This is a genomic window from Paenibacillus sp. FSL M7-1455 (assembly GCF_038004655.1).
GTDB classification, from domain to species: Bacteria; Bacillota; Bacilli; order Paenibacillales; family Paenibacillaceae; genus Paenibacillus_AQ; species Paenibacillus_AQ cookii.
Map to the genome: position 1 here is coordinate 15,001 of NZ_JBBORO010000001.1, position 57,671 is coordinate 72,671.

The 57,671-nt window shown below is 53.8% G+C and carries 54 protein-coding genes, 2 rRNA genes and 1 riboswitch (2 of these 57 only partly in view); of the genes, 54 read left to right on the forward strand and 2 right to left on the reverse strand.

Annotation, left to right across the window (positions count from 1 at the left end):
• The 3 genes from NYE48_RS00055 to NYE48_RS00065 all read left to right on the forward strand — a co-directional run.
• Positions 1 to 2,213: ribosomal RNA gene (locus NYE48_RS00055) — 23S ribosomal RNA — on the forward strand; it begins 834 nt to the left of the window's first position.
• 177 nt (positions 2,214 to 2,390) lie between these two features.
• Positions 2,391 to 2,507 (forward strand): 5S ribosomal RNA (gene rrf, locus NYE48_RS00060).
• 359 nt (positions 2,508 to 2,866) lie between these two features.
• Positions 2,867 to 3,286, forward strand: a complete 420-nt coding sequence (locus tag NYE48_RS00065; RefSeq protein ID WP_212953316.1) for a hypothetical protein — start codon at positions 2,867 to 2,869, stop codon at positions 3,284 to 3,286.
• 64 nt (positions 3,287 to 3,350) lie between these two features.
• Here NYE48_RS00065 and NYE48_RS00070 read toward each other — a convergent pair whose 3' ends face one another.
• The gene (locus NYE48_RS00070) at positions 3,351 to 3,875 is read right to left on the reverse strand and encodes a hypothetical protein (RefSeq protein WP_340996108.1); all 525 of its coding nucleotides are present in this window, start codon (positions 3,873 to 3,875) and stop codon (positions 3,351 to 3,353) included.
• A 208-nt stretch (positions 3,876 to 4,083) separates the two neighbouring features.
• Between NYE48_RS00070 and NYE48_RS00075 the strand changes: the two genes are divergently transcribed.
• From NYE48_RS00075 to rsmI, 10 genes are all read left to right on the forward strand, one after another.
• On the forward strand, positions 4,084 to 4,275 hold the full coding sequence (locus NYE48_RS00075) for a sigma factor G inhibitor Gin (protein WP_445164719.1): 192 nt from the start codon (positions 4,084 to 4,086) through the stop codon (positions 4,273 to 4,275).
• A gap of 321 nt (positions 4,276 to 4,596) precedes the next feature.
• Positions 4,597 to 6,198, forward strand: coding sequence for an aminotransferase class I/II-fold pyridoxal phosphate-dependent enzyme (locus NYE48_RS00080; protein ID WP_340996110.1), 1,602 nt, complete (start codon positions 4,597 to 4,599; stop codon positions 6,196 to 6,198).
• A 219-nt stretch (positions 6,199 to 6,417) separates the two neighbouring features.
• Positions 6,418 to 7,062 (forward strand): dTMP kinase, encoded by a 645-nt coding sequence (gene tmk / locus NYE48_RS00085; protein ID WP_036712685.1) that lies wholly within the window; start codon positions 6,418 to 6,420, stop codon positions 7,060 to 7,062.
• 66 nt (positions 7,063 to 7,128) lie between these two features.
• Positions 7,129 to 7,458, forward strand: coding sequence for a cyclic-di-AMP receptor (locus NYE48_RS00090; protein WP_036712689.1), 330 nt, complete (start codon positions 7,129 to 7,131; stop codon positions 7,456 to 7,458).
• Between the two features lie 338 nt (positions 7,459 to 7,796).
• On the forward strand, positions 7,797 to 8,240 hold the full coding sequence (locus NYE48_RS00095; RefSeq protein ID WP_036712693.1) for a YaaR family protein: 444 nt from the start codon (positions 7,797 to 7,799) through the stop codon (positions 8,238 to 8,240).
• Between the two features lie 212 nt (positions 8,241 to 8,452).
• Positions 8,453 to 9,427, forward strand: a complete 975-nt coding sequence (holB, locus tag NYE48_RS00100) for a DNA polymerase III subunit delta' (protein WP_339322853.1) — start codon at positions 8,453 to 8,455, stop codon at positions 9,425 to 9,427.
• Positions 9,428 to 9,474: 47 nt separating this feature from the next.
• On the forward strand, positions 9,475 to 10,275 hold the full coding sequence (locus NYE48_RS00105; RefSeq protein ID WP_036712696.1) for a PSP1 domain-containing protein: 801 nt from the start codon (positions 9,475 to 9,477) through the stop codon (positions 10,273 to 10,275).
• 28 nt (positions 10,276 to 10,303) lie between these two features.
• A complete protein-coding gene (yabA, locus tag NYE48_RS00110; protein WP_036712698.1) occupies positions 10,304 to 10,666 on the forward strand; it encodes a DNA replication initiation control protein YabA in 363 nt (120 codons plus the stop codon).
• 117 nt (positions 10,667 to 10,783) lie between these two features.
• Complete coding sequence (locus NYE48_RS00115) at positions 10,784 to 11,545, forward strand: tRNA1(Val) (adenine(37)-N6)-methyltransferase (protein WP_036712700.1); 762 nt, start codon at positions 10,784 to 10,786, stop codon at positions 11,543 to 11,545.
• The gene (gene rsmI / locus NYE48_RS00120; RefSeq protein WP_212952144.1) at positions 11,542 to 12,426 is read left to right on the forward strand and encodes a 16S rRNA (cytidine(1402)-2'-O)-methyltransferase; all 885 of its coding nucleotides are present in this window, start codon (positions 11,542 to 11,544) and stop codon (positions 12,424 to 12,426) included. Before NYE48_RS00115 ends, rsmI begins: the two co-directional genes overlap by 4 nt.
• 209 nt (positions 12,427 to 12,635) lie before the next feature.
• On the opposite strand, the gene NYE48_RS00125 is transcribed toward rsmI, so the two are convergent.
• Positions 12,636 to 12,890: an AbrB/MazE/SpoVT family DNA-binding domain-containing protein gene (locus tag NYE48_RS00125; protein ID WP_036712714.1), complete on the reverse strand. Its 255-nt coding sequence runs from the start codon at positions 12,888 to 12,890 to the stop codon at positions 12,636 to 12,638.
• 311 nt (positions 12,891 to 13,201) lie between these two features.
• On the opposite strand from NYE48_RS00125, the gene NYE48_RS00130 reads away from it, so the two are divergent.
• From NYE48_RS00130 to pabA, 41 genes are all read left to right on the forward strand, one after another.
• A complete protein-coding gene (locus NYE48_RS00130; protein WP_212952145.1) occupies positions 13,202 to 14,482 on the forward strand; it encodes an HD domain-containing protein in 1,281 nt (426 codons plus the stop codon).
• 67 nt (positions 14,483 to 14,549) lie between these two features.
• The gene (locus NYE48_RS00135; protein ID WP_036712719.1) at positions 14,550 to 15,320 is read left to right on the forward strand and encodes a TatD family hydrolase; all 771 of its coding nucleotides are present in this window, start codon (positions 14,550 to 14,552) and stop codon (positions 15,318 to 15,320) included.
• Positions 15,321 to 15,534: 214 nt separating this feature from the next.
• A riboswitch (cyclic di-AMP (ydaO/yuaA leader) is annotated at positions 15,535 to 15,759 on the forward strand.
• A 270-nt stretch (positions 15,760 to 16,029) separates the two neighbouring features.
• Positions 16,030 to 17,208, forward strand: coding sequence for a ubiquitin-like domain-containing protein (locus NYE48_RS00140; protein WP_340996135.1), 1,179 nt, complete (start codon positions 16,030 to 16,032; stop codon positions 17,206 to 17,208).
• Between the two features lie 153 nt (positions 17,209 to 17,361).
• Positions 17,362 to 17,910, forward strand: a complete 549-nt coding sequence (rnmV, locus tag NYE48_RS00145) for a ribonuclease M5 (RefSeq protein WP_212952147.1) — start codon at positions 17,362 to 17,364, stop codon at positions 17,908 to 17,910.
• Between the two features lie 3 nt (positions 17,911 to 17,913).
• Complete coding sequence (gene rsmA / locus NYE48_RS00150; protein ID WP_340996137.1) at positions 17,914 to 18,801, forward strand: 16S rRNA (adenine(1518)-N(6)/adenine(1519)-N(6))-dimethyltransferase RsmA; 888 nt, start codon at positions 17,914 to 17,916, stop codon at positions 18,799 to 18,801.
• A gap of 123 nt (positions 18,802 to 18,924) precedes the next feature.
• Positions 18,925 to 19,821 (forward strand): sporulation peptidase YabG, encoded by an 897-nt coding sequence (gene yabG / locus NYE48_RS00155; protein WP_036712723.1) that lies wholly within the window; start codon positions 18,925 to 18,927, stop codon positions 19,819 to 19,821.
• Positions 19,822 to 20,049: 228 nt separating this feature from the next.
• The gene (gene veg, locus NYE48_RS00160; protein WP_036712726.1) at positions 20,050 to 20,310 is read left to right on the forward strand and encodes a biofilm formation stimulator Veg; all 261 of its coding nucleotides are present in this window, start codon (positions 20,050 to 20,052) and stop codon (positions 20,308 to 20,310) included.
• 199 nt (positions 20,311 to 20,509) lie between these two features.
• Positions 20,510 to 20,689: a small, acid-soluble spore protein, alpha/beta type gene (locus tag NYE48_RS00165; RefSeq protein WP_036712728.1), complete on the forward strand. Its 180-nt coding sequence runs from the start codon at positions 20,510 to 20,512 to the stop codon at positions 20,687 to 20,689.
• Between the two features lie 154 nt (positions 20,690 to 20,843).
• Entirely contained in the window at positions 20,844 to 21,698 is an 855-nt protein-coding gene (gene ispE, locus NYE48_RS00170) for a 4-(cytidine 5'-diphospho)-2-C-methyl-D-erythritol kinase (protein WP_212952148.1), read from the forward strand.
• Between the two features lie 207 nt (positions 21,699 to 21,905).
• On the forward strand, positions 21,906 to 22,736 hold the full coding sequence (gene purR, locus NYE48_RS00175) for a pur operon repressor (RefSeq protein ID WP_340996144.1): 831 nt from the start codon (positions 21,906 to 21,908) through the stop codon (positions 22,734 to 22,736).
• A 192-nt stretch (positions 22,737 to 22,928) separates the two neighbouring features.
• Positions 22,929 to 23,213 carry a septation regulator SpoVG gene (gene spoVG, locus NYE48_RS00180; protein WP_036712730.1) on the forward strand — a complete coding sequence of 95 codons (285 nt, stop codon included), beginning with the start codon at positions 22,929 to 22,931 and terminating at the stop codon, positions 23,211 to 23,213.
• A 120-nt stretch (positions 23,214 to 23,333) separates the two neighbouring features.
• Positions 23,334 to 24,716 carry a bifunctional UDP-N-acetylglucosamine diphosphorylase/glucosamine-1-phosphate N-acetyltransferase GlmU gene (gene glmU, locus NYE48_RS00185; RefSeq protein ID WP_212952173.1) on the forward strand — a complete coding sequence of 461 codons (1,383 nt, stop codon included), beginning with the start codon at positions 23,334 to 23,336 and terminating at the stop codon, positions 24,714 to 24,716.
• Positions 24,717 to 24,844: 128 nt separating this feature from the next.
• Entirely contained in the window at positions 24,845 to 25,798 is a 954-nt protein-coding gene (locus tag NYE48_RS00190; RefSeq protein WP_036712732.1) for a ribose-phosphate diphosphokinase, read from the forward strand.
• An 89-nt stretch (positions 25,799 to 25,887) separates the two neighbouring features.
• The gene (pth, locus tag NYE48_RS00195) at positions 25,888 to 26,448 is read left to right on the forward strand and encodes an aminoacyl-tRNA hydrolase (RefSeq protein WP_212952150.1); all 561 of its coding nucleotides are present in this window, start codon (positions 25,888 to 25,890) and stop codon (positions 26,446 to 26,448) included.
• A gap of 88 nt (positions 26,449 to 26,536) precedes the next feature.
• Positions 26,537 to 26,767 carry an anti-sigma-F factor Fin family protein gene (locus NYE48_RS00200; RefSeq protein ID WP_036712738.1) on the forward strand — a complete coding sequence of 77 codons (231 nt, stop codon included), beginning with the start codon at positions 26,537 to 26,539 and terminating at the stop codon, positions 26,765 to 26,767.
• A gap of 173 nt (positions 26,768 to 26,940) precedes the next feature.
• Complete coding sequence (mfd, locus tag NYE48_RS00205) at positions 26,941 to 30,465, forward strand: transcription-repair coupling factor (protein ID WP_212952151.1); 3,525 nt, start codon at positions 26,941 to 26,943, stop codon at positions 30,463 to 30,465.
• Positions 30,452 to 31,552: a peptidylprolyl isomerase gene (locus NYE48_RS00210; protein WP_340996148.1), complete on the forward strand. Its 1,101-nt coding sequence runs from the start codon at positions 30,452 to 30,454 to the stop codon at positions 31,550 to 31,552. Before mfd ends, NYE48_RS00210 begins: the two co-directional genes overlap by 14 nt.
• A gap of 234 nt (positions 31,553 to 31,786) precedes the next feature.
• On the forward strand, positions 31,787 to 32,329 hold the full coding sequence (spoVT, locus tag NYE48_RS00215; protein ID WP_036712796.1) for a stage V sporulation protein T: 543 nt from the start codon (positions 31,787 to 31,789) through the stop codon (positions 32,327 to 32,329).
• 143 nt (positions 32,330 to 32,472) lie between these two features.
• Positions 32,473 to 34,119, forward strand: coding sequence for a putative polysaccharide biosynthesis protein (locus NYE48_RS00220; RefSeq protein ID WP_341000580.1), 1,647 nt, complete (start codon positions 32,473 to 32,475; stop codon positions 34,117 to 34,119).
• A gap of 105 nt (positions 34,120 to 34,224) precedes the next feature.
• Complete coding sequence (mazG, locus tag NYE48_RS00225; RefSeq protein ID WP_036712744.1) at positions 34,225 to 35,715, forward strand: nucleoside triphosphate pyrophosphohydrolase; 1,491 nt, start codon at positions 34,225 to 34,227, stop codon at positions 35,713 to 35,715.
• Positions 35,716 to 35,994: 279 nt separating this feature from the next.
• Complete coding sequence (locus NYE48_RS00230) at positions 35,995 to 36,267, forward strand: HU family DNA-binding protein (RefSeq protein WP_036712746.1); 273 nt, start codon at positions 35,995 to 35,997, stop codon at positions 36,265 to 36,267.
• 1 nt (position 36,268) lies between these two features.
• Entirely contained in the window at positions 36,269 to 36,547 is a 279-nt protein-coding gene (locus tag NYE48_RS00235; RefSeq protein WP_036712748.1) for an RNA-binding S4 domain-containing protein, read from the forward strand.
• 167 nt (positions 36,548 to 36,714) lie between these two features.
• Positions 36,715 to 36,996 carry a sporulation protein YabP gene (yabP, locus tag NYE48_RS00240; RefSeq protein WP_036712753.1) on the forward strand — a complete coding sequence of 94 codons (282 nt, stop codon included), beginning with the start codon at positions 36,715 to 36,717 and terminating at the stop codon, positions 36,994 to 36,996.
• Positions 36,993 to 37,574: a spore cortex biosynthesis protein YabQ gene (yabQ, locus tag NYE48_RS00245; protein WP_212952154.1), complete on the forward strand. Its 582-nt coding sequence runs from the start codon at positions 36,993 to 36,995 to the stop codon at positions 37,572 to 37,574. The genes yabP and yabQ overlap by 4 nt, the downstream gene beginning before the upstream one ends.
• Positions 37,575 to 37,631: 57 nt before the next feature.
• Positions 37,632 to 37,994, forward strand: coding sequence for an FtsB family cell division protein (locus NYE48_RS00250; RefSeq protein WP_036712756.1), 363 nt, complete (start codon positions 37,632 to 37,634; stop codon positions 37,992 to 37,994).
• 126 nt (positions 37,995 to 38,120) lie between these two features.
• Positions 38,121 to 38,606, forward strand: coding sequence for a S1 domain-containing RNA-binding protein (locus NYE48_RS00255; RefSeq protein ID WP_340996152.1), 486 nt, complete (start codon positions 38,121 to 38,123; stop codon positions 38,604 to 38,606).
• 496 nt (positions 38,607 to 39,102) lie between these two features.
• Entirely contained in the window at positions 39,103 to 41,532 is a 2,430-nt protein-coding gene (gene spoIIE / locus NYE48_RS00260; protein ID WP_373316251.1) for a stage II sporulation protein E, read from the forward strand.
• A 112-nt stretch (positions 41,533 to 41,644) separates the two neighbouring features.
• On the forward strand, positions 41,645 to 42,385 hold the full coding sequence (locus NYE48_RS00265) for a vWA domain-containing protein (protein WP_212952156.1): 741 nt from the start codon (positions 41,645 to 41,647) through the stop codon (positions 42,383 to 42,385).
• The gene (locus NYE48_RS00270) at positions 42,369 to 43,316 is read left to right on the forward strand and encodes a serine/threonine protein kinase (RefSeq protein ID WP_340996158.1); all 948 of its coding nucleotides are present in this window, start codon (positions 42,369 to 42,371) and stop codon (positions 43,314 to 43,316) included. The genes NYE48_RS00265 and NYE48_RS00270 overlap by 17 nt, the downstream gene beginning before the upstream one ends.
• A 43-nt stretch (positions 43,317 to 43,359) precedes the next feature.
• The gene (gene tilS, locus NYE48_RS00275) at positions 43,360 to 44,811 is read left to right on the forward strand and encodes a tRNA lysidine(34) synthetase TilS (RefSeq protein WP_340996160.1); all 1,452 of its coding nucleotides are present in this window, start codon (positions 43,360 to 43,362) and stop codon (positions 44,809 to 44,811) included.
• A 47-nt stretch (positions 44,812 to 44,858) separates the two neighbouring features.
• Positions 44,859 to 45,398, forward strand: coding sequence for a hypoxanthine phosphoribosyltransferase (hpt, locus tag NYE48_RS00280; RefSeq protein ID WP_212952158.1), 540 nt, complete (start codon positions 44,859 to 44,861; stop codon positions 45,396 to 45,398).
• 116 nt (positions 45,399 to 45,514) lie between these two features.
• Positions 45,515 to 47,587 carry an ATP-dependent zinc metalloprotease FtsH gene (ftsH, locus tag NYE48_RS00285; RefSeq protein ID WP_212952159.1) on the forward strand — a complete coding sequence of 691 codons (2,073 nt, stop codon included), beginning with the start codon at positions 45,515 to 45,517 and terminating at the stop codon, positions 47,585 to 47,587.
• Between the two features lie 410 nt (positions 47,588 to 47,997).
• A complete protein-coding gene (gene nadA / locus NYE48_RS00290; protein WP_212952160.1) occupies positions 47,998 to 48,936 on the forward strand; it encodes a quinolinate synthase NadA in 939 nt (312 codons plus the stop codon).
• A gap of 39 nt (positions 48,937 to 48,975) precedes the next feature.
• Positions 48,976 to 50,592 (forward strand): L-aspartate oxidase, encoded by a 1,617-nt coding sequence (nadB, locus tag NYE48_RS00295; RefSeq protein ID WP_212952161.1) that lies wholly within the window; start codon positions 48,976 to 48,978, stop codon positions 50,590 to 50,592.
• Positions 50,582 to 51,442, forward strand: a complete 861-nt coding sequence (gene nadC / locus NYE48_RS00300; RefSeq protein ID WP_340996164.1) for a carboxylating nicotinate-nucleotide diphosphorylase — start codon at positions 50,582 to 50,584, stop codon at positions 51,440 to 51,442. The genes nadB and nadC overlap by 11 nt, the downstream gene beginning before the upstream one ends.
• 16 nt (positions 51,443 to 51,458) lie before the next feature.
• The gene (locus NYE48_RS00305) at positions 51,459 to 52,226 is read left to right on the forward strand and encodes a type III pantothenate kinase (protein WP_212952163.1); all 768 of its coding nucleotides are present in this window, start codon (positions 51,459 to 51,461) and stop codon (positions 52,224 to 52,226) included.
• Between the two features lie 153 nt (positions 52,227 to 52,379).
• Positions 52,380 to 53,261 (forward strand): Hsp33 family molecular chaperone HslO, encoded by an 882-nt coding sequence (gene hslO / locus NYE48_RS00310; RefSeq protein ID WP_036712801.1) that lies wholly within the window; start codon positions 52,380 to 52,382, stop codon positions 53,259 to 53,261.
• Between the two features lie 17 nt (positions 53,262 to 53,278).
• Entirely contained in the window at positions 53,279 to 54,241 is a 963-nt protein-coding gene (locus tag NYE48_RS00315; protein WP_340996166.1) for a peptidyl-prolyl cis-trans isomerase, read from the forward strand.
• Between the two features lie 276 nt (positions 54,242 to 54,517).
• Positions 54,518 to 55,456: a cysteine synthase A gene (cysK, locus tag NYE48_RS00320; protein WP_036712783.1), complete on the forward strand. Its 939-nt coding sequence runs from the start codon at positions 54,518 to 54,520 to the stop codon at positions 55,454 to 55,456.
• 162 nt (positions 55,457 to 55,618) lie between these two features.
• Positions 55,619 to 57,223 carry an anthranilate synthase component I family protein gene (locus tag NYE48_RS00325; protein ID WP_212952165.1) on the forward strand — a complete coding sequence of 535 codons (1,605 nt, stop codon included), beginning with the start codon at positions 55,619 to 55,621 and terminating at the stop codon, positions 57,221 to 57,223.
• Positions 57,220 to 57,671: the 5' portion of an aminodeoxychorismate/anthranilate synthase component II gene (pabA, locus tag NYE48_RS00330; protein ID WP_212952166.1), read on the forward strand. It continues 130 nt past the right edge of the window; 452 of the gene's 582 nt are visible here — the first part of the coding sequence; the start codon lies at positions 57,220 to 57,222; its stop codon lies beyond the right edge, outside the window. Before NYE48_RS00325 ends, pabA begins: the two co-directional genes overlap by 4 nt.

Here is a 57,671-nt window from a genome sequence, read left to right on the forward strand (position 1 = left end):
CCAATCGAACTCGGAGATAGCTGGTTCTCCCCGAAATAGCTTTAGGGCTAGCCTCGGTTGTACAGTCGTGGAGGTAGAGCACTGATTGGGTGCGGGGCCCGCAAGGGTTACCAAGTTCAGTCAAACTCCGAATGCCATAGACTGATTGACCGGGAGTCAGACAGTGAGTGCTAAGATCCATTGTCAAAAGGGAAACAGCCCAGACCATCAGCTAAGGTCCCCAAGTGTGTGTTAAGTGGGAAAGGATGTGGAGTTGCACAGACAACCAGGATGTTGGCTTAGAAGCAGCCACCATTTAAAGAGTGCGTAATAGCTCACTGGTCGAGTGACTCTGCGCCGAAAATGTAACGGGGCTAAACACACCACCGAAGCTATGGCTTGAATCGACTTCACTGCTTCTTTGAGGTAGTGAGCCTGAGATGAACATTTATGTCAGACTTGAGATGAAATCAAGGATGACCAAATGCTCTCAGGGGTTAAACACACTTCGAAGGCGGAGTGAAGTCGATTCAGGGGTAGGGGAGCGTTGTATGCAGCGTTGAAGGTGTACCGGAAGGAGCGCTGGAGCGTATACAAGTGAGAATGCCGGTATGAGTAACGAAAAGATCAGTGAGAATCTGATCCGCCGAAAGCCCAAGGTTTCCTGAGGAAGGCTCGTCCGCTCAGGGTAAGTCGGGACCTAAGGCGAGGCCGAAAGGCGTAGTCGAAGGACAACAGGTTGAAATTCCTGTACCACCGTAAACCGCTATGAGCGATGGGGTGACGCAGGAGGGTAGTGACGCAGACTGATGGATGTCTGTCCAAGCAGTGAGGCTGATGTGTAGGCAAATCCGCACATCGTAAGGCTGGGCTGTGACGGGGAGGGAAAATTATAGTACCGAAGGTCATGATCTCACACTGCCAAGAAAAGCCTCTAGCCAGGTGAAGGTGCCCGTACCGCAAACCGACACAGGTAGGCGAGAAGAGAATTCTAAGGCGCGCGGAAGAACTCTCGTTAAGGAACTCGGCAAAATGACCCCGTAACTTCGGGAGAAGGGGTGCCCCGGTAGTGTGAATAGCACGAGGGGGCCGCAGTGAAAAGGCCCAAGCGACTGTTTAGCAAAAACACAGGTCTGTGCGAAGCCGCAAGGCGAAGTATACGGGCTGACGCCTGCCCGGTGCTGGAAGGTTAAGGGGAGCGGTTAGGGAGTAATCCCGAAGCTGTGAACCGAAGCCCCAGTAAACGGCGGCCGTAACTATAACGGTCCTAAGGTAGCGAAATTCCTTGTCAGGTAAATTCTGACCCGCACGAATGGCGTAACGACTTGGGCGCTGTCTCAACGAGAGATCCGGTGAAATTTTAATACCTGTGAAGATGCAGGTTACCCGCGACAAGACGGAAAGACCCCATGGAGCTTTACTGCAGCTTGATATTGGATTTGGGTACGATCTGTACAGGATAGGTGGGAGCCTAAGAAGCATGAGCGCCAGCTTGTGTGGAGGCGACGTTGGGATACCACCCTGATCGTATCTAGGTTCTAACCTGGTACCGTGATCCGGTACGGGGACAGTGTCAGGCGGGCAGTTTGACTGGGGCGGTCGCCTCCTAAAGAGTAACGGAGGCGCCCCAAGGTTCCCTCAGAATGGTTGGAAATCATTCGAAGAGTGCAAAGGCAGAAGGGAGCTTGACTGCGAGACCTACAAGTCGAGCAGGGACGAAAGTCGGGCTTAGTGATCCGGTGGTACCGCATGGAAGGGCCATCGCTCAACGGATAAAAGCTACCCTGGGGATAACAGGCTTATCTCCCCCAAGAGTCCACATCGACGGGGAGGTTTGGCACCTCGATGTCGGCTCATCGCATCCTGGGGCTGAAGTAGGTCCCAAGGGTTGGGCTGTTCGCCCATTAAAGCGGTACGCGAGCTGGGTTCAGAACGTCGTGAGACAGTTCGGTCCCTATCTGTCGTGGGCGTAGGAAATTTGAGAGGAGCTGTCCTTAGTACGAGAGGACCGGGATGGACGTACCGCTGGTGCACCAGTTGTTCCGCCAGGAGCATGGCTGGGTAGCTACGTACGGACGGGATAAGCGCTGAAAGCATCTAAGCGTGAAGCCCCCCTCAAGATGAGATTTCCCAGTATGTAAGACCCCTTGAAGACGACGAGGTAGATAGGTTGGAGGTGGAAGTGCAGCAATGCATGGAGCTGACCAATACTAATCGGTCGAGGGCTTATCCTAAAAGCTTTCTGAAAGAAAGCTCGCTACGGAAGCATATGCTTTATTAAAACGCAAACGTTTCGTATCTAGTTTTCAGGTGATCAAACATCTGAATGATTTTGAAGCTGCAAGTCCTTTTAGAGGATGGATATTTTGCTGGTGAGTGATCTCCGAAGCAAAAGCAGCGCAAAAATCCTGTTTGGTGGCGATAGCGGAGGGGTTCCACGCGTACCCATCCCGAACACGACCGTTAAGCCCTCCAGCGCCGATGGTACTTGGACCGAAGGGTCCTGGGAGAGTAGGACGCTGCCAAGCGAAGGACCACTGTTGATGAACAATCGACGGTGGTTTTTTTATTTTATAGTGAAAGGTCCTATTTGCGATCTAAACTTCTGCCACGGGGCATGGGATTAGAAGAGCGCTATGCATGAAAGTCTTTGGGGCAAGCTTGTTTGGATCAAAATACGCTATAAGGCTTTTGTATAGACGTCCTTCAAATGCGTATGCCGCAAAAAGGGCAGCGGTTTAGGCCTCAGACCTTTAATTGTTGTTAAACTTTAGTAACATTTTTGTTACCGACACGCCAAAAGTTGTAAGTATAATATGGAGTGTACATGTCAGGAGGTGTATTGAAGGTTTTTAAGAGGAACGATCTTGGAAGAAGGAGGACATACATGCGCAGATCTTTTCGGCTGCATGCTCTTCTTTTGTTGGGTATCGTCATGCTGCTGCTTGCCGGGTGCGGAAAGTCTGAACCGACGTGGTCATCTTTCGAAGGTGCCGCCAATGAGAAAACCTTTCCCGTACCTAAGGAAGCGAATCGAACTGACCGAAATATAGGGAATACTAAAATAGATTATGTCCGTTATTCAATGAACGGTTTGAAGGAAAAGGACAGCTTTCCTGAAGCGTATTTGGAGAAAATAAAAGAGTGGGGTTGGCGCGAAAACACGGACGAATCGGAGGGAACCTCCAAGGTGTTTGAAAAGCAAAACCGGGTGGTTCATTTGACCATCCACGACGATTATTTTACGGTGACCGTTCTTGCGAAAGGCAAGGCGGCCGTAAAAAGCACCGACTCCACCAAACCATAAAAGACCAGCATCTTTAGGGATGCCGGTCTTTTTTCATTCAGCGGGAATCATCTGCATAAATGAATCATTGTTTGTAGTAAGAGATATCCTGGGCGTTAAATTTGATCATGCCGTCTTTGCTGAGGCGGGACAGGCGGGCATAGGCATAGAAACGCGGCAGCAACAGCCAGAAGTGCCAGAACAACAAAGAGACGACAAATGAAAGAGGCGACAGGAACAGAAATATGAGAAAGAGAACGAGCCCTATGCCTGTAATATACGTATAGACCTTGCGAAACAAACGGAAGCTGATATGCTGGTCCGTAACGTATCCGATCCAAGGCAGCCGCATGGAGAAACTCCACCGTTTATGGTAAGCAGGTCCGGCAAGGAGCAGTACCGAGCGCGAGATGACATAATGGATCCAGAAAACGAGCGGAGCTGCCAAGGCAAAATAAAACGGGCTTTTCCAGGAAATCATGACGGTCTCGGCAATGAGCGCGATATAAGGAAGAAGGAGATAACAGCGGACGAACATCCGCTTTACCGGAATCCTTTTGATTAACTTATAATGATAAAAGGTAGCGTTACTATGGTTCTCCTCAATCATAGGAAAATAGCGTTCCTCCCTCATGTCTTTATTTCATATATCGGCTGATGGAAAGCAATTCGTTAAGTTTTCTTGTACAAACACGCGTTTAGTCGCAGTTGCATAAGAATGGTTTAGGTCATTGGGGATATGAAACAACTATGAAAGGGTTTAAAATAATAGAAAATGAGCCATACTTCATAGTAATCAAAGGAACAAGGTGGGATGGATGATGGAAGACAATCATACCGAACACGTCTGTATTATTTGCGGCCAAGCAAAAGAGGAAGGGATCACCATTGTGTCCCAGTTCATTTGCGAGGATTGCGAAAGCGAAATGGTGCACACCGATGCTGGCGATGCAAAATATCATTTTTTCATTCATCAGATGAGACAGATCAGCATGCAGACACAAGCGTAAGGCAACCTTGGCAACATATTCGAAAATAGCCTCGATACCGTTGGATATATCGTGCACCGCAAAATTGCGGACGAAGGAAGGGTAGGCGTGAAGCCTGCCCTTTTTTTAATATCCTGAAAATAACCGGGGAATGACACCGGAAAAGGAAGGGCGTAGGGCAGCTCCTAGCAGCAACAGCCGCTCAGGATGGCAGGTGTTTTTACTGTGATGGCCTTCAAACAGCTTCTGCACACGCTAGCGGCGTCTTATGTTTCAATTCGCTGGATGGTTCAATATGCGGTAAAATAGGGTATAGATTGAAACCGGAAGGACCGAATTGAAATGGGCACAGAAAAGCTGGAAAAGGGAAAAGCGCCTTTATTCGAGGCGTTGCAACAATATAAAAACGGAAGGCAAGCCTCCTTCCACGTACCCGGCCACAAAAAAGGCCGAGCCTATGCCTCCTTTGGAGGGGCGGGCTTCCTGGATCAGGTCATGGAGGCGGATGTCACGGAAATTACAGGGACGGATGACCTTCATCATCCGGAAGGCGTTATCCGGGATGCGCAGCTGCTTGCGGCCGATTGTTTCGGGGCGGAGGAAAGTTATTTCCTTGTCGGCGGCAGCACGTCCGGCAACTTGGCCATGATTCTGACCGTTTGCTCGCATCCGGGGGATCTGTTGCTGGTTCAACGCAATGTACATAAGTCGGTATTAAACGGCCTGATGCTGGCCGGAGCCAAAGCGGTGTTTCTCGAGCCGCAGGTGGACGAGTCCAGCGGGCTGGCTACGGCGCCGTCAGCCGAGACGGTCGCCGCCGCGTTAGCCGCCTATCCGGAGGCCAAAGGCGTGCTTGTCACCATGCCCAACTATTACGGCATGGGAACAGATTTGGCGCCGCTCGCCGGGGCCTGCCACCGGCACGACGTGCCTCTGCTCGTGGACGAGGCGCACGGCGCCCATTACGGGCAGCATCCCCGGCTGCCCCGAAGCGCACTGGCCAGCGGCGCGGACGCCGTCGTCCAATCGACGCACAAGATGCTGGCCGCGCTCACCATGGGAGCCATGCTGCACGTCCAAGGTCCGCGGGTGAACCGCGGACTGCTCCGCCAGCGGCTCGCCATGGTGCAAAGCTCGAGCCCATCGTACCCGGTGATGGGCTCTCTCGACCTGGCGCGGCGCCAGCTGCACGTGCAGGGCGCCGCGGCTTTCACGGCGGGGCTTGCCGCCGTGGAAAGCCTGAAGCGCGGCCTCCAAGAGCTGCCGCGCTTCGGGCTGCTGCAGCCGCGGGCGCAGCAGCAACAAGATGCCGCCGGCGCAGCATCGGCGGCCTATGCCACGCAGGACCCGTTCAAGGTGGTCATATATGACCGCACCGGGGTCCTGAGCGGCTACGAGCTGCAGCACCGGCTTGAAGCCTGGGGCTGCATTCCCGAGATGAGCGATGACCGGTACGTGGTCCTGCTCTATAGTTTGGGGTCGACGGAGGAGGACACCCGTCACCTTTTGAAGGCCCTTTCGCATATATCTGTAGAGAAGGCGGACGCCCAGCCGCTGCATTTTTCGTCAGGCGCCCCGGTACAGCATGCTTCGCTGCCGGTCGACAGCCGGGAAGAGAACGTTCATGTCGAATTTTCCACGTGGAACATTTTTGACCAAGCGGCTTTTTCCGAGCCGATCGCTTTCAGCCTGATCCCGGTGGAACCTGATGAGACGGAAGCCATTCCGCTCGATGCGTGCGCAGGCAGAGTGGCGGCGGAGATGGTGATCCCGTACCCGCCGGGGATTCCGATTCTGTATCCGGGCGAACGGATCACCGAATCGGTGGCGCTGAAATTGAAAAGGCTTGCCCATTCCGGCGCTAAATGCCAGGGCGTGCGGGATCCGAAGTTGGGAACGATCCTTGTCCGCAAGCGTGGAAGCCATGCGGAAAGCGGAAAATGAATGCCGTATCCTTGCAAAGGAACCAAAGGCCAAACGTGGGCAGTTGCCGGCATATGGGGACTGTCCGTTCCAGGCGATGTTTCCGGATGCGGCGCATGTACCGACCTGACGGCTAAAAGGATGCACCAACACCAAGAGCAGGAATCAACGCGGCGTTGGCGCATCGAACCGTGGCAATTGACGCAACCTAAAAATAGCAAAAGAGCAGGAGAATGTTGAATGAGCAAAAGCAAGGGAATATTCGTTACGCTGGAAGGAGGAGAGGGTTCCGGAAAAACGACGGTGATCGCCAAGCTGAAGGATTATCTGGAAAAACGCTCCGTACCTTATATCGTGACGCGCGAGCCGGGCGGCATCGAAATTGCCGAGAAAATACGCGAAATCATTTTGAACCCGAGCCATACGGCAATGGACTCCCGCACGGAGGCTTTGCTGTATGCGGCATCGCGCAGCCAGCATTTGGCGGAAAAGGTCGAGCCGGCCTTGGCGGAAGGCAAGCTGGTGCTTTGCGACCGCTTCGTGGACAGCAGCCTTGTCTATCAGGGATATGCCCGCGGAATCGGGATGGATGAAGTATGGGCCATCAATCAATTTGCCATCCATGACCGGATGCCGCAGCTTACGTTCTACTTGGACATCGAACCGGAAGCCGGATTGGCGCGGATTGCCGCCAGCCGGGACCGGGAAGTGAATCGCCTCGATTTGGAGGACTTATCGTTCCATCATAAAGTACGGGAAGGATACTTGCAGCTTGCCGAACGTTTTCAGGACAGAATCGTCGTGATCGATGCTTCGCAAACCGTGGAAAATGTCGAACAAGAGATAATCCGTAGCTTGGAAGAGCGGATTTTAAAGGATTTTTGAGGAGCTTTGTCAAATAAGTAAGTATGGCTCATTGCAGGCCAAAATTCAAAGAGGAGGGAATGCAGGATGAAACTGATCGTTGCGATTGTACAGGATAAAGACAGCAACCGTTTGTCGGCGGGGTTGGTGAAGGCGAATTTTCGGGCGACAAAACTGGCAAGCACCGGCGGATTTCTTCGGGCGGGAAACACCACATTTATGATCGGGGTGGACGACAGTCAGGTCGAGGCCGTCATGAACGTCATCCGCAGCAGTTGTAAAGTCAGGGAACAGCTTGTAACCCCGGTTACGCCGATGAGCGGCACGACAGATTCTTATTTGCCTCTCCCCGTTGAAGTTCAAGTGGGCGGAGCCACCGTATTCGTGCTCCCGGTAGACCGGTTTGAACATTTCTAAAATGAGGAAGTTCCCGAAAATCGAAAGAGCCGCCTCGTAAACGACGATAGTTGGACGAGATGCAAGTTGCTTTCTATATTGTACCCGGGACAAAGGCATTGCCATCTGCAAAGCCTGTCAAACCTCAAAGGCGATGCTGCAAATCGGGCCACGATATGGGGCTGCTGATGATTCGCGCTTAGTACAGCGCCGATAGATTCATCCTGTCAGTCCCTTCAGCGGCCATCCATGTTGCAGCATGCCGAACCATCTCATGGATGCGAACGCAAATCGCTTCAGTATAAGGCATATTGTTTAGCCTGGTTATTATTTTTGGCAGCCAAAGGCAGGAGATATACGTGAAAATCAACCCGGGGTTTAGGCCCATTAAAAGCGAACTTCCGGTAACGGACGGCTTAACCAAACCCGTTCAGCAAAAATCCTTCCTGGACGTCATGCAGCAGCAGAAGGAAACGGCCTCGCAGGAGGAACTCGGCCGCCGGTTCAAGGAGATCCAGATGCAAGGAGAACGCCTTGCCCGTTCCATGACCATCCGCGAGCTTAAAGCATACCGTCTGCTGGTGAAACGATTTTTGGAGGACACGGTAAGACGCGGCGTTACCATGAAGGAAGCGCGGGGCTGGGACCGTCGCGGACGGGGAAAACGTTATAAATTAATCGATGAGATTGATGCGGCATTACTCGAAATGGCCGATGAAATGTTGGAAAGCGAGCAAGGAAAAATCGAGCTGCTGCAGCGGATCGGCGAAATCCGCGGGATGCTGATCAATCTCGTTTTTTGAAGAAATAGGAATGAACAACTTCGCCCTGTCATGATAAACTAGAGATAGTACCGATCATCATGAAGACAGATTTAAAGGGGAGATTCTGCAAAATCCCGGACGGGTTTCGGAGCTGCTGCCGGTTATGAAGAAGCCTGAAACGATAGGCGCTGCCGACGGCTTGCCGAAATGGGTCTGCGGTTTTGCAAAATCATTTTAGGAAGAGAGGAACTATGTCTTTTCAGGATATTATGGGACAGGATGCGGCGAAGAAGCTGCTGCAAAATGCGCTTCGCAGCGATTCCGTCAGCCATGCTTACATTTTCAGCGGGCCGGCCGGCTGCGGGCAGATGAAGACGGCAACCGCGTTTGCGCAGGCGCTGTTCTGTACCGAACGCGTGGATGATGCCTGCGGGCAATGCTTGGAATGCCGCAAGGTCCAGCACGGCAACCATCCCGATCTGCATCTTCTCGCTCCCGAAGGTTCGTCCATCAAAATAGACCAGATCCGCGAATTGCAGCGGGTCTTTTCCTATCGTTCGGAATCGGAGAATCCGAAGGTGTATATCATAGACCATGCGGATGCGATGACGGTGCAGGCCGCCAACAGCCTGCTTAAATTTTTGGAGGAGCCCCCGGTTCCGGCCGTGGCCGTCCTGATTACCGAAAATGGACAAGCCCTGCTGCCGACGATTCAATCGCGGGCCCAGACGATTCCCTTTTTTCCGCTGAATCCCGGAATGATGCTGCAGCAGCTGGTCGACGAAGGATACCCGGCGGCGCTTGCGCGCTGTGCGGTGCATTTATCCTCCGGACTGGACGGATGCCGCGAAATGATCGAGCAGAATTGGTTTGCAGAAATTAGAAACGTAGTGTTACAATTAGGGAAGGAAGCCCTCGGACGAGGCAGCTCCGCTCTGGTGACCGCAGGGCAGAAGGTGTTTAAGGCCGGGCTCTCCGATCATCTGGATTTACTGTTAAGCTTGTTTCATTTGTGGTTCAAAGATATGCTTCACGTCCAGTACGGAAGGCACGAAAGTATCGTTTTTATAGATCAGCTGGAGTTCTTGTCCACGCATGCATCATCCCGCAGCACAGCACAATGGGTCTCCTATATGGATTTGGCCGCAGAGTGCCGGAAAAAATTGCGCTACAATGTGAATGGCCAACTTTGTATTGAACAATTTTTGATCGGTTTGGAAGGATAGCTTCATGGCCAGCCAATTTTTTCTCTGGCATACAAGGGGGTTAGTTTTTGTACAGTGTAGTGGGCGTCCGTTTTAAGAAAGCGGGCAAAATTTATTACTTCGATCCGCTTGATTTTCCGATTGAAAAGGATCATAGCGTTATCGTTGAGACGGCGCGCGGCATCGAGTATGGTAAAGTTGTGGTCGGCAAAAAAGAGGTGCAGGAAGCCGACGTGGTCCTGCCGCTCAAAAAGGTGATACGCATCGCCGGCGAAGCCGACGCACGCGTTGTGGAAGAGAACAAGCAGGCCGCGAAAGAAGCTTTTACGACCTGTTTAAATAAAATCCGCGATCATGGGCTCAAAATGAAGCTGGTGGACGTGGAATTTACGTTTGACCGTAACAAAATCATTTTTTATTTTACGGCTGAGGGAAGAGTGGATTTCCGGGAGCTTGTCAAAGATTTGGCCGGGATTTTCCGGACGCGGATCGAGCTCAGGCAAATCGGGGTCCGGGACGAAGCGAAGATGCTGGGCGGAATCGGCCCATGCGGTCGCATCCTTTGCTGCTCCTCGTGGCTCGGCGACTTTGAGCCGGTATCCATCAAAATGGCCAAGGACCAAAGCTTATCGCTGAATCCGACCAAAATTTCCGGTTTATGCGGAAGACTTATGTGCTGTTTGAAATATGAGCATGATAATTATGAAAGTGTGAAGGAAGAACTGCCATCGGTAGGCAAAATCGTCATCACGTCTTTGGGCGAAGGCAAGGTGGTTGGCATCAACGCCGAAAACCGTTCCGTTCATGTCCAGCTGTTTGACATCGGCAAGGTGAAGGAACTGCAAATGGATGACGTTGTCATTAAGTAGACCATAGGGTTACTTTCGGGGTGGAGACTTGGAAAAGAAAAGTATTTTTGCACACATTCAAGAAATGGAAACACAAATGGGACAGATCCACAGTGATCTGGGTGAAATGAAGCTGATTATGAAAGAACTGCTGGAGGAGAACCACCGACTGACGTTGGAAAACGAACACCTCCGCAAGATATTGAAGGAAGCTGTGCCCGCTGAAGAGGGAGCTCCTTTGCCGCAGCCTCATGTCCCGATCAAACCCGAGCATCCCAGCGATGTCGTGGGCGAAGGGTATGACAATTTGGCACGGCTTTATCATGAAGGCTTTCACATTTGCAACGTGTATTATGGACATTTGCGCACGGAAGGCGACTGCCTTTTCTGTCTGTCTTTTTTGAATAAATGAAGCCGTAGGAGCGATTCCTACGGTTTTTTTTCAAGAAATAAAGCATTTATAATGAAACGGGTCCGTAAGTGTAAACTTTGACGGATAGAGAACAATAGATAAAGGAAAATGGAACCGATGAATATGGACAAAAGTCTTTTGGAGCCGTCGGAACGCATCGACGATCTGTTGACGCATGATCTGCACATCATTCAAAGCGACGAGGTATTCAGCTTTTCGATGGATGCCGTTTTGCTGGCCCGGTTTGCCGGCATACCGCCAAGAGGAAAAATTTTGGACCTCTGCACGGGGAACGGGGTCATACCGCTGCTGCTGAGCACGCGCACCAAAGCGCACATCGAAGGGATCGAGATTCAGCCTAGGCTTGCCGGTATGGCCAAACGCAGCGTGGCGATGAACGGGATGGAAGACCGGATCGTCATTCGGGAGGGAGATTTAAGGGAGCTTTATAAGGAGACGGGACATCAGGCTTATGATGCCATTACCGTCAATCCGCCTTACATGCCGCTGAACGGAAGCGACATCAAACTCAACCCGCATCAGGCGATTGCCCGCCATGAAATCAGCTGCACGCTGGAGGAGGTCATCCAAGCCTGCTTCAGATTGGTCAAGCCGGGAGGAAAGGTAAGCATGGTTCATAAACCGTCGCGTCTCGGCGATATCATCGCTTTGATGCGAAAACATAGGCTGGAGCCGAAACGGATGCGTTTCGTTCATCCCCGTGCCCATCTGGAGGCCAACATGGTGTTGATCGAATGCATACGGGAGGGGAAACCGGAGGTAAGGCTGCTTCCGCCGCTGATCGTTTATGACGAGCAAAACCGATATTGTCCGGAAATCATGGAAATTTACTACGGTTCCAAAGAGGGAGAAGCATGAGTCTGACACGACAAAGCAGTTTTCAAAACCGGTCCGGAGACGGCAAAGGGGCTCTGTATCTTGTCGCTACGCCGATCGGGAATTTGGAGGATATGACGTTTCGGGCCATACGGACGTTAAAGGAATGCGACATCATCGCGGCAGAGGATACGCGCCAGACGCGAAAACTGCTGACGCATTTCGAGATTAGCCCGCAAATGCTGTTCAGCTACCATGAGCATAACAAGGGGGCAAGCGGACCGGAATTAATACGCTATATAATAGAAGGAAAAAATTTGGCGCTTGTCAGCGACGCCGGTCTGCCGGCGATTTCCGACCCCGGGGCTGATCTCGTCAAGCTGGCGGTCGAGGAAGGGATCAGCGTCATACCGATTCCGGGAGCCAATGCGGCGCTGTCGTCTTTGATCGCATCCGGCCTTCCGACCGACCGTTTTACCTTTATCGGGTTCCTTCCCCGGGAACGCAAAGATGTGGAGGAGACGCTTCAATCTTTTCAGTCGGCCCAGGGGACGCTGCTGTTTTACGAATCGCCGCACCGGGTCATCAAAACGTTGACCGCGATCCAAAGCGTGCTTGGAAACCGAAAAGTCGTATTGGCGCGGGAACTGACGAAACGTTACGAGGAATTTGTGCGCGGGGACGTCCAGGAATGTCTCGACTATCTTCAGGAGCATCCGCCGCAGGGCGAATATTGCGTGGTCGTGGAAGGCACGAGCCCGGAAGAGGAGCAGGAGCGGCTGGCCGCATGGTGGCAGAACCTGACGATCGAGGAGCATGTGGCGCACTACGAGGCACAAGGAATTCCGCGCAAAGAGGCCATGAAAAAAACCGCGGTCGACCGCGGCGTCTCCAAGCGCGATATTTATAACGCATTGATTTGAGCCTGCTGCAGATGCCCAATGCCTTGGCTGCCGAAACCAAGCCCGCTTGCGGGAAGCGTGCCTTAAGGCCCATAACCTGCGGCGGGCAACGCAGCCGGCGGGACAAAAAAATGTCTCCAAAGGCCGGGTTCTTAGCCTAGGAGACACCAAGGAGATATGAAAAAGGTTAGAATTAACAAATAGAATAATACTATTATATACTAAAAAACTTAATTTGTCACAGGTGTTGGGATTTCCGAGATGCAATCGTGGCAAACAATTTTTCCTTTGAAGTAAGTCACGTTCTCGGCATTGCCGCAAAAGATGCAAGCAGGCTCATATTTCTTGAGCATAATGCGTTCTCCGTCCACGTAAATTTCCAATGCGTCTTTTTCCCCGATGCCCAGTGTGCGGCGCAATTCAATCGGAATAACGACCCGGCCCAGTTCATCTACTTTTCTTACAATACCAGTTGATTTCATCATAACTGATCATTGCTCCTCTCGCCATAGTTTTATAGTGCCATAATTCGACAACGTTCTCTCTTTTATGATATCAATAATACCAACGATTCCCAAAAAAGTCAACCTGCAAATTCGTCGCCAAAATGAGAACAGATTGCATGGCACCTGGGATATCACTCATACCAGGATTCTTTTCCCATTATATATCCTTGGTAGGATAATGTCGATTTGGAAATCAATTTTTCTACCCGAAACGACACTATTCGACACGGATTGTCGAAAAAAGTTCAAAAATAGTTTAATTTTAAGCTTTTAAAAAGGAGATGAGTCGCATGCATACCTTAAATGAAGAAAAAGTGTTCAAGGACCCCGTACATAATTACATTCATGTCCAACACTCCACCATCTGGCGGCTGATTAACACGGCGGAGTTCCAGAGGCTGCGGCGGATCCGCCAACTAGGCACCTCGTATTTGACGTTCCACGGGGCGGAGCACAGCCGGTTCTCCCACTCGCTTGGCGTGTATGAAATTACGCGCCGCATCATATCCCAATTCGAGCGAAGCGGCTACGCGGATTGGCCGAACAGCGAGAAACTGTTAACCCTCTGCGCCGCCTTGCTGCATGACCTGGGGCACGGCCCTTTTTCCCACTCGATCGAAGAGGCGTTCCGGATGGACCATGAGGATTGGACCCGCCGCATTATTCTCGGGGATACCGAAGTAAACGCGATTTTGACCGAGGTGGCCGAAGACTTTCCCGCCAAGGTCGCATCGGTAATCGCCAAGGATTACGAGCATCCGATCGTGGTCAATCTGGTGTCGAGTCCGCTGGACGCCGACCGGATGGACTATTTGCTGCGGGATGCTTATTACACGGGCGTCAATTACGGAACGATCGACATCGACCGGATCCTGCGCATGCTTCGTCCGTACCAGGGAAGAATCGTCGTGAAGGAATCGGGGATGCATGCGGTGGAAGATTACCTGATGTCCCGGTACCAGATGTATTGGCAGGTTTATTTCCATCCGGTGACGCGCAGTTCGGAAATCATTTTGCGGCAGATCTTCCGGCGCGCGAAGGAGCTATACCGGGATAACTACGTTTTTGGCTTCATGATTGAGCCGCTTCCGGGGCTTTTCGAAGACCGGCTGACCGTGCAGGATTATTTGAAACTCGATGAAGCGCTGATCCAAACCGTGTTTTCGCAATGGACGAACGAAAAAGACGCCGTGCTGAGCGAGCTTTGCAGCCGTTTTATGCATCGCAGGCTGTATAAATATGTGGAAGTGGAATCGGTGGATCTGGAAATGATCGAAGAGATCCGCCGCGATTTTGAGCGGGTCGGCCTGAATCCCGAATACGATCTCGAGATTGATTTTCCGACGGATCTTCCGTACGATGTATTTCGGCCGGGAGACGGATCCAGCCAAAAGCAGATTCTGCTGCTTGACCGGGACGAACGCCTGCGGGAAATATCGGAGGTGTCGGATATTGTCCGCTCCATCAGCGGCATACATCGCGGGAAATATCACTTATATTATCCGGGGGCGAAAATGAAAGACGTTATTTCTTCCCTATCCGACCCGGTTTCCCGCATTTTCAAGCGATAACGACAGCATGATTCACGGATTTGCCCCATATTAATCTATGCTTTATGACACGAAGGGAGTTCCAGACATGAATTTATTCGACACGCATACGCATTTGGACGCGCCGCAGTTCGACGAGGACCGCGAAGAGACCATTCGCCGCGCCGTGGAAAACGGCGTCAGCCGGATGATCAACGTCGGTTTTAACCGCGAAACGATTCCGTCCACGATGAAGCTTGCGGAAACGCATGATTTTATATACGCCGCCGTCGGCTGGCATCCTCAGGATGCGATCACGATGAAGGAAGGGGATCTCGAATGGATTGCATCTTTATGCAGCCATGAAAAAGTCGTGGCCATCGGCGAAATCGGGCTCGATTATTATTGGGATACCTCCCCGAAAGACGTGCAGCACCGGGTTTTGCGCCAGCAAATCGGGTTGGCCCGGGAGCTCGGCATGCCGATCGTGATCCATAACCGGGATGCGCACGAGGATATCGTGAAAATCCTGCGGGAGGAAAAGGCCAGCGAGGTCGGAGGCGTCATGCACTCCTACTCCGGCAGCTGGGAAACGGCCAAGTTATGCCTGAACATGGGGTTCCATCTATCCTTCGGAGGACCGATCACGTTCAAAAACGCCAGACAGCCCAAGGAAGTGCTTGCGCAGGTTCCGATGGACCGGCTGCTGATCGAAACCGACTCTCCGTACCTGACGCCGCACCCATTCCGGGGGAAGCGAAATGAGTCTGCCAACGTTCGTTTGGTAGCCGAGGCAGCTGCCCAGATTAAGGGGGTCGAGGTGGAGGAAATTGCCCGAATCACCACCCAAAATGCACTGGAACGATTTGGAATTAAGTGAAAACGGGAGAAAAACAGCTGAAAAAACGAGCATGAACGAAGCATTAAAGAATTTTAACCAAAAAAACCATGAATATTACAAATTTTTAACCATATATTCAAATAAACGTTGTTGATTCCCGCTTTACAACATGCATCAAAACAGGATATCATCTTTTCAGTGAACTTGGGCTGCTGTAAGCCGCTTCCTTTTTCGGCATCGCGGCAGCCTCCGTGAACCAATCTCGCTGAGTCTTTCGGTCTCGAAAGAGCGGGGGAACCAATACATAGAGCGCGGCGGTCCCTTTTATACCGACCCGGGCTCGGGATGTATTTGATTTCTTTTCAGGGTCTCAGGGGTGAATTCGGCGCGGTCCGCCATGAGCGGGCTGGCGTTGATCGGGCGGCTCTCTTTCGCCCAAACCCGACAGCTAACCCCGTAAGCGACATAAAGAGAGGGTTTCGTGCATTTACTTTTCCGTCATTCTGACATCCAGGGAAGCCACGAAGGAGACCTCATAAGCTCTTAGCTGGCTTCTTTTGTTTTTGAATAATGGAGAAGGCGTCGTCATACTGTTGTAAAACGGGAGGCGACAAATCATGAAAAAAAGATAGGTTCATGGTGCAAGAACGCATGCTCCTTATGTGTTCTTGTAAAAAATCGAGTATAGCCCGCGTCAAATCATTCATGCGTAACTCTAATGGCGAGGCTATGAAGGAGGATCGAGAAGGTGGGCATTTTCCATCAAGAAGAGACCCATGATTCAAAAATCTCCAGCATGTCTTACGCATTGCGATGGAAGCATGAGAATTTGCGCCAAATCTCTACTGCAGCTATCGTTACGATCGCGGTCACCATCATGATTTTGCTGCTGGTCAACTCATCCACGCGCAAACAGGTGTACCTGGTGGTAGACGGTCAGGTCAAAAAGATTCAGACTCACAAATCCGTTTTACAAGAAATGCTGGATGAGCAGGCAATCAGCCTCAAACCGGAAGATCAAGTCTCCATGCCGCTGAGCGGATCGCTCCAGAATGGTGACAAAGTGGTGATCGACCGCGCCGCTCCCGTTCAATTGACGGTGGACGGGGCAACGAAAAAGTTGTATACCACCAAAGACACGGTTGGCGACGTATTGAAGGAGTTCGGCGTATCGCTCAAAGAACACGATAAAGTCACTCCGGCTCTGACCGAGCGGGTGACGGGCCAAACGGATATCCGTATCGTGCGCGTCAACAAGCAAGTCGTGGACCGCCATGAAAGTTTGCCTTTCCGCGTCATCAAGACGGCCGATCCCAGCCTGACGGTCGGCGACAACCGCGTCATTCAGCAGGGAAAGCCCGGCGTGATGGTGCAGCACATCGAAAAGGTATATCATGACGGCCAAATGGTATCCATGCGCATGGTGGGCAAGGAAGTGCAGGCAAAAACGCTGGATAAAATCATCGCCGTGGGCACGAAGAAAAAACCGGCTCCGCCTGTCGTCGTTCAAACAGCGGCCGTTAAATCTTCTTCCACCGCCCAAACTTCATCAGCCGCCAAAACGAAAAAAACCGTAAGCAGCAATAACCGCGTAAGCAAAGCCGGTGTTGATTTCTCATATAAAAAAATGATTCATGTCTCGATGACGGCTTATTCTGCCGGCGAACCCGGAATCGGTACCCGTACCGCTACGGGAACGCGGGTCACGGAAGGCCGCACCATCGCCGTGGATCCGAACGTGATTCCGCTCGGCTGGTGGGTGTACATCGAAGGCATCGGCTTCCGCCGTGCCGAAGACACGGGCGGCGCCATTAAGGGCAATAAGATCGACCTCTACTATGACTCCGTGAAGCGCGCCAACAACTTCGGCCGCAAATCCGGGATGAAAGTATACGTCATCGGCCCCGTGAAGCCGCAATTGAATTAATTTCGTTTTACAATGTCATTCTAATGTTATAGTATTATGATCATGAAAATGTCATGCTAAAGAAGAGGAGCATTCCTCTTCTTTTTGTTGTTTGGATGTCCGAAAACTTACGACGCATGAACGGACGAGCTTTAGGAAAGGGAGAAGCAGGTCATGATCAAGGAAGTCATAGTCGTGGAAGGACGGGACGATACCGTGGCCGTGAAGCGGGCGGTGGAAGCCGACACGATCGAAACCGGCGGTTCGGCGATCAACGGCCGCGTACTGAAGCGGATTGCCTTGGCCCAGGAACGCCGGGGAGTCATTGTGTTGACGGACCCGGACCATGCCGGGGAGCGGATTCGAAAAATTATCGCGAGCAAGGTTCCCGGCTGCAAGCATGCCTTTATTCCGGAGTCGGAAGCGACGCGGAAAGGGGACATCGGCGTGGAGAACGCTTCGCCGGAAGCGATCCGCAAGGCCCTCTCCCGCGTGCATACGACCTACGAAGGCGCGGAAAGCCTGATCGATATGGAGGATCTGATGGCCGCAGGGCTTCTGGTGCACCCGGACGCGGCCCGCAGACGCATGGTGATGGGAAACCTGCTGGGCATAGGGTATTGCAACGGCAAGCAGTTCCATAAGCGTCTGGCCGTTTTTCAGATTACGCGCGAGGAGTTCGCGGAGGCGTTAGCCCAATTGGAACAGGAAGGGGAAGGTTGAGATATGCAGCGAATGGACGATATCGCCTCGCCAAGACGGACGAAGGAAATCATCCAGCGTCACGGTTTTTCGTTTAAAAAAAGCCTGGGGCAAAATTTTCTGATCGATCAAAATATTTTAGGCAAAATCGTGGAGGCGGCGGGACTGGATGCCTCCAAGGGAGCTTTGGAGATCGGGCCGGGGATCGGAGCCCTTACCGAAAAGCTGGCCCGGGAAGCGGGCGCCGTCACGGCCGTCGAAATCGACCAGCGGCTTATTCCGATTCTCCAGGAGGTATTGGAACCGTATCCGCATGTGCGCATTCATCATGGCGACGTGCTGAAGACGGATCTTGGCGCCCTCTTTAAGGAGGATTTCGCGAATGTCTCCAAAGTCAGCGTCGTTGCCAATTTGCCTTATTACGTGACGACCCCGATTTTGATGAAACTGCTTGAAGAGCGGCTGCCGCTGGAGAACATCGTGGTCATGATCCAAAAAGAGGTGGCCGAACGCATGGCTGCTTCGCCCGGCACGAAGGACTACGGCAGTCTGAGCATCGCCGTGCAGTATTACAGCGAGCCTGAACTGGTCTGCATCGTACCGAAAACGGTATTCATTCCGCAGCCGAACGTCGAGTCGGCCGTCATTCGCCTCAAGGTGCGCGAGCAGCCTCCGGTCGAGGTGGACGACGAAAATTTCTTTTTTCAGGTGGTACACGCTTCGTTTGCCCAACGCCGAAAAACGATCGCCAACAATCTCAAGACGAGATTTTTTCCCAAAGAGGGCCGGGAGCGGCTCGAGGAGCTGCTTCACGCTGCAGGGATCGAACCTTCCCGCCGCGGCGAAACCCTCAGCTTGCAGGAGTATGCGACGCTTTGCAACGTCTTGCTCCGGGCCGGCGTACGGGGATGAAGACGTTTCGTTGACCGCATCAAGGTTGGCGCGCGCAGGGCGCCTTGTCCCATGCTTATTTTGGCAAAAGGGAAGAACCATTGGGGAGATTCGCCCATACCATGGGGTAGGGGTGATGTTGTGATGAATGTAGGAGACCTGGTCGTCCGCAAATCTTATGGCGGTGATGTCGCTTTCCGCGTGGAAGATCTGCGGAGCAATTTGGCTGTGATCAAGGGGACCGAGTTTCGGCTGTTGGCTGATTCGCCCCTCGATGACCTCGTTCGGGTGCCATATGCGCCGTTCAATGAAAAAACGCAGAAGGCCCATATCCGTGCCAACGAGTCGCTAAGCAGGCTGCAGCGCCACCGGGAGGAGCTGACCGAACGCACGCAAGCGAATCTCGGCGGGGAATGGCCGATGGCGGAACAGCCTTCTTATTTTGAAGTTCCGGGTAAAGTCCTCCATCTCGATGGAGATATCAATTACTTAAAAAAGAGCCTGAATCTTTACCAGCAGCTTCGCGTGCCCGTCGAGGGACATTACGTTAACGAGGCGGGCATGGCGGATGCGCTCTATCGCCTGCTGCCGCGGGTGCGGCCGGATATCGTGGTCATTACGGGGCATGACGGAGTGTTGAAGCACCGGCCGAACAATGATCTCTATAACCTGAACAGCTACAAAAATTCCCAAAATTTCGTTTCGGCCATTCAGGTTGCCCGTCAATACGAACGGCATTACGATACGCTGACGATCATTGCCGGTGCCTGCCAGTCGCATTTTGAGGCGCTGCTGCAAGCGGGAGCGAATTTCGCCAGCTCGCCGGGGCGCATACTCATCCATGCGCTGGATCCCGTTTACGTGGCCGCCAAGGCCTCCTTTACGTCGGTGAGGGAAACCATCAACATGATGGATGTGCTTCATAATACGATCAGCGGGGCGCAGGGCGTGGGGGGCATCGAAACGCGCGGAAGCTACCGCATCGGACTGCCGCGCCTGAATGACCTTTCCCAGCTGAAGGTCACGCCTTCGGTGATGTAAACCCGTTTTTCTAAACAAGAGCATCATGGGATGAGCAGCCGAAAAACCTTAATCGCGATACATGGATTAAGGTTTTTTTGTCGTTAACGGCGTGTATGCGGAAATCCTGCAAAATCCCGCAAAAAAACCGATTGACAAATTAAATTTGATGCTGATATAATTTAAATTTTATTTGACAAAAACTTCTTCCTGCGTTATAATGGACAAGGAAAGAGGTGGTCGTCGACAATGGCTAAAAATGCGCTGTTGGAAATCAAACGAAATCTCGAGGCTCATGTAGGTCAGAAAATATCGCTCCGGGCTAACGGTGGACGTCGTAAGACGATCGAACGTACGGGCGTGCTCGAGGAAACGTACCCTTCTGTTTTTATCGTCAAGCTGGATCAAGAACAGCAAACCTTTAAACGTGTTTCATACAGCTATGCAGATATTCTTACTGAATCCGTGGAAGTCACCATTTGCGAAGAGCAGGCGAAGGACGCGGACTAAGCAGGATCAGGCGTAACTTTTTTATTTGGAAGCAGCTTTCCCGTGCGGAAGGCTGTTTTTTGTTGTCAGCGGATTTTTCGAATGGGGCCGGGTCGGGCGAGAAATAATACAAAAGGAATTCCTTTTACCGCATAACGAAGGACCGTCCCGAAGATGGCTTAAACGGGGCCGGTTCCGGGATTGACAAGGAGGACTGCAAATGAGCCGCAGACGCCGCAGCGTGATGTCGGAGGAACTGAAGACGGAGCTTGCCAAGGATTTGGGGTTTTACGAAACGGTTCAGCAGGAGGGTTGGGGCGGCATTAAAGCCAAGGACGCCGGCAACATGGTGAAACGCGCCATCCAGCTCGCCGAAGAGGCTGCAGCCCGCAAATCGTAAGGTTCAAAACATGTCAGACGGAGATCTCCATGGCATCGCATGGGAATCTCCGTTTTTCTATAGGCCGCGGAAGGTTCGAAATGACTTGCTTGGTACAGTTTGTTATAATGATTTGAAGCTGATAGCGAGGGAAACTTAAGGGTGGGTGAACGCCTTGAAAATTTACGAAAAAGCACCGGCCAAAATCAATTTGATGCTGGATGTATTACATAAAAGGCCGGACGGCTTCCACGAGGTCGAAATGGTCATGACGATGGTCGATTTGGCGGACAGGCTGGAAATGTCGGAGCTGCCGCGCGACACCATCATTATTACGAGCCAGGCGGGGTATATCCCGCTTGACGAGAAAAACTTGGCCTTCCAGGCCGCAAGACTGATCAAAGACCGGTACGACGTCCGCAGCGGCGTCCATATCCACTTGGACAAAAAAATCCCGGTAGCCGCGGGTTTGGCGGGGGGCAGCAGCGACGCGGCCGCGGCGCTGAGGGGATTGAACCGGCTGTGGAATTTGAACATACCCATGCAAGAGCTACAGGAGCTGGGAGCCGAGCTGGGGTCGGATGTTCCCTTTTGCGTGACGGGGGGCACGGCGCTTGCGACCGGGCGTGGGGAGAAGCTCGCCAAGGTGGACAATCCGCTAAGCTGCTGGGTTATTTTGGCCAAGCCTCCCATCAATGTGTCGACGGCGGAGGTCTACGGCAAATTCAGGGCGGCAGAGGTAAAGCGTCATCCGTCCGCCGAGCAGATGGTCAAAGCGATCGAAGCCGGCGATTTCGGAGCCGTATGCGAACGTCTCGGCAACGTGCTTGAGGATGTGACGCTGAAGCTTCACCCGCAGGTGGCCCAGCTGAAGGAAGCCATGCTGAGACTCGGGGCCGACGGAGCGCTCATGTCGGGAAGCGGCCCGACCGTATTCGGGCTTGTTTATAAAGAATCGAAGGTCGCGCGGATTTATAACGGACTTCGCGGGTTTTGCCGGGAAGTGTACGCGGTGCGGCTATTGACCTGATGATCCTGCCGGGCGCATAAAAAGCAAGCCGGGCCGGAAATGTTTGCGGGGCAGGATCTTCTTGTACAAACACGTACAAAAATGCTATATTTATACTGTATTATTCGGATTTTACACATAGGGAAATCGAATTTGAAGATGGCTTGACCGAAAGCAGCTAGTTTGGCCGGCCATCGTTGATGAATAAAGTGATAGCGAGGAGTTTTCGTGAAAAAATTAAAGCGAAGCGCGCGTCTGGTCGAGATGACCCAATATTTGCTGTCCAGACCTCATACTTTGATCCCGCTCACCACGTTCGCCGAACGGTACGGGGCCGCCAAATCCTCGATCAGCGAAGACCTGGTGATCATCAAGGAGGTATTCGAGGACGAGGGCATGGGAGAACTGCTGACGCTGGCCGGAGCGGCCGGAGGCGTGAAGTTCATTCCGAAGATGCCGAAGAGTCAGGCGTTGGCCTTTGCGGAGGAGCTTTGCAGCCAGCTGCAGCAAAAAGACCGCATCCTCCCCGGCGGATACCTGTATATGTCCGATTTGCTCGGAGAGCCGTCCTTGATGAACGAAGCGGGGAAAATATTTGCCACCGCCTTTGCCGATCAGGAGATCGACGTGGTGATGACGGTGGAGACCAAAGGGATCCCGCTGGCTTATGCGACCGGTGCCCAGCTGAATTTGCCCGTAGTCCTGGTCCGGAGGGACCACCAGGTGACGGAAGGTTCGGCGGTGAGCATCAACTACGTCTCAGGCTCGCATAAAAGCATCCACACCATGTCGCTGTCGCGGCGCGCCCTCAAAGAGAAGTCCAAAGTCCTGATCGTGGACGACTTCATGAAAGCCGGCGGAACCATTCAAGGGATGGTCGATTTGCTGGCCGAATTTGATGCCGAAGTCGCAGGCGTGGGCGTATTGGTGGAATCCGGCGAGGTGGATACGGAGGAGCGTCTCCTGCATGACTACGTGTCGCTGGCGACCTTGACCGGCGTCGACGCCAAAACGAAGGAAATCGGCGTGAAACCGGGCAATTATTTTACTAAAAACTGACCCGGCTACGTCTTGACGAAATATGTCGACTGGAAACTTTTCGGGACGAATAGTTCCGAAGTCTGTCGACAATCTCATTTCTATAAAAAAATTCCTGAAATTAGGACATTTTGTTGCTCCAAAAAAGAGGATTTTGAACTGCTGTGTGGAATTATACACCAAGTCTCTGATGGAAAAAGGTGGTGAACACACATGCAAATTACGGATGTCAGACTCCGCCGAGTCAACTCTGAGGGGAGAATGAAAGCAATCGCATCCATTACCATTGATAACGAATTTGTGGTTCATGATATTCGGGTCATCGATGGCAACAATGGAATGTTCGTTGCTATGCCGAGCAAGCGCACTCCAGACGGGGAATTCCGCGACATCGCCCATCCGATCTCTTCCGGTACGCGGGAGAAGATCCAAACGGCTGTCCTGGCGGAATATGAACGCGCTGCCAATGAAGAAGAAGTGATTGAGGAAGGCGCTTAAGGTTTACAATTGGGGTTCAAGGAAAAGAGAGCCAGACTTATGGCTCTCTTTTCTTTTTACGGAGAATACGATATATTCTTTAATGAGTTTAAGAGTGGGAGGTCAAGATCCTTGAAAAGAATGGCGATTGTTCTTGCCGCAGGGCAGGGTAAACGAATGAAATCGAAACTATACAAAGTGCTGCACCCCGTCTGTGGAAAACCTATGGTAGGGCATGTGCTGGATACCGTCAAAGAAGTCGACTGCGAGCGCAGCGTCGTTATCGTGGGCCATGGTGCGGAAGCCGTCCAATCTTATCTGGGTGAGGCCGCGGAATACGTGCTGCAGGAGCAGCAGCTCGGAACGGGCCATGCCGTGAAAATGGCAAAGGATCTCCTCGGATCGGAACAAGGCTCTACCATCGTCATTTGCGGGGATACGCCTCTTGTTACTGCGGAAACGTTGAAGGCTCTGACGGAGCTTCATGAGAGCAATAACGCGGCGGCAACCGTGCTGACGGCTTATACGGAAAATCCTAAAGGATACGGGCGCGTCATCCGGAGCGAAGACGGCAGCGTTCTGCGGATCGTGGAACAGAAGGACTGCTCGCCGGAAGAAGATGCCGTGCGCGAATTCAATACCGGAACATATTGCTTTGATAATGCCAAGCTGTTTGCGGCTCTCGATAAAGTAACGAACAACAATGCGCAGCAGGAATATTATTTGACCGACGTCATCGGCATCCTTGTCGGCGCAGGCGAAACGGTGCTTGGGTACATGACCGAAGATTACGCGGAATCGATCGGCGTCAACGACCGTCTGGCCCTTTCCGAAGCGGAGCGTTTGATGCGCGAGCGCATCAACAAACGGCATATGCTCGGCGGCGTAACCATCATTGATCCGGCCTCGACCTATATCGGCGCGGACGTCAAAATCGGCTCCGACACGGTGCTTCTTCCGGGCACGGTCCTTACGGGAAACACCGTCATCGGCGAAGACTGCCAAATCGGGCCGCAAAGCGAGATCAAGGATTCCGTCATCGGCGACGGGGCGGTCATCAAACATTCCGTGCTTGACCAGGCGGAAGTCGGAAACCGCACGACCGTCGGCCCTTATGCCTATTTGCGCCCGAAAGCCCAATTGGGGGAAGACGTGAAAATCGGCGATTTCGTGGAGGTCAAAAACGCCAAGATCGCGGACGGTTCCAAAGTGTCGCATTTAAGCTACATCGGCGACGCGGTCGTCGGGAAAAACGTCAATGTCGGCTGCGGTGCGATAACGGTCAACTACGATGGGTATAATAAATCCATAACGGAAATCGAAGACGATGCCTTTATCGGCAGCAACGTGAATCTAATCGCCCCTGTGAAGGTTGGGAAAGGCGCGTACGTGGTTGCAGGATCGACCATTACGCATTCGGTGCCTGAAAACGATCTGGCCATTGCCAGAAAGCGTCAGGAGAACAAGCCGGGATACGCGGAAAAAATCCGTGCCCGCGCAAAGGCAAAAAAAGACAAGCAGTAGCATTTGCGTCCAAAGGATGATTAAATAGTAATAGAGGATTAATCACAATTTCCTAGAAGCATCATTGTTCAAACGGCAATGGAGACAGGCATGAATTTCAATGAACCAGCACGGAGGGTTTTTATTTTATGACTTATTGTGATTCGAAATTAAAGATTTTTACTTGTAACTCCAATCCGAAGCTCGCGCAGCAAATAGCCGATTATATCGGGATTCCGATGGGCGATTCCCATACCACCAGCTTCAGCGACGGCGAAATCCAAGTGAAGCTGAACGAAAGCGTCCGCGGCTGCCACGTGTATGTCGTCCAGTCCACCTGCGGCCCGGTCAACGACAACCTGATGGAGCTGCTGATCATGGTCGACGCGCTGAAACGCGCCTCCGCGAAGAGCATCAATGTCGTGATTCCTTATTACGGCTACGCGCGTCAGGACCGCAAAGCCCGTTCCCGCGATCCGATCACTGCGAAGCTGGTCGCTAACCTGATTGAAAAAGCGGGAGCGCACCGCGTCATCACGATGGATTTGCACGCGATGCAGATTCAGGGATTTTTCGACATTCCGGTGGACCATCTGCTTGGCGTGCCGATTTTGGCGCAATATTTCCGTTCGAAGCAGATCGAAAATCCGGTCGTCGTCTCCCCGGACCACGGCGGCGTCGTGCGTGCCAGAAAGCTGGCCGACTTCCTGAACGCCCCTCTGGCCATCATCGATAAGCGGCGTCCGGAACCGAACGTGAGCGAAGTGATGAACATCATCGGCCACATCGAGGGCAAAACGGCCATTTTGATCGACGACATCATCGATACGGCCGGCACCATCGTCCTTGGCGCCAATGCGCTGATGGAAGGCGGGGTCAAGGAAGTTTACGCTTGCTGTACGCATCCGGTATTCTCCGGTCCTGCCATGGAACGTCTTGAAAACTCTCCGCTGAGTGAAGTCATTGTAACGGATACCATTCCGATTACGCATCCTGACCCAAGCAACAAAATCAAAGTGCTTTCGGTAGCTCCGCTTATGGGCGAAGCGATTATCCGGGTTCATGAGGAACTGTCGATCAGCAAGCTGTTTGAAATCGAATAAATGGATGGCGACAAAAGAGGGGTATGTTTTCCGGGAGGAGAATATAACCCTTCTCGCCATATACCGCCGTTTGGAGGAATCAAAACGAAATGAAATGGATCGTCGGACTGGGCAACCCCGGTTCTAACTACGAAAAAACGCGCCATAACGTCGGATTTATGATGCTTGACGCTTTGGCGAAACGCCATGGGATCAAATTTGGCCCCAGCAAATGCAAGGCTTTGATCGGCGAAGGTTTGATCGGCAGCGACAAAGTGGTGCTTATCAAGCCGATGACGTACATGAATTTATCGGGCGAAGCCGTTCGGGCTTACATGGACTATTACAAAGCGAACGTCGAAGACATGATCGTCGTATACGACGATTTGGATACCGAGATCGGCAAAATACGGCTGCGGTACCAGGGAAGCGCAGGCGGGCATAACGGCATCAAATCGATCATCCAGCATACCGGAACGCAAACCTTTAATCGCATCCGCATGGGCATTTCCCGTCCGGAGCCGGGTTTTGCCGTGGTAGATTATGTCCTATCGGCATTTCCGAAAAAGGAGAAAGAGCTGCTGGAACACATGATCGAACGTGCGTGCGATGCCGCCGAATACAGTCTCGATCATACCTACGAGCAGACGATGGCGAAGTTTAACGGGTAAAAGGGCGCGGCAAGCTTCGGTAAACAGGGCTAAATCAAGCGCAGAGCGGGCATAATGAGGGTATAAACCACCTTCAGGAGGCATATAGATGGCTATAAATTATATCTGCCGGCACTGCCGAACCCCGCTCGGGACTCTCGATTCGACCCAGGTAACCGATGCCCAGCTCGGGTTTCATTCCTTGACCCCCGCGGAACGGAGAGATATAATAGCGTATGATTTAAGCGGAGACGTCACCGTTAAGGTGATTTGCGATTATTGCAGGGAAGCACTGGAGAACAATCCGGAGCTGAGCCTGATCACAAGCCCGCTCCAATAAGGATCCGGTGGGGATACCCGACGTTTTCGGGGCCTCGGCAGTTTTGCTGAGGCTTCTTTTCGGTATTCCCTGGGATGACCTATTTGGTAGATTTTTTCGGAATATTGAAGTTTTTTAAATAACAAGAGGATTTTTCAAAATCCAGAAAAGTTAGCATGAGAGAGGTGCCCCTTTTGTTACAAGCACTTATAGAAGCATTCTCCAAAGATCCGGATTTGCAATCCGTCACCGCCGGCGTAAAAGCAGGCATGAAAGAACAGCTGGTATCGGGTCTGTCCGGCTCCGCGCGGCAAATCATGCTGGCGGCATTGTACGAAGAAGTGAAGCGCCCGATGTTGATCGTGACCCATAACATGTTTTCGGCGCAAAAAATCGCGGAGGATTTGCAGGAAGCGCTTTCTCCAGAAAACGTTCTGCTGTACCCGGCCAATGAGCTGGTCGCCGCCGAATCGGCCGTATCCAGTCCGGAAACGCTTGCCCAGCGGATCGACGTGTTGATGAAATGCGCGCAGGGATTCACGGGGGTCGTCGTCGCGCCTTTTTCCGGGGTACGGCGGTTTTTGCCTGCTCCCGAAGTGATGGGGAAGTCCCAAATCCGGATCGAAGACGGCGGCACGCTGAACGTCGACGAATTCATGCTGCGCATGATCGAGATGGGGTACGAACGCGTGGAGCGCGTGGAAAGCAAAGGCGAGATGAGCCTGCGCGGCGGCATTATCGATTTTTATCCCATGACCTCCGAGCTTGCTTACCGCGTCGAGCTGTTTGATGAAGATATCGATTCCATCCGCACCTTCGACCCGGCAGATCAGCGTTCCATCGACAAAGTCAAGGAAGTTACCATTACCCCTTGCAAAGAGATTATCGCGGATCAGCAGCGGTTGGTCCAAGCGGCCGAAGCCGCAGGACATTTGCTGGAGGAGCAGCTCGGCAAAATGACGGACCGCCAGGCCAAGCTGCGCCTGACCGAAGAGATGAACCGGGAAATGGAGCTTTTGCGCGAGCATGTCTATTTTCCCGAAATCTATAAATATATTTCGCTCCTTTATCCGGAGCGCAAGACGCTGTACGACTACATGCCCAAAGACACGGTATTGATACTCGACGAGCCGGCCCGCCTTCTGGAAACGGCAAGACAACTGGAGCGCGACGAGGCCGAATGGAACCTGCATTTGCTTCAAAACGGTAAAACGTTGCCGCAGCTGCATCTGTCGGTCGAAAACGAGGCCGTGCTCTATCATCGTCCTTTCCAGACCATTTTCATGTCCATTTTCCTGCGCCAGGTGCCGCATACGCAGCCGCAAAACATTTTGAACTTCATCAGCCGCGGCATGCAGGATTTCCATGGTCAAATGAACGTGCTCAAATCGGAGATGGAGCGCTGGCATAAATCCGGCGTCAAGGTCATCATGCTGGCCAGCGGCGAAGAACGGCTCGAGCGGATGCGCCGCGTTCTGCAGGACTACAACATCGAAGAGCCCGTCATGATGCAGGGCAACCTGCAGACGGGATTCGAGATGCCTTCGATTCACCTCGCGGTCATTACCGAAGGCGAAATGTTCTCGCAAAAGCAGCGCAAAATCCGCAAGCTCGGCAAAAACATGGACAATGCCGAACGCATCAAAAGTTATACCGAGCTGAAGGTCGGCGACTACGTCGTCCACCAAAACCACGGGATCGGCAAATACATGGGCATCGGCACGCTCGAAATTAACGGCATCCATAAGGATTACATGCATATCCTGTATGCCGGCGGCGACAAGCTGTCCGTGCCGATCGAGCAGATCGACCTGATTCAAAAGTACGTCGGCTCGGAGGACAAGGAGCCTAAAATCTACAAGCTGGGCGGCAACGAGTGGAACAAGGTCAAAAGCAAGGTCCATTCGTCCGTGCAGGATATTGCGGATGATCTGATCAAGCTTTACGCCGAACGGCAAGCGACGCCGGGTTACGCGTTCGAAAAGGATACGCCCGAGCAGCGCGAATTCGAGGAAATGTTCCCGTACGACGAAACGCGCGACCAGCTGCGGGCCATCGAGGAAATCAAAAAGGACATGGAAAAAAACCGCCCGATGGACCGGCTGCTTTGCGGCGACGTCGGCTACGGCAAAACCGAGGTGGCGATCCGCGCGGCCTTCAAGGCGGCGATGGAGGGCAAGCAGGTAGCGGTGCTCGTTCCGACGACGATTTTGGCGCAGCAGCATTACGAAACGTTCCGCGAACGTTTTTCGGGATATCCGATCAACATCCAGGTGCTCAGCCGCTTCCGTTCCCGGAAGGAGCAGAACGAGACGATCAAGGGCGTCCGCCAAGGGACGGTCGACGTTGTCATCGGCACGCATCGCCTGTTGTCCCAGGATCTTGTATTCAAGGACCTTGGACTGTTGATCGTCGACGAGGAGCAGCGTTTTGGCGTGACCCACAAGGAGAAGCTCAAAAAGCTGAAAACGAACGTGGACGTGCTGACGTTAACGGCAACGCCGATTCCACGCACGCTGCATATGTCGATGCTGGGCGTTCGCGATCTGTCGGTCATCGAGACGCCGCCGGAGAACCGTTTTCCGGTGCAAACCTACGTGGTGGAGCACAGCCAGACGCTGGTGCGGGAGGCAATCGAACGGGAGCTTGGCCGCGGGGGCCAGGTCTATTATCTCTACAACCGGGTGCAGGGCATTCAGGAAATGGCGAGCCAGATCAGCGCGCTGGTGCCTGAAGCCAGAGTCGGCGTCGGCCACGGCCAAATGTCCGAATCGGAGCTCGAAAAGACGATCCTCGACTTCCTGGACGGCGAATACGACGTGCTTGTCAGCACGAGCATCATCGAAACCGGGGTCGACATTCCGAACGTCAACACGCTGATCGTGCACGACGCGGACAAAATGGGCTTGTCCCAGCTGTACCAGCTGCGCGGCCGCGTAGGCCGGTCCAACCGGATCGCCTATGCTTATTTTACGTATCAGCGGGACAAGGTGCTGACGGAGGTTGCGGAGAAACGGCTGCAATCGATCAAGGAATTCACGGAGCTTGGTTCCGGCTTCAAAATCGCCATGCGCGATTTGTCCATCCGCGGCGCAGGGAACCTGCTCGGGGCGGAGCAGCACGGCTTTATCGCTTCCGTCGGCTTCGACCTGTATTCGCAAATGCTGGCCGAAGAGATCAAGAAGCGGAAAGTCACCATGCTCGGCGAAAAAGAAGAGCCGTCCAAATCATGGAATACCGTCATCGACATCGGCATCGATGCTTATTTGCCTGCCGACTACATCTATGACAGCATCCAAAAAATCGAAATCTACAAAAAGGTTGCGGCCGTCGGCACGTTCAACGACGAAAAAGAGCTGGAGGACGAATTGCTCGACCGGTTCGGAGAGCTGCCTGAAGCGGTGGTCAACCTGCTTGCGGTGGCCCGCCTGAAGATTTACGGCAAAATGTACGGCATCGACTCGATCAACCGCCGCGGCGACGATTTGCTGCTGAAGTTTTACGAAGGCCAGGAGAAAAAAATCAGCACCTCCAAACTTGCCCAGATTGGCAATAAGTTCGAAAGACGTGTACAATTTGAGCAGGAGTCTCATTTATTGATCCGCATCAAGGGCAAGGGACTGGGTGACAAGCAGCTGCTTGGTTTGCTGGAGGATTTTTTGGCGGCCATTCGGGAGCTGTTCAAATCGAAGGAGGAACTTCAGGATGTCGTTCAATAGAAGGAAGGCATGGAAGGGAATCATCTTGACGGTGGTCTCGGCCATGATGCTTTCCGTACTGGCTGCCTGCGAAAAAAGCGGGGCGGATGAGCAGCAGGATGCTGCCGAACCGAAAGACACGAGCAAAGTGGTGGCAACCTATAAAGGGGGAAGCATCACGGAAAAAGAGCTTGAGACCCAGAAAAAAATCATCTCTTTTACGTCCCCGGATGATGCGCAGCTGGTCAATCTCAGCTATTTTCAGGATTTTTTGGTCAAGCAGATGATCGCTTTCGATTATTTGAGCAGCAAGGCGGCGGAATCCTCGAAAAAAGAAGGGGAAAAGCAAGCCGACCAGCTGATCGGGCAAAATAAAGAGAAGATGGGCGAAGAACAGTTCAAAAAGGAACTGGAGAGCCGGCAATTGAAGGAGGAGGACCTCCGGAATTATCTCGTCAAAACGATGACGGCCATGACCGACATGAACAGCAAAGTGACGGAAGACGAGGTCAAAAATAAATTCGAGGCGAACAAGCAGGAGTATACGGTAGCGACCCTGCATCACATCCTGATCGGGCTGCAATACGGCGACAAAAAGGAGCGCACCAAGGAAGAGGCCCTCAAAATCGCCAAGGACGTCAAGTCCCAGCTGGATCAGGGAGCAGACTTCGCGGACATCGCCAAAAAATACTCCGACGATTCGGCGACCAAGGAAAGCGGCGGTTTGTACGAGAACTTTACCGTCGGCCAATATAACATTAACGGATTCAAGGAGCAGGTGCTGACGCTGCCGCTGGGCAAAATCAGCGACCCGTTCGAAACGACGCTTGGTTATCATATCGTTAAGGTGGACTCCCGGAAGGAGACGACGTTCGATCAGCTGACCAAGGAACAGAAGGAAATCATCAAATACAACCTGGGCGCGGCGAAGATCGACAACTTCATCCAAAACCAGCTCAAGGACATCATTCAGAAAATCGACCTGCCGAAAACGGAAGACCAGCAGCCGCAGGGCGGCGCGCAAAGCGGGAAGGCCGGGTCGGACGGCAAGACCGGCAGCCCGGCGCAGCCAAATGCCGAACAGCCTGCGGGCGCCGGCGCGAAATGATACAAGCTTGACTTCAAAACGCGGAGAAATCCGCGTTTTTGCGTGGGCAAAAACGGGTATCCATAAAAGGTACAATCTGTATCGGACCGCAACTATTCATTCCAAGATCATGTATAAGGATTTGGGAAAGGATGAATACTATGGTCAGATATCACACTTATATTACTGGGACACACATCTTCCCATCCGAACAGTAGTTGAAAAATCTTCTCGAGAAAGCGGGGCAACATGTTAATGAAAGCTACTGGAATAGTCCGCCGTATTGATGACCTGGGCAGAGTGGTCATCCCTAAAGAAATCAGACGCACACTGCGAATCCGCGAAGGAGATCCGCTTGAAATTTTTGTAGACCGCGATGGTGAAGTGATTTTGAAGAAATATTCCCCGATCGGAGAACTTGGCGACTTTGCCAAGGAATATGCCGAATCCCTTTACGAAGGCACGGGACATATAACCATCATTTCTGACCGGGATACCTATATTGCGGTAGCGGGCGGCTCCAAGAAGGAGTATCTGGAGAAGCCGATCGGCACTCCGATCGAAAACTGCATGGATAATCGCAAAACGCTGCTGGAAACCGGCGGCGGCAGCTACGAAATCACCAAGGATCATCAGGAGACGCTGTCTTCTTTCGTGGCGGCGCCGATCATTTCGGGCGGCGACCCGATCGGATCGGTCATTCTTCTCAGCAAGGACGACTCCGTGAAAATGTCACAGCTGGAAATCAAAATGGCCGAAACCGCGGCTGCGTTTCTCGGCAAACAAATGGAGCAGTAAAACAGGCAAACTCCCGCTTCAGGGCCGCGCTGGCGGCGCTACCTGGAAAGGCGGGAGTTTTTATGTTTCCGTTTTCCCAGGTATAATGGAAAGATGTAATCCGTTTAAGGGTATAAAACTTGGGAGAAGTAGGGACGAGAGGCATGAAGGAACCGGGGACATCCTCCAAAATATTGCAGGGAGCATTCGTGCTCGGCATCGCCATGGTGCTGTCGAAGCTGATCGGAACGCTGCAAAAAATCCCGCTGCAAAACATGGGCGGGGACGCGGTTTTTGGCATATACAATACCGTTTATCCGTTATATACGTTGATCATCACGGTGGCATTGGCCGGGTTTCCGTCGGCGGTCGCCAAATTCGTCGCGGAGGATGCGGCGCTGGGCGGACGGTCCCGGAGCCTGCGGGTGATCCGCATCGCCTCCGGAGCGTTGATCGTGTCGGGCCTATTGTTCGGGGCGGCCGTTTATTTCGGGGCGCCGCTTATTGGCTGGATGATCGGCAACGCAAGCGTCGTCCCGGCTCTTCGGGCCTCGTCCTTCGCGTTGCTGTTCGTTCCGCTGATGACGGGGCTGCGCGGTTTTTTTCAAGGCTATCAGAACATGATGCCGACCGCGGTGTCGCAAATTGCGGAGCAGGGCGTACGCGTCGCCGTCATGATCATTTTGCTCGTATACCTGACATCGGCGGGGGCGTCGGCGGAGACGATCGCCGCCGGGGCGCTTCTGGGTTCGGCGGCCGGCGGGCTTGCCGGTCTTGTTGTCATGGGCGGATACTGGAGGGGGTATGCGCGCCGAGGGAAAGTTTCGGCAGGGACCAGGGACGGGGATGAAGCCGGCAAGGAGCAGCCCCGGCAATCCGGAGGCCGTTTATTGCGGGACATGCTGAAATATGCCATTCCAATCTGCCTCGGCGCGCTGGCGATTTCGCTGGTCAATCTGGCGGACACCTTTACCATGCCGCGGCTGCTGAAAAGCGGCGGAGCGGGCGAAGCGGGGGCGATGGTGCAGTTCGGCATTTACAACCGCGGCATGCCGGTGGTGCAGCTCGTCACGATGCTGGCCACCTCGCTGTCGGTGTTGTTTATCCCCGCGCTGGCCGAAGCAAAGGCGACGGGGGACAAGAAGCTGATCGCCGAGCGGTGCCGCTTGTCGCTGCGCTGGTTTTGGCTGATCGGCATGGCGGCGTCGATCGGGATCGCCGTGCTGGCCGAGCCGATCAATATCGCGCTGTACGAGGACGGGACGGGCACGGGCGTCATCCGCTGGATCGCCTTTACCGCGGCGGGCAGCGCGCTGAGCATCATCTCCGCCGCCCTGCTTCAGGGGCTGGGCATCGTCAAAGCGCCGGCGCTGCATCTGCTGGCCGCGGCGGCGGCGAAGGCGCTGCTGAACCTGCTGCTGGTTCCGCAGCTGGGGATTACCGGCGCGGCCATCGCCAGCGTCGCCGCGCATTTCCTGGCCGCAGCGCTGAACATCGCGCTGCTTGCCCGCACGGCCGGCCTGCGGATCGGCGCAGGCCGGGCCCTTGCCATGCCGGCAGCCGTGCTCGCCGGCATGGCGCTTGCGGCGGGCGCCGCCATGCTCGCCGCGGACGCTTTGCTGTCCGCGCTCGGGCTGCACGCCCGCCTGGCGTCCGCCGCGGCCAGCCTTGCCGGGGCCGCGGCCGGGGGCGCCGTGTTCCTGCTCGGCGCCGTCCGAACCCGCCTGCTCAGCGAGCAGGAGCTGCGCATGGTGCCCAAGGTCGGCGCTCCGCTCGCCGACCTGCTGCGGAGGCTTCGGCTGTTGGCGTAACCCGAATGCCGCGGGGCCGATGATTTTTTTCTATGAGAAAGCCATGATATAGTATAGCTGCTACCAAATACCGGAAGAATGGTAAATAGAGCGGGGGGATGAAGGATGGGTGCATCCATAACCATCGTCGGCCTGGGTTCGGGCAATCCGGACCGCCTGACGGTCGGCATCGTGAAACAATTGCAGCAGGCGTCCGAGGTCTACGTCCGGACGAAGGAACATCCGATGATGTCGGTTTTGGACGATTTGCAGGTTACGGTCCGGTCGTTCGATTACATCTATGAAGCGAAGGATTCGTTTCCAGAGGTTTATGCTTCGATCGCCGACGCATTGATCGAAAAGGCGGCGGCAGGCGCGGACGGCGCGGTGATCGTCTATGCCGTGCCGGGACATCCGATGGTGGCGGAGTCCACCGTGCAGATGCTCCGCGAGCGCTGCGGAAGCGAAGGCATCGAACTGGCCATCCTCGGCGGGGAGTCTTTTCTGGACGAAGCGTTCGTCCGCCTGGGCTTCGACCCGATCGAAGGCTTTCAATTGCTTGATGCCAGCGGGCTGAATGCAAGCTTTCTGCAGCCGCAGCTGCATACGGTCATCGGGCAAGTGTACGACGCATTTACGGCGTCGGACGTGAAGCTGGCGCTGATGGAGCTGTATCCGGACGACTACACGGTCATCGTCGGTCATGCGCTTGGCGTGGAGGGTCAGGAGAAGATTTTGCGCGTTCCTCTGTACGAGCTGGACCGCGTGGAGGGATACGGCAATTTGTCGCTGGTTTACGTGCCGCGGAGCGATGACGACATGCTGCGCCAGCGCACGTTCGCGCGGCTGCACGAAATCGTCGGCATACTTCGCAGCCCCGAAGGCTGTCCTTGGGACCGGGAACAGACGCATGAGTCGATCCGGAAGAACCTCATTGAGGAAACATACGAGGTTTTGGAAACGATCGACGAGGATGATCCCGAGCATATGCAGGAAGAGCTGGGCGATTTGCTGCTGCAGGTGATGCTGCATTCGCAAATGGAGGAGGAACTCGGTACCTTCAGCGTGTTCGACGTCATCCAGGGCTTGAACGACAAGCTGATTTTCCGCCATCCGCATGTGTTCGGCAAAACGCGGGCGGAGGATGCCGAGGAAGCGCTCCAAAATTGGGAGCAGATGAAAGCCGAAGAAAAGCGGCGCAAAGGACAGAATCCGGAGGAGTCATCCGTCCTGGACGGCATTCCGAAGGACCTGCCCGCGCTTATGAAGGCGTACAAGCTTCAGAAGAAAGCATCCAAGGTCGGTTTCGATTGGGAACGGATCGGCGACGTGTTCCTCAAGATCGAGGAGGAGCTGGCCGAGCTGCGCGAAGCCGTCGAAAAGGGATACGCGCCCGAGGAGCAAATCGGCGAGCTGGGAGACCTGCTTTTTGCCGCGGCCAACGCCGCCCGGTTCCTGGGCGCGGACCCGGAAGAGGCGTTGTCGAGAACGAACCGCAAATTCGTCCGCCGGTTCCGTTTTATCGAGGAGCAGCTGAGAGCCCAAGGGAAAACGATTCAGGAAAGCTCCCTCGAAGAAATGGACGCCATTTGGCAACAGGCGAAAAATCAGGTATGATAAGGATTCGATCAGCTTAAAAGGTCTGCGAGGGTTCCGCAAAAGCGAACATGAACCTGAGGAAGGTACGCCGATCGACGTTTTTTTACAGGGATTTCCTCATTCATCTAAATTTTTGGCGGAACCAGGCAGGAATTTTGGCAGGGCACCAAGAATAATCATACGCATGAAGGATTTCGCGAAAATCCTAACATGAAGACGGCGTCCCCAGGGTCGCATGCATATGCACCTTGGACGCACCTATACTTATTTTTTTGTATATTGGGAGGATAATAATTTATGAACAAGACTGACCTGATCAACAACATTTCGACTAAAAGCGGCTTGACCAAAAAAGACGTTGAGTCCGTTCTGAACGGCTTCTTGGGCGAAATCACCGAAGCTTTGGCAAGCGGCGACAAAGTGCAGCTGATCGGTTTCGGCACATTCGAAACCCGCAAGCGTTCCGGACGTACCGGCCGCAACCCTCAAACCGGCAAAACCATCGAAATTCCTGAAGCTAACGTTCCTGCATTCAAAGCGGGCAACAAGCTTAAAGAAGCCGTAAAATAAGATGCGCGTCGACAAATTCCTGAAGGTGTCCAGGCTGATCAAACGGCGTACCGTGGCCAAGGATGTCTCGGATCAAGGTCGGGTGCTCATCAACGGCAGGGAAGCCAAGCCCAGCAGCACAGTGAAGATCGGCGACGAAATCACCGTGCAGTTCGGACAGAAGCTGGTCACCGTGAAGGTGGAACGCCTCGCCGAGAGCACCCGCAAGGATGAGGCCGCAAGCCTGTACTCCTTGGTCAAGGAAGAACCGATCGCAAAAGACAACGGTTTGAATTGGTAATCCGAAGCACTTTCATAGTCGTATATAAAAAGGCACCCTCCGGTTTCCGAGCCGGGGGGTGCCTTGCTTTTTGCCAAACCAACGAAACGAAACCGTATGAACGCACCCTTGGTTCTAAACCGCATTCCCCTCCCATAAGCTATTGGTAAGAAGGAGGGGTACATGCCATGATCGAGCCAGCCAAAAACAAACAGCATGAGCTGCATATGCTGAACCGCAAGCAGTTGAATTTGACGGGAGTCCATAACGTGGAGAGCTTCGACAGCGAAGAATTTCTGCTGCACACCGAACTTGGGCACCTGACCATTAAAGGGCAGAATTTACATATCAAAAATTTGAGCCTCGAGGAAGGCCTGCTCTCCATTGAAGGCATGGTCCATTCCCTCATTTACCTGGATCCCGGTTCCCACGGCAAAAATAAGGGAATGCTCGGCAAGCTGTTTAAATGAGTCCGCATATTCAATGGATCACCCTGCTCTGGATGCTTTTTTCGGGAGCAGCGATGGGACTGGCCTATGACAGCTACCGGGTGCTGTCGGGCCAGCTGCATTTTCCGAGATGGACCCTTCATGTTCTGGACCTCCTCTATTGGTGCGGCGCCGCTTTATTCGTGTTCAGAATGCTTTATATAAGCAACTACGGGCAGCTCAGGTTCTATGTGTTTGTCGGACTCTTTTTGGGGGTATGGCTATATTTTTTATTCTTAAGTGTTACAACTCAGCGTTTTGTGGTAATGTTAATAAAGACAGCGCGTTACATCATCGATGTGCTGAAACGGCTTTTCAGGCTGCTGGTATGGGCGCCGATCCGGATGCTGCTGAAGCTGCTGAAGGGACTGGCCGTCATGCTGGGCGCGCTTGCGATGTTCGTTTTTCGCGTCGTGCTGAAGCTGCTGCTGCCGTTCTGGAAGCTGGCGAAATGGATGCTCAGGCCGATCACGTCGCGCCTGCGGATGCCCGTTTGGCTTGACAAGCTCCTGAACCGGCTCATTCTTTTATGGAAAAAATGGTTTCCGAAGAAGGAATAGTGGTAATGACGAACGTATATAGAAATATATGCTAATACGCATGCAAAGGAGGAGCCCATGGGAAAATATGCTGCCAGGGAACAAGCTCGCACGCAAACGGCCAAATCGAAACAGGAAGCAGGGACCGTCCAGAACGCCGGCGCGCGGAGGCGGATATTGATCTGGGCTTCTTTTATGGTCGTGTTTTTGGGATGGGCATGCTTCACCATGATTTCCCAGCAATCGCAAATTGCGGACAAGAGTGCCGATCTTGCGAAGAAAAAGCAGGAACAATTAAGCGTGGAGAAGACCAAGGAGCAGCTGATGACCGATGTCAAAAGGCTGAACGATCCGGAGTACATCGGGCAGCTCGCGCGCAAGAACTTCGGAATGTACAAACCCGGAGAAACGCCCATCCATGCCGAGGAAACAGGCCCGTAATATAGGCGCTGAACTGGGTTATTACTCAGTTGACCTCAGTTTGCGCTTTATGTATAATCAAATCACCACAGCGAAGGTTTGACTCAAATCTTGTTGTATATTTTTAAGGGAGGATCATTTTATTCTATGGCAATCGAAGTGGGCACCAAGTTAGAAGGCAAGGTGACAGGCATAACGCATTTTGGAGCATTTGTGGATCTGTCAGGAGGTGTCACGGGTCTCGTTCACATCTCGGAAATCGCCGATAATTACGTCAAGGATGTCAACGATCACCTGAAAATCAACGATGTTGTTACCGTTAAGGTGATCAATGTCGACAAGGACGGCAAAATCGGGCTTTCCATCAAACAAGCTGTTGATAAGCCGGCCTCGGAAGCTCGTCCTCCAAGAGGAACAAGACCGGAGCGCACCGGCGGCGGAAATGGAGATCGTTTTGGCGGCGGTGGAGGCTTTAATCGTGAACGTGGCGGGCGCCCATTTAAGCCTGCGGCCAGCAAAACTTCGTTTGAGGATAAAATGTCACGTTTCCTGAAGGATAGCGAAGAACGCATTTCTTCGATCAAGAAACATACGGAATCCAAGCGCGGAGGACGCGGCGCAAAACGCATGTAACTAACGGAACGCCTGTTTTGGCGAAATTTTATACATGAGAAACCGCGAATGACGCGGCTTTCATTTCCTTTGCGAAATACCGGGAAAAATAATAAACCGCAGCAGGTTCGAGCCTGCCGCGGTTTTTTTGTCGCTTCCAAAAAAAGTTAACGACAGCATCCAACTGATTTCCGGCTCTGTCTATAGCAATCGATAGCGGAATATTGGCGACGGCTCCGCGGGCCGTCGTCATCCGGGCGGGTTCCGAACGGCCGCAAACGGTTGGGGCGAGGGAAATCGCGGGCCATTCCCGACGTTTCGCGCGGCGTTTCTTTTTGTCGGAAATTTCTTTTCGGCTTGTCCGCTGTTATGACAAACTTTCATGTTCGAGGGCTTTTATAATGGGTACCATCAAATCTAGGAAATGGTGGTGCTTAAGTACATGGAAAAGTTGAACGTGAACATACCCGGTTTCAAAACGCTGCGGAAAGAGGCTTCCCTGGAAGGCAACGGCTTGATGGGCCGCATGCGGAATATGCCTGCGGTGCAGCGTCCGCTTCAGCTGCTGGCAGCCAAAAAGTGGATGATCTTGCTGACGCTGATGGCGTTTTTGCTGGGCAAAGCCATGATTCTGGACGAGCTATCGCCATTTGCAATCGCTTATTTCGCCGTCATTTTGTTCTTGCGCCGCGATTATTTGCTTCCGGTTAGCGTGGCGCTTGTTGCAGGCAGCCTCTTTGCTCCTTTCCCGGCATCGCTAATGATTGCTGCTGAACTGCTGATCTTTTATTTGATCCATCGGGGCCTGAACGCCTTCGACCATGCCGAAGTGTCTTACGCGCCTCTCATGGTGTTCGTTTCTTCGTTCGTCGTCAAATTGTTTGCGATCGTCATGGGCTCGTCTTTCACTTGGTACGCCTTTATGATGAGCTCGCTGGATGCGGTCCTCAGCTTCGTGCTCACCCTCGTATTCATTCAGGCGATTCCGATATTCACATACCGAAAAAAGAATTATCAGCTGCGGTCGGAGGAAATATTGTGCCTCATCATCCTGCTGGCCTCCGTCATGACCGGGGCGGTCGGGTGGACGATGTATTCCTTGTCGGTCGAGCATGTGCTGTCCCGCTATTTGATCCTGGTGTTCGCTTTGGTCGGCGGAGCGCCGCTGGGGGCTTCGGTCGGCGTCGTCACCGGCTTGATCCTGAGCCTGGCCGACATCTCCGCCATTTATCAGATGAGCCTGCTCGCTTTTTCGGGCATGCTTGCCGGCATGCTGCGGGAAGGCAAAAAAGGCGCGGTCATGCTCGGCATGCTGCTCGGCTCGTCCATTTTATCGATTTATTTCAGCGGTCCGGGCGACGTCATGACCTCCACCTGGGAATCCTGCGCGGCGATTGCGCTGTTTTTGCTGACGCCGAGGTCGGTGATTTCGATGATATCGAAATATGTGCCCGGCACGAACGATCACAGCAAGTCCCAGCATGAATATGCGAAAAGGGTCCGCGATCTGACGGCCGAGAGGGTCACCCAATTTTCCCGCGTATTCCGGCAGCTCTCCCAAAGCTTCGGGCAGGTGGCCGGCACGGAGGAGATCAGCAAGCGTTCGGGCGAGGTGGACCATTTCATGAACGCGGTCGCGGAAGGGGTCTGCTCCTCCTGCATCAAGCGAAGCCACTGCTGGGACGCGAAATTTTATCAAACCTATAAATATATGACGGACGTGATGTCCGCCGTGGAAGAGAACCCGGAAATGACCGAACAGCATATTCCGAAGGAATGGATGCGCATGTGCGGCAAAACGGGCGACGTGCTTCAGGAGATGAAGCAGCAGTACGGCCTATACCAGCATGATATGCAGTGGAAACGGCAAATATACGACAGCCGTCAACTCGTTGCCGAGCAATTGTCCGGCGTGTCCCAGGTGATGGAGGATCTCGCGCGCGAAATTCAGCGGGAAGGACAAGCCATGTACCGGCAGGAGGAGCAAATTCGCGAGGCGCTCGAGCAGCTGGGGCTTTCCATTCAGGGCATCGAAATCATCAGCCTGGACTCCGGGCATGTGGAGATCGAAATCGTGCATGCGTTTACGCGCGGTTACGATGAATGCCGCAAAATTATCGCGCCGCTGCTGTCGGACATTTTGGACGAGCACATCGCGGTGCTGCACGAATCGTCGGTGTCGCCCAAAGACGGGCTCGCCACGGTGCTGTTCGGTTCGGCCAAAACGTTCGAGATTACGACGGGAGTGGCCGGGGCGGCCAAAGGCGGGGATTTGCTGTCGGGAGACAGCTTCAGCATGATGGAGCTCGGCAACGGCACGTTTGCGGTCGCGCTCAGCGACGGGATGGGCAACGGCGAACGGGCCAAGCAGGAAAGCAGCACCGCCCTGTCGATTTTGCAGCAGCTTCTGCAAAGCGGAATGGACGAGAAGCTGGCGATCAAATCCGTCAACTCGATTTTGATGCTTCGTTCGCCGGATGAAGTGTACGCGACCGTCGACATGGCCCTCATCGACCAATATTCCGCCGAGACGACCTTCATGAAAATTGCGTCGACGCCAAGCTTTATCAAGCGCGGGCTCGAGGTCATACCGGTATCCGCCAGCAACCTGCCGATCGGCATCATTCAGGATATCGAGGTAGACCTGGTCACTTTAAAATTGCAGGCGGGGGACATCGTCATCATGATGACGGACGGCATTTACGATGCGCCGGGGCATGCGGTGAACAAGGAGCTGTGGATGAAACGGATGATCCAGGAGATCGACAGCGAGGATCCGCAGCAAATCGCGGACATTTTGCTCGAAAAAGTGATCCGGTACCAGCAAAACGTCATTCATGACGACATGACCGTCGTCGTGGGCAAAGTGGAGCATTACCAGCCGGAGTGGGCAACGCTGCACGTGCCGGGGCTTGCGCGGATGGAGCGGCCGCGCACGGTGAGCTAAAGCGTCCGCATTGCCCGGGAAATGGGAAAGGGGGAGTTTTTAGCGTTTGAAATCTCTCAAAAATGGAAATGCTAGAGGCAAATAGAATCCATTTTTGGGAGGAAGATCGATCGTGAAACAGATTCTTTTGATAACGGACGGATGCTCGAATGTAGGAACAAGCCCGGTGCTGGCGGCAGCCCATGCTTTCCAGGAAGGAATTACGGTGAACGTTGCGGGGGTGGTGGATTACGGTACGATTGGCGAGCTTGGAAGCTTGGAGATTGCCGAAATTGCCAAAGCGGGAGGAGGTGTCAGCCGGATCGTAGGCACGAGGCAGCTTGCCCAGACGATGCAGATGATGACTCGCAAAACGGTGGTTCAGACTATTCAGCAAGCGGTGAACAAGGAGCTCAAGCACATTCTGGGGGATGCGACGCTTGAGGATCTGCCGCCGTCGCAGCGCTCGCAGGTCGTTCAGGTGGTCGACGAGATGACGGAAACGACGCCGCTCCAAGTGGCATTATTGATTGATGCCAGCGCCAGCATGAAACCCAAGCTCGGGGCGGTCGAGGATGCCATCCGGGATCTGATGCTGAGCCTTCAGGCGCGCGAAGGAATGAGCGAACTTGCGGTATTCCACTTCCCGGGACGACGGAGCGGCGAGGATGCGGTGATGGACAGCGGCTGGACGAAAGATGCGGGGGCGTTGAGATCCCTTTTCCAGCGCATTCAGATGAGGGGGGCGACCCCGACGGGGCCCGCGATCATGAAGGTGATTGATTTCTTCCGTTATGGTACACTAAATGGACACGATACATGGCGAGAACATGCCGATGAAGGAGAAGGGATGCTCGGTGACTACGTCGTCTAATCCGGCGTATCCGGCCGGAACGGTCATAACGGGGAAATGGCGCAAAAGCCGCTTTATCGTCCGCCGCGTGCTGGGAAAAGGGGCCAATGGGGTCGTTTACCTGGTGCAAAAGGAAGGCTCCCGCGATCCGTATGCCCTCAAAATGGGCTTCGACACGCTGGACCTGCAATCCGAGATCAACGTGCTGATGTCCCTGCAGTCGAAACGCAAAGCGTCGGAATCGCCGAAAGGCGGCCCGCGCATGCCCTATTTGCTCGAAGTGGACGATTTTAAGGGCCCGGACGGGGATATTCCGTTTTACGTCATGCGTTATATCCGGGGGACCTCTTTGCATCATTTCATCCGCAAACGCGGTCACGAGTGGATCGGCCTAACCGGGCTCCGCCTGCTCGAAAAGCTCAACGGGCTGCACCGCTTCGGCTTCATTTTCGGGGATTTAAAGCCGGAGAACGTCATGGTGTCCGATGTCGGCCGCGTGGAACTGATCGATTACGGCGGCGTAAGCTCCATCGGAAGGAGCGTCAAGCAGTTCACGGAGTGGTACGACCGGGGATACTGGAATGCCGGCTCGCGGACGAGCGACGAGGGTTACGACTTGTTTGCCTTTGCGGTGTTGGTGATTCAGATGTTGAACGAAGAGGAGCTCAAAGCCGCAGCCACCCGGCATTTGCCGCAAACCCGAAGCGCGGCTCAGCTGTTGTCGATCGTGCAGCGGAGCCCGAAGCTGAAAGTGTACGCCGAATGGCTGGGACGGGCGATCCGGGGGGAATTCTCCGGTTCGCGCGAAGCGCTGAAGCTGTGGAAGGAGACGATATATGCGCCCGCCTTTGCGGGCAAGTTGCCGGGTAAGACCCCGCGCTGGCTGATCAATGCATTCGCTCTATCCTTAATGGTGGCGTGTTTGGCCTGTTTATGGGCATTTTTGTCCTGAGGCTTTTTTTACATAAGGCTTGCTGTAGAAAAGGGGATTCGGAATGGAAAGCAGGACCGATTTGAATACGTTGACGGAACATGTTCTCCGTACGGCCGGCGAGCATGGATTATGGCAGCCCCATGACACGATCATAGTCGCAGTATCCGGCGGGCCGGACTCTGTGGCTCTTTTGCATGTCCTGCACCGAATTTCGAAGCTGCATGTCCCGCTTAATCTGATTTGCGCGCATGTCCATCACGGGCTCCGGGCCGAATCCGACGACGAAGAGAAGCTTGTCCGCCGATTGGCCGAAGGCTTGGGCGTCCCGTTCGAGCTGGCGAGAATCGATGTTCCTTCTTATATGGAAGAAAGCGGGAAGGGATTCGAAGAGGCGGCGCGCGAAAAAAGGTATGCCTTTTTGCATGAAACCGCCGTCCGCCGGGGCGCGGCATCCATTGCGCTGGCGCATCACGCCGACGACCAGGCCGAGACGGTGCTGCTGCATCTGCTCCGGGGGAGCGGGCTTGCGGGGCTCAAAGGCATGAAAATAAAAAGAAGCGAAAAAAATGTGGAACTCATCCGTCCTTTTTTGCGTATATACAAAACGGACCTCGTCAGCGTATGTAAGCAGCAAGGTTACGAGTACGCGGTCGACAGCTCCAACTTCTCCACCAAGTACCGGCGAAATGCGATCCGGCTGGATGTGCTGCCGTTTTTGGGGCAATATAATGGTCAGATCAGGCAATCGCTGGTTCAGCTTGCCGAGATCGCGGGCGGGGAAGACGATTTCATGGAGCGGGCTGCCGGTCGTGCATATCGCGAGACGGTGCAGCATAAGAATGGAAGGCTCTATTTTGAAGCGCCTTCCTTTTTGGCCTTACATGTCGCTTTACAACGAAGGTTGATTAAACTAATATTAAATTATCTGTCGGCAGGCTCCGAAATCACTGATTTCCACAAAATCGAATGGATTCGCCAAACCATGATTCAGAATAAAAGCACGACCTGGAGCCTTGACATTGGAGGAGGCTTGGCCTGCATACGCGAATACGATAAGATATGGTTTATGCACAAGCCGCAAGAGCAGTCCAAGAGCTATACATACGAGCTTCAAGCTGCTGTTCCGGAACTTTTTATTCCTGAAATTGGCAAGAGGATGACGATGAAGGCGCAGTCGCCGGATGACCCTTTTTTTCAGGCCAAGGGCGAGGCTTGCGCCGAAGCAGTGTTCGATGCCGACCAATTGAAGTTTCCATTAACACTCCGCTCAAGACTGCCTGGAGATACCATGAAGGTCATGGGATTAAACGGAAGCAAAAAGGTAAAAGATATTTTCATTGACGCGAAGATACCTCCATCCGCTCGCTCCCGCATTCCTGTGTTAGTCGATGGTTCAGGCAACATCATCTGGATACCGGGAGTCCGGCGGTCCGCGCATGCCGCGGTCGGGGCACGAACGATATCCGTTCTTCATATGTGTCTGGAGGATGCAGAGGCAGTGGAGCAACTGTAATGGTCATAGTAAGACTTTCATAGTATAAACGTAGGAGGTTCGCTCAGTTGCAAAACGATATTCAAGAAGTTCTGATCACCGAAGAGGAAATCCAGAAGAAAATCAAGGAACTTGGAGCACAGCTCAGCAAGGTTTATGAAGGACGCAATCCTTTGGTCATTTGCGTACTCAAAGGCGCGTTTATTTTCATGGCCGATTTGGTTAAAAATATGACAGTACCTCTCGAGCTCGATTTCATGGCCGTGTCCAGTTACGGCGTGTCCACGAAATCGTCGGGAGTCGTCAAAATCATCAAAGATTTGGATGTGCCGGTTGAAGGACGCGACGTCCTGATCGTCGAAGATATTATCGACAGCGGTCTCACGCTCAGCCATCTGATCGAGCTTCTGAAGAGCCGCAACGCCAAGTCGACGTGCGTCGTCACGTTGTTTGACAAACCGGCTCGCCGTACCGTTGATCTGGAAGCAGATTATACAGGCTTCTCCTTGCCAGACGCCTTTGTTGTCGGATACGGTTTGGATTACGCCGAACGTTACCGGAACCTGCCCTACATCGGGATCTTGAAACCGGAAGTTTATTCCCACTAATGGTGATACTCCAGCCCATGGACGTTTTGCTGACGGTTCATGCTAATACCACCTCTGTTGAGATGGTCAGACAGGCTATGGTAAAATAATTAAAGTGTTTTGAGAGGAGGTAGGGGATGAATCGGTTCATCCGGAATTCTGGTTTTTATTTGATTCTTTTTTTAGTTGTGGTGGGCATTGTCCAGTTCGTAAGCAGCAGCGGTGAATCTGCTCACAATCCTAGATACGATGAATTTCGGCAAGAGATTAAGGCTGGCAATGTGAAGGATATCACGGTTCAATTTGACGGTTACGCCTATCTCGTAACCGGTAAATATAATCAAAAACCGGAAGGGGCTAAATCCGACAGCTTCTCAACCTACATTCCGGCTACGGATGCCGCGATCCAAGAGCTGGTGGACGCCAGCGACAAGACCGGCATGAGCTATACCCAGAAGAAAATGGAAGGCGAAAGCATTTGGCTGACGCTGCTCTCCTCCATGATTCCTTTGGTTATCATGTTCATTCTTTTCTTCTTCCTGTTCAATCAGGCACAGGGCGGCGGCGGCAAAGTGATGAACTTCGGCAAAAGCCGTGCGCGCTTATATAATGAAGAGAAGAAGAGGGTCACATTCGAAGATGTGGCCGGGGCCGATGAAGAGAAACAGGAACTTGTCGAAGTCGTGGAATTCCTTAAGGATCCGCGGAAATTTGCCGCAGTCGGCGCCCGCATTCCGAAAGGGGTGCTGCTCGTAGGCCCTCCGGGTACGGGTAAAACGCTCCTCGCCCGCGCGGTAGCCGGGGAAGCCGGCGTTCCGTTCTTCAGCATTTCCGGTTCCGACTTCGTGGAAATGTTCGTAGGTGTCGGTGCATCCCGCGTTCGCGATTTGTTCGAGAACGCCAAGAAAAATGCGCCATGTATTATATTTATCGACGAAATCGATGCGGTTGGCCGTCAGCGCGGCGCCGGTCTTGGCGGCGGCCATGACGAGCGCGAACAAACGCTGAACCAATTGCTCGTAGAGATGGACGGTTTCGGCGGCAACGAAGGCATCATCATCGTTGCGGCGACCAACCGTGCGGATATTCTCGACCCGGCGCTCTTGCGTCCGGGACGTTTTGACCGTCAAATCACGGTCGACCGTCCGGACGTGAAGGGCCGCGAAGCGGTGCTGAAAGTCCATGCACGCAATAAGCCGCTCACAAAAGACGTTAAGCTTGACGTGGTAGCGAAACGCACGACCGGCTTTACCGGCGCCGAGCTGGAAAACCTGATGAACGAGGCTGCCCTGCTTGCGGCACGCCGCAACCGGAAGGATATTTCCATGCGCGAGGTCGACGAAGCGATCGACCGCGTCATTGTCGGTACGGAAAAACGCAGCCGCGTGATCAGCGAACGCGAGAAGCGGATCGTCGCTTATCACGAAGCGGGCCATACCATTGTCGGCTACTTCCTGGAAAACGCCGATATGGTGCATAAAGTAACGATCATTCCTCGCGGCCGTGCCGGCGGATACGTCATCATGATGCCGAAGGAAGACCGCATGCTCGTCACGAAGCAGGAATTGCTGGATAAAGTGACAGGCCTTCTCGGCGGCCGCGTATCCGAGGAACTCTTTATCGGGGAAATCGGAACGGGCGCTTACAGCGACTTCCAGCAGGCGACAAACATCGTCCGCAGCATGATCATGGAATACGGCATGAGCGAGAAGCTTGGACCGCTGCAATTCGGTTCGTCCCAAGGCCAAGTATTCCTTGGCCGCGATCTTGGACACGAGCAAAATTACAGTGATTCCATCGCTTATGAAATCGATCAGGAAATGCAGCGCATGACCAACGAATGTTATCAGCGTTGTAAAGATTTGTTGACCAAACACGCCAAAGAGGTTCATCTCATCGCGAATACGCTGCTTGAGAAAGAAACCCTTGAGCTGGAGCAAATCAAAGAGCTGATCGAACAAGGATACCTGTCGGAAGACGGACCGCGCGACGGCGAAAACGGAGGCTCCTCCGAAAGCGGCGCGCCCGTAATCGACGAGATCGGCGACGTTCGCGTCCGCATTCAAGGCAAAGAGGACAATGCCGACTTGCCGACGAATGAGATTCCGAACGATGCTCCGAAGAGCTCTTCGGACATTCCGAACGATCCGACGAACCCGCCGGCAGACGATCCGAATAACGGAGGCACGCCTCCAGGTACGAAAGCGTAAACCCAGCAGGACATACAAAACCCGGAAGACGACGGCAATCGTCTTCCGGGTTTTTTTGTTTTTGGCAGCTTTACCCCAATGAATACGGAACCGTCGATCACAGCGCATGTTCTGAGCATGAGGTTGTTTTAATTTTGCATGAAGGAGTCTGAGCCAAGCATCATGAAAAATTTTTATTTTTATCATCAAGCCTTTTTGTTGTGAAAGGATGCACGAAACATGCGCCCTATAAGGATTTTTTGGCACGATGGACCTGTTTATGCCGAACTTCCCGCCCAATTGACAGCCCGTGAAACCTTGTGTACATTAGTTGGTAACTGAAAAACCTCGAGGCTTAGACACCTAACTTTGAGAGAATTTTCACAATATTATGGATCATGCGATGACTTTATTAAAGGAGTGGGTTTCTGGTGGAAGCTCTGGCGCTGCAGCATAAAGAGGAGCAAAAACGGGAATTGACCGAGAAGCTGATGCAGCTCAAAAAAGAAAGAAACGCAATTATTTTGGCTCACTATTATCAACGGGACGAAATTCAGGAAGTTGCCGATTTCCGCGGCGATTCCTTTTTGCTTGCCCAGAAAGCCGCGCAAACGGATGCGGAGACGATCGTTTTTTGCGGCGTGCATTTCATGGGGGAAAGCGCCAAAATTTTGGCTCCGAACAAGACGGTTTTGATTCCGGACGAACGCGCAGGCTGCCCGATGGCCGACATGGTGAACGTGGATGGGCTCCGCAAGCTGAAAGCCCAACACCCGAACGCCAAAGTCGTTACATATATCAACTCCTCCGCCGACGTGAAAGCGGAAACGGACATTTGCTGCACGTCCTCCAATGCGGTGAAGGTGATCCAATCGCTGGATTGCGACGAGATCATCTGGGTGCCGGACAAAAACCTCGGCCATTACGTACAGCAGCATACCGACAAAAAAATGATCATTTGGGAAGGTTACTGCAATACGCATGACATGCTGACCGTAAAAGACGTTGTGGAAATGAAAGCCAAACATCCGAACGCCCAGTTCGTCGTGCATCCGGAATGCCGTCCTGAAGTGGTTGCGATGGGAGATTTCGTAGGCAGCACGACGGCGATCATCGATTACTGCAAAAAGTCGGATTGCCAGGAGTTTATCGTCGGAACCGAAGACGGCACGGGCTACCAGCTTCGCATGGACAGTCCGCACAAGACCTTCCATTTTGCGACCAAATATTTGGTATGTCCGAACATGAAGGTAAACAATCTTAAAAAATTGGTGAAGTGCCTGGAAACGATGAAGCCGCAAATTTACGTACCGCCGGCCGTCGCAGACAAGGCCCGGATTTCTTTAGAGCGCATGTTACAAGTACAGTAGCATGCGCTACTCTTTCTCTTAAGACAGGTGAATAATGCAATGATTCCTCAGTATTTGGTTGATTTTGACCTGCAGTCCTTGCCTAGCGTGGAAACCGACGTCATCGTGGTCGGCTCCGGCATTGCGGGCTTGTATACGGCCATTGAGGCGGGGAAAGACCTGAACGTGCTTATGATTACGAAAAACGCCCTTCTGGAGAGCAATACCCGCTATGCGCAAGGCGGCATCGCCGCCGTGACTTCGGAAGACGACTCTCCTGCATACCATCGTGAGGATACGCTGATGGCAGGCGCGGGGTTATGCTCGTCGGCCGCGGTCGATATTCTCGTGAATGAGGGGCCTGAAGGCGTCAAAGAGCTGATCCGGCTGGGTACGGCCTTCGACGAAATCGACGGGGAGCTTGCGTTGACGCAGGAGGGCGCCCACAGCCGCCGCCGGATTTTGCATGCCAACGGCGACGCGACGGGTTTTGAGATCGTTAGGGCGCTGGCGGCGCAGGTACGGGGCCATGAACGCGTTAAAGTGTGGGAGCATCATTTTGTGATCGACGTCATAACGACCGGAAACGAATGCGTTGGGGCGCTCGTACAGCGTCCCGACGGCCAGAGAGTGTATGTCAAGGCGACGGCTACCATTCTGTGCACGGGTGGGGCCGGACAGCTTTATCGCTATACGACGAATCCGGAGGTGGCTACCGCGGACGGAATTGCCATCGCTTACCGGGCGGGCGCGCAAATCCGCGACATGGAATTCCTCCAGTTTCATCCGACCGCGCTTTGTTACCCCGGTGCCCCGCGTTTCCTTATTTCCGAGGCGGTGCGGGGGGAAGGGGCCGTGCTGCGCAACATCAAGGGCGAACGTTTCATGGGAAAATACCACGAGCTGCTTGAGCTGGCGCCACGGGACATCGTGGCCCGGGCCATCCTCAGCGAGATGGAGGAAACGAAGGCGACCTTCGTGTATTTGGATATTACGCACGAACCGCAGGACTTTATCAGGCGCCGTTTTCCGACCATTTACGAAACCTGCATGAACTATGGCCTGGATATGGCAACGGATTGGATTCCCGTCGCTCCGGCTGCGCATTATATGATGGGCGGCGTCAAAACGGACCTGAACGGGGAAAGCAGCGTAGCCAGGTTGTTCGCCTGCGGGGAAGTCTCTTCGACCGGCGTGCATGGGGCCAATCGATTGGCAAGCAACTCGCTCTCCGAAGCGATCGTGTTCGGCAGACGGATCGTAAACCGGATTCGCGCTTTGGCCCCCGTGGTCGGTTCAATCGACTTGTCCCATCAGCTGGAGGGCCGGACCGGCGCTCCCAAGCAGGCCATCATCGAACGGCGGCTCAAGCTGCAGAAGGTGATGGTGCGGTATGCCGGACTGCGGCGCACCGGAACGATGCTCCGCAAAGGGATGGAGGAGCTGCAGCGGCAGCTGCCGATTTTCCAGTCGGAGCTCACGAAGAAAGAGGAGTTCGAATTCGCCAACATGCTGACCAGCAGCATGCTGGTAACCCGGGCCGCCCTCGAGCGAACGGAAAGCCGGGGCGCCCATTACAGGGAAGATTACCCTCAAAGAGACGACGCCGTGTGGCGCAAACATCTGCTGCAGCGGCGCGAAGATGAAATGATGGAGGAATTCAGCGATGATGTTTAACGGATATAACGAAGGTTTGGTGGAATCCATCCGTTTATGGTTGAAGGAGGACGTCGGATCCGGCGATGTGACGACGATGGCCACCATTCCCCTGGGCCACGAGTCCAAGGGCATCATTCATGCCAAGGAGGACGGCGTCGTGGCCGGGATTCCGGTTGCGGAGCTGGTGTTTCAAGTGGTGGATCCCGGACTGTCGTTTACGCCTTGCGTAAAGGACGGAGACCGTGTTACGAAGGGGACCGTGCTGGCTGTCGTCGAAGGAAGCACGCACCATATTTTGACGGGGGAACGGCTTGCGCTGAATCTTTTGCAGCGCCTCTCCGGCATTGCAACCCGGACCCGCATGTTCGTGGATAAGCTTGAAGGTTTGCCTGCCCGGCTCGTCGACACGCGCAAAACGACGCCGGGTCACCGCATGCTGGAGAAATATGCCGTGCGGGTCGGGGGCGGCGCCAATCACCGTTTTGGGCTGTATGACGCCGTCATGATTAAGGACAACCATATTAAAGGAGCGGGCGGAATTCGCCTGGCGGTTGAACGGGCACGCGCCCATATTCCTCACACAATGACCATTGAGGTGGAAACGGAGTCGCTGGATCAGGTGGAGGAGGCTTTGGAGGCCGGGGCGGACATCATCATGCTGGACAACATGGACAAAGCGATGATGAGAGAGGCGGTAAGACGGATCAAAACGAAGGCGCCGCATGTCCGCGTCGAGGCTTCCGGCAACGTTTCGCTGCAAACGGTCAAAGAAATTGCCGAGTGCGGGGTTGACGTCATATCCGTGGGGCGGTTAACCTATTCTTTTGAGAGTCTTGACATCAGTCTGGATCTCAATGCTGTAAAATAAAGGAGGGATCGTCCCCATGATCCTTGTCATCGACATCGGGAATACCAACATTGTACTGGGCATCTATAGAGGGCGAGAGCTTCTTCACCACTTTCGTCTGAGCACCATCCGTCAATCGACATCGGATGAATACGGCGTATGGTTTCACAATTTGTTCCATATGTCAGGGATTAACGTTTCGGACATTGAGGGCGTCATCATGTCCTCCGTCGTTCCGCCGATGGTTCATGTGATCGACCAGACATGCCGTAAATATATTCGCAAACACCCGCTTATGGTCGGACCGGGCATTAAAACAGGCTTGAATTTGCGCAACGAAAACCCGCGCGAGGTCGGCGCGGACCGGATCGTGAATGCGGTGGCCGCGGTCGAGCTGTACAAAGGGCCGCTGGTCGTGGTCGACTTTGGGACGGCAACGACGTTTGACTGCGTCGACGAAAAAGGGGATTATCTCGGAGGCGCCATCGTGCCGGGCATCGGCATTTCGACGGAGGCTTTGGTTGAACGGGCGTCCAAGCTTCCGCGCATCGAGCTCGAAAAGCCGAAAAAGGTGATCGGCCGCAACACGGTGCATGCCATGCAGGCCGGGATCATTTACGGGTATGCCGGTCAGGTGGACGGAATCGTCGAGCGAATGAAGGAGGAAATGCGTTCCCCTTCGCTGAAGGTGGTAGCCACCGGCGGGCTGGCGGAGCTGATAGCCAGCGAATCGGAAGCAATCGATGAGGTCAACCCGATGCTGACGCTCGAAGGGCTGCGGATTATATATGAGCGCAACAAGTAGCAAACGTCCGGTTTGAACCTGATCTTCGTTTTTGGGGAACGATAAACGAAGGGAATGCCGTTTTGTGCCCTCATCAGGGGTGTCAGCGAACATATCCTAAATGAAAGCGGACTACAATATCTTCAAATTCAAAGCAAGGAGTCTAAGATGGACATGGAAAATAAACAAGACGGCCTCATTCGGGGCACCGCCATGGGCGGGCGCGTCCGGGCTTTCGCCGTAAGGACGACGGCGCTCGTCGAGGAATTGCGGCGAAGACATGATACGTGGCCTACGGCTACGGCCGCCATGGGGCGGACGCTGACGGCAGGCGCCATGATGGGGGCCATGCTCAAAGGCGAGGAGAAATTGACGATTCAGGTAAAAGGCGACGGCCCGATCGGCCAAATCGTCGTCGATGCCAACGCAAAAGGCGAAGTTAGAGGTTATGTGGACGAACCGCATACCCATTTGCCGAGCAACAGCCAGGGCAAGCTGGACGTCGCAGGCGCGGTCGGCCAGGGCTTTTTGCACGTGACCAAGGACTTGGGCCTGAAGGAGCCGTACCGCGGCAGCGTTCCGATCATTTCCGGGGAGCTGGGCGAAGATTTCACGTACTATTTTGCCGCCTCCGAACAGACGCCATCGGCAGTAGGGCTGGGCGTCCTGGTAGCACCCGACAATTCCGTCATCGTGGCCGGCGGTTTTATCGTGCAGCTGCTGCCTGGACTCAGCGATGAGGAAATCACCGTGATCGAGCGGGCCGTCGGAGCCATGCCGCCGGTGACGTCGCTGTTGGATCAGGGGCTGGAACTGGATGAAATGCTGCGGTGGCTTTTGCCTGACGTGGAAGTCCTTGAGCATATGGATATCCGTTTCCAGTGCAAATGCTCGCGGGAACGGGTGGAACAGACGCTGGTTAGCCTCGGGAAGGATGAGCTGGAACAGCTGATCAAGGAAGACGGCCATGCCGAAGTGGTGTGCCACTTCTGCAACGAAGCTTACAGCTTTAACAAAGAAGAATTGCAGCAGATTCTGGACAGAGCAATTCGTTAAAGGCACGGGATGACAGGATGATGACCAGACAAGAAAAGGCGTTATGGGCCGCAGTCATCATTTTGGCAGCGGGCGTGTTGTTTATGGGGAGCCTCATCGTCATAAGGGGGCTAAAGCCCGCCGGGACCGTGCATGAACCGGACGAAGAGCAGGGCGGCCGGAAAGCCGTCGCTGCTTTCGACGGTCAGATCATCACGGAGGACGAGTGGGTCGAAGAGTTGAAGCGGACGCATGGGAAGGACATGCTTTTGCAGATGCTCAACCAGAAGGCGGTGGATGCCGAAGCCAAAGCGCTGCAAATCCGGGTAACGCCGGAGGAAATCGCGGAGAAGGTCAAAGCCGATGCCGCCGGATACGAGTCGGAGGAAGCTTATTTTCAATCGATGTACGCCCAATTGGGCCTCTCCCCCGCGGATATTCGGGCGGAAGCAGCTTACCAATTGACCCTCGAAAAAATCGCCACCCTTCATATCGATATTAGCGATGCGGACGTGGACAGGTATTTGGAGGAGCATCAAGAGGAATTCGAGCCGAAAAAGCAATACGAGCTGGCGTGGATCAAGCTCAAAAGCCGTAAAGCCGCCAATGAGGCGCTGGACCGCCTTGAACGGGGAGAAGATTTCGGCAAACTGGCCGAAGAGCTGTCCCTCGACGAATATACCCGCCTGCAAGGCGGCCGCCTCGGTTGGATCGAAGAAGACGACCCGTTCGTTCCGGCGGAGCTGCTCGACGCGGCCAAGGAGCTGCAAACGGGGGACATTGCGGGTCCGATCCGGCTTCAGGACGACGGATACGCGGTGATGGAGGTCATCGATATCCAAGAAACGGAGAAACCAAGCAGCGAGGACATCCGGGAGGGCATCCGCAAACAGCTTGCTTTGAACGAAGCCGTCCCGTTAACGGAGCTTGAGGCGCAGCTTCGGGATAAATACGGCGCTAAAATCATAGCCGAAACCCCGCCCGGGCAGGGGGCGAGATAATGCCTTTTAGAAACCTTTGCCGAGTGGATCTGCGGATCCATGAAGCGAGGGTTGTTTTTTTGGAGACAGGCCGGGGGGCCTTAGGCCGGATGCGGAAATGAAGCGCTGCTCAAGCAGGGTTCGTATTGACATTCGGAGGGAAGGTTGTTAAGATAAAGGTACTAAATACCTACTTATTTACTCGGATATAAAATCGGTTTTTACAGCCAGACGCACGAACTGAATCCGCATACATCTTAAAACGAATTTTACCGTTCAAAAGGGAGGATTTTTACTATGGCTAAAGTCGTGAATAATGTTACTGAATTGATCGGCAGCACCCCGCTTGTTCGTTTGAACCGTCTGGTTCCGGAAGACAGCGCGGAAATTTACCTCAAACTCGAATACCAAAACCCGGGAGCAAGCGTTAAAGACCGGATCGCCATCAGCATCGTGGAGGAAGCCGAAAAAGACGGCACGCTGAAACCCGGCGGCACGATCGTGGAAGCAACAAGCGGCAACACCGGGATCGGCCTGGCGATGGTCGCTGCGGCGAAAGGATACAAAGCGGTGATCGTCATGCCGGAAACGATGAGCTTGGAGCGCCGCAACCTGCTTCGCGCCTATGGTGCTGAGCTGGTGCTGACTCCGGGAGCGGAGGGCATGAACGGAGCCGTTAAAAAGGCCGAGGAAATCGTAAGGGAGAACCCGGGTTATTTCATGGCTGAGCAGTTCAAAAATCCGGCCAACGTAAAAATCCACCGCGAGACGACGGGTCCGGAAATCGTTGAAGCGATCGAGTCCATCGGCGGCACGCTGGATGCGTTCGTAGCGGGCATCGGTACGGGCGGCACGATCTCCGGCGCGGGCGAAGTGCTGAAAAACCGTTTCCCTGATATCAAAATCGTTGCGGTCGAACCAGCGGCTTCCCCGATTTTGGCCGGCGGCAAGCCGGGTCCTCACAAGATCCAGGGCCTTGGCGCGAACTTCATTCCCGACATTTTGAACCGCGAAATCTATGACGAAATCATTCATGTCGAGAACGAAGAAGCTTTTGAAACGGCGCGCCGCGTAGCGAAAGAAGAAGGCGTCCTTGCCGGCATTTCTTCCGGCGCAGCGGTATATGCCGCGCTCAAGGTGGCCAAGGAACTCGGAAAAGGAAAACGCGTCGTCGCGATCATCCCGAGCAACGGCGAACGTTATCTCAGCACGCCGCTCTATAACTTCGAAGGTTAATTCGAACATTATTAGCCCTGCTTCCGTTTTTACGGCGGCAGGGTTTTTTTGGGGAATACGGGCGTTTTCGGCAAAAAACCTGGAAAGGGCCTTTTCAAATGGGGAGCGGGCAAGTATACTGACAACCAATAGAGAAGCTTTTGCAGCGAAAGGAATGAAGAAATGAGCGGGGAAAGCGTCGTTACGTTGAAGCATTGGAAAAGGTGGGCCGAAAAAGGATATACGATGCTGCCTTTTGTACTCGAGGCGGATTGCCGGGGGAAAAGCAGCGGTCTGCCCGCGTCTTGGTCGCATGCCTGGAAACAGGCGTCTCCGCATTCCTTTGTCCTCGAAAGCGGCAAGGATGGACGTTACACCTATTTGGGGCTGGAACCCGCGTCGGTATTGCGGGGGAAGGGAGAAGAGGCGCGCGTAACCTGCCTTCGGGAAGGCAGCACGGCATGTTCGGCAGCATCTCCGCTTGAGGCTATAAAACAATGGATGGCGCCTTACAAGGGACCTGCGCCGGAGGACCGGGCCGATTTGGCGGCCGATCTGCCGCCGTTTCTTGGGGGATGCGTCGGCTTCCTGGGTTACGATGTCGTCCGGTTCCTCGAAGAGCTTCCGGCTACCGCTGCCGACCATCCGGATCTCCCGGATTACCTTTGGATGTTATTCGACGAGATTTGGATCTATGACCATGCTAGGCAAAAACTCTTTTGTGCGGTCCATGCGAACATAAAGGCGGATACGGACCTGGGCGATGCTTACGATGCCGCCCGGGAAAAGGCCCAAACGATGTTTGACCGATGGTCCCGGTTTACGGTACAAGCGCGGGGCGAGATCGAAGAGGAACGGCTGTATCGGCAAAAACACGTAGAAGACGGGCCAACGGAGCTGGATTCCGGCGAATGGCCCGGCATGGAAAGCGCCTTTACGCGCGAGGCTTTTGAACGGGCGGTCACGGCGATCCAGGATTATATCCGGCAGGGCGACGTATTTCAGGTCAATTTGTCGCTCAGGCAGGAACGGAGGCTGGAATCCGAACCGGAACGGATTTATGAATGGCTGAGAGTATTGAATCCGTCGCCGTATATGGGAATGCTTCGTTCTCCGGGCTTCAGCCTTGTGAGCGCATCTCCCGAGCTGCTGGTCAAGCGGCAGGGAGACCTGATCGGCGCCCGTCCCATCGCCGGCACGCGGCGCCGCGGACATACGAAGGCGGAGGACGAGGCAATGGCCGCCGAGCTGCTGGGCAGCGAAAAGGAACGCGCGGAACATGTCATGCTGGTGGATCTTGAGCGCAACGACATCGGCAAAGTGGCCGCCTACGGGACGGTCAGGGTACCGGAGCTGATGACCGTCGAGCAGTACTCCCACGTCATGCATCTGGTCTCCCAGGTAGAGGGACGGCTCGCACCAGGCAAAGACGCGTTTGACGTGATCGCCGCCCTCTTCCCTGGGGGCACGATCACGGGAGCGCCGAAGGTGCGCACGATGGAGATCATCGAAGAGCTGGAACCGGTCAGACGCGGCCCTTATACGGGCTCCATGGGCTGGATTGACTACAACGGAAATTTGGAATTAAATATTATCATAAGAACGCTGGTCGTTTTGGACGGGATCGGCATGATTCAGACCGGCGCGGGCGTCGTGATCGACTCCGAGCCATACCGCGAATACCGCGAATGCCATAATAAAGCCAAAGCCGTCGTCAAGGCAGTCCTTTTGAGCGAAAAGGAAGCGGCTGCCCGGTCGCAGCGGCGTGAAGAGGAGATGAGAGCATGATTCTGGTGATCGACAATTACGACTCTTTTACGTATAACCTGGTTCAATATCTCGGGGAACTGGGGGAAGAGGTCAAAGTATTCCGCAATGACGAAATCGACATCCAAGGAATCGAAGTGCTGGCTCCCGATCATATTCTGATTTCGCCGGGGCCGTGCACTCCGAATGAAGCGGGAATCAGCCTCGAGACCATTGAGCATTTTAAAGGCAAGGTTCCGATTTTTGGCGTATGCCTTGGGCACCAGGCCATCGGACAGGCATTCGGCGGCAAGGTCGTTCGCGCCGAACGGCTGATGCACGGCAAAACGTCGCCGATTTTGCATCAAGGAACGTCGGTATTCGAGGGATTGCCGTCGCCGTTTACGGCGACGCGGTACCATTCCCTGCTGGTGGAACGCAGCACGCTGCCCGATTGCCTCGAAGTTACCGCCGAAACGGAAGAGGGCGA

Coding starts and splice junctions, on each gene's coding strand:
- NYE48_RS00065 (WP_212953316.1), top strand. CDS start 2,867: ATGCGCAGATCTTTTCGGCTGCATGCTCTTCTTTTGTTGGGTATCGTC.
- NYE48_RS00070 (WP_340996108.1), bottom strand. CDS start 3,875: ATGATTGAGGAGAACCATAGTAACGCTACCTTTTATCATTATAAGTTA.
- NYE48_RS00075 (WP_445164719.1), top strand. CDS start 4,084: ATGATGGAAGACAATCATACCGAACACGTCTGTATTATTTGCGGCCAA.
- NYE48_RS00080 (WP_340996110.1), top strand. CDS start 4,597: ATGGGCACAGAAAAGCTGGAAAAGGGAAAAGCGCCTTTATTCGAGGCG.
- tmk (WP_036712685.1), top strand. CDS start 6,418: ATGAGCAAAAGCAAGGGAATATTCGTTACGCTGGAAGGAGGAGAGGGT.
- NYE48_RS00090 (WP_036712689.1), top strand. CDS start 7,129: ATGAAACTGATCGTTGCGATTGTACAGGATAAAGACAGCAACCGTTTG.
- holB (WP_339322853.1), top strand. CDS start 8,453: ATGTCTTTTCAGGATATTATGGGACAGGATGCGGCGAAGAAGCTGCTG.
- NYE48_RS00115 (WP_036712700.1), top strand. CDS start 10,784: ATGAATATGGACAAAAGTCTTTTGGAGCCGTCGGAACGCATCGACGAT.
- rsmI (WP_212952144.1), top strand. CDS start 11,542: ATGAGTCTGACACGACAAAGCAGTTTTCAAAACCGGTCCGGAGACGGC.
- NYE48_RS00125 (WP_036712714.1), bottom strand. CDS start 12,890: ATGATGAAATCAACTGGTATTGTAAGAAAAGTAGATGAACTGGGCCGG.
- NYE48_RS00130 (WP_212952145.1), top strand. CDS start 13,202: ATGCATACCTTAAATGAAGAAAAAGTGTTCAAGGACCCCGTACATAAT.
- NYE48_RS00135 (WP_036712719.1), top strand. CDS start 14,550: ATGAATTTATTCGACACGCATACGCATTTGGACGCGCCGCAGTTCGAC.
- rnmV (WP_212952147.1), top strand. CDS start 17,362: ATGATCAAGGAAGTCATAGTCGTGGAAGGACGGGACGATACCGTGGCC.
- rsmA (WP_340996137.1), top strand. CDS start 17,914: ATGCAGCGAATGGACGATATCGCCTCGCCAAGACGGACGAAGGAAATC.
- yabG (WP_036712723.1), top strand. CDS start 18,925: ATGAATGTAGGAGACCTGGTCGTCCGCAAATCTTATGGCGGTGATGTC.
- veg (WP_036712726.1), top strand. CDS start 20,050: ATGGCTAAAAATGCGCTGTTGGAAATCAAACGAAATCTCGAGGCTCAT.
- NYE48_RS00165 (WP_036712728.1), top strand. CDS start 20,510: ATGAGCCGCAGACGCCGCAGCGTGATGTCGGAGGAACTGAAGACGGAG.
- spoVG (WP_036712730.1), top strand. CDS start 22,929: ATGCAAATTACGGATGTCAGACTCCGCCGAGTCAACTCTGAGGGGAGA.
- glmU (WP_212952173.1), top strand. CDS start 23,334: ATGGCGATTGTTCTTGCCGCAGGGCAGGGTAAACGAATGAAATCGAAA.
- NYE48_RS00190 (WP_036712732.1), top strand. CDS start 24,845: ATGACTTATTGTGATTCGAAATTAAAGATTTTTACTTGTAACTCCAAT.
- pth (WP_212952150.1), top strand. CDS start 25,888: ATGAAATGGATCGTCGGACTGGGCAACCCCGGTTCTAACTACGAAAAA.
- NYE48_RS00200 (WP_036712738.1), top strand. CDS start 26,537: ATGGCTATAAATTATATCTGCCGGCACTGCCGAACCCCGCTCGGGACT.
- NYE48_RS00210 (WP_340996148.1), top strand. CDS start 30,452: ATGTCGTTCAATAGAAGGAAGGCATGGAAGGGAATCATCTTGACGGTG.
- spoVT (WP_036712796.1), top strand. CDS start 31,787: ATGAAAGCTACTGGAATAGTCCGCCGTATTGATGACCTGGGCAGAGTG.
- NYE48_RS00220 (WP_341000580.1), top strand. CDS start 32,473: ATGAAGGAACCGGGGACATCCTCCAAAATATTGCAGGGAGCATTCGTG.
- mazG (WP_036712744.1), top strand. CDS start 34,225: ATGGGTGCATCCATAACCATCGTCGGCCTGGGTTCGGGCAATCCGGAC.
- NYE48_RS00230 (WP_036712746.1), top strand. CDS start 35,995: ATGAACAAGACTGACCTGATCAACAACATTTCGACTAAAAGCGGCTTG.
- NYE48_RS00235 (WP_036712748.1), top strand. CDS start 36,269: ATGCGCGTCGACAAATTCCTGAAGGTGTCCAGGCTGATCAAACGGCGT.
- yabP (WP_036712753.1), top strand. CDS start 36,715: ATGATCGAGCCAGCCAAAAACAAACAGCATGAGCTGCATATGCTGAAC.
- yabQ (WP_212952154.1), top strand. CDS start 36,993: ATGAGTCCGCATATTCAATGGATCACCCTGCTCTGGATGCTTTTTTCG.
- NYE48_RS00250 (WP_036712756.1), top strand. CDS start 37,632: ATGGGAAAATATGCTGCCAGGGAACAAGCTCGCACGCAAACGGCCAAA.
- NYE48_RS00255 (WP_340996152.1), top strand. CDS start 38,121: ATGGCAATCGAAGTGGGCACCAAGTTAGAAGGCAAGGTGACAGGCATA.
- spoIIE (WP_373316251.1), top strand. CDS start 39,103: ATGGGCCGCATGCGGAATATGCCTGCGGTGCAGCGTCCGCTTCAGCTG.
- tilS (WP_340996160.1), top strand. CDS start 43,360: ATGGAAAGCAGGACCGATTTGAATACGTTGACGGAACATGTTCTCCGT.
- ftsH (WP_212952159.1), top strand. CDS start 45,515: ATGAATCGGTTCATCCGGAATTCTGGTTTTTATTTGATTCTTTTTTTA.
- nadB (WP_212952161.1), top strand. CDS start 48,976: ATGATTCCTCAGTATTTGGTTGATTTTGACCTGCAGTCCTTGCCTAGC.
- nadC (WP_340996164.1), top strand. CDS start 50,582: ATGATGTTTAACGGATATAACGAAGGTTTGGTGGAATCCATCCGTTTA.
- NYE48_RS00305 (WP_212952163.1), top strand. CDS start 51,459: ATGATCCTTGTCATCGACATCGGGAATACCAACATTGTACTGGGCATC.
- hslO (WP_036712801.1), top strand. CDS start 52,380: ATGGAAAATAAACAAGACGGCCTCATTCGGGGCACCGCCATGGGCGGG.
- NYE48_RS00315 (WP_340996166.1), top strand. CDS start 53,279: ATGATGACCAGACAAGAAAAGGCGTTATGGGCCGCAGTCATCATTTTG.
- cysK (WP_036712783.1), top strand. CDS start 54,518: ATGGCTAAAGTCGTGAATAATGTTACTGAATTGATCGGCAGCACCCCG.
- NYE48_RS00325 (WP_212952165.1), top strand. CDS start 55,619: ATGAGCGGGGAAAGCGTCGTTACGTTGAAGCATTGGAAAAGGTGGGCC.